Source organism: Pseudomonas sp. NFPP12 (assembly GCF_900103205.1).
Taxonomy (GTDB): Bacteria; Pseudomonadota; Gammaproteobacteria; order Pseudomonadales; family Pseudomonadaceae; genus Aquipseudomonas; species Aquipseudomonas protegens.
This window is the reverse complement of sequence record NZ_FMWW01000003.1, coordinates 56520-114190: the sequence shown is the minus strand read 5'-3', so window position 1 is coordinate 114190 and position 57671 is coordinate 56520. Positions and strand designations below refer to the sequence as shown.

The 57671-nt window shown below is 61.7% G+C and carries 43 protein-coding genes and 3 pseudogenes (2 of these 46 cut by a window edge); 33 read left to right on the top strand and 13 right to left on the bottom strand.

All coding sequences use genetic code 11. The features are described 5' to 3' along the window. The 20 genes and pseudogenes from BLS75_RS13280 to BLS75_RS13180 form a co-directional block, all read left to right on the top strand. A protein-coding gene (locus tag BLS75_RS13280; RefSeq protein WP_072451043.1) for a response regulator transcription factor crosses the window boundary here: on the top strand, positions 1-597 show its 3' portion. It extends 30 nt beyond the left edge of the window; only the last 597 of its 627 coding nucleotides appear in the window; the start codon falls outside the window, past its left edge; it ends in the stop codon at positions 595-597. Positions 598-768: 171 nt separating this feature from the next. Further along, a complete protein-coding gene (locus BLS75_RS13275) occupies positions 769-1332 on the top strand; it encodes a fimbrial protein (RefSeq protein ID WP_072451042.1) in 564 nt (187 codons plus the stop codon). Between the two features lie 561 nt (positions 1333-1893). Next, positions 1894-4455 (top strand): outer membrane usher protein, encoded by a 2562-nt coding sequence (locus BLS75_RS13270; RefSeq protein WP_239690663.1) that lies wholly within the window; start codon positions 1894-1896, stop codon positions 4453-4455. Positions 4456-4562: 107 nt separating this feature from the next. After that, positions 4563-5315 (top strand): fimbria/pilus periplasmic chaperone, encoded by a 753-nt coding sequence (locus BLS75_RS13265; RefSeq protein ID WP_176876745.1) that lies wholly within the window; start codon positions 4563-4565, stop codon positions 5313-5315. A 42-nt stretch (positions 5316-5357) separates the two neighbouring features. Next, positions 5358-5651, top strand: coding sequence for a hypothetical protein (locus tag BLS75_RS13260; protein WP_072451040.1), 294 nt, complete (start codon positions 5358-5360; stop codon positions 5649-5651). Beyond that, positions 5644-6171, top strand: coding sequence for a fimbrial protein (locus BLS75_RS13255; RefSeq protein WP_239690662.1), 528 nt, complete (start codon positions 5644-5646; stop codon positions 6169-6171). The genes BLS75_RS13260 and BLS75_RS13255 overlap by 8 nt, the downstream gene beginning before the upstream one ends. A gap of 14 nt (positions 6172-6185) precedes the next feature. After that, on the top strand, positions 6186-6668 hold the full coding sequence (locus tag BLS75_RS13250) for a fimbrial protein (protein ID WP_083533719.1): 483 nt from the start codon (positions 6186-6188) through the stop codon (positions 6666-6668). 14 nt (positions 6669-6682) lie between these two features. Continuing rightward, positions 6683-7168, top strand: coding sequence for a fimbrial protein (locus BLS75_RS13245; protein WP_072451039.1), 486 nt, complete (start codon positions 6683-6685; stop codon positions 7166-7168). Then, the gene (locus BLS75_RS13240) at positions 7165-7692 is read left to right on the top strand and encodes a fimbrial protein (protein ID WP_072451038.1); all 528 of its coding nucleotides are present in this window, start codon (positions 7165-7167) and stop codon (positions 7690-7692) included. Before BLS75_RS13245 ends, BLS75_RS13240 begins: the two co-directional genes overlap by 4 nt. A gap of 1253 nt (positions 7693-8945) precedes the next feature. After that, positions 8946-10096, top strand: a pseudogene (locus BLS75_RS13230) (IS3 family transposase). A 522-nt stretch (positions 10097-10618) separates the two neighbouring features. Next, positions 10619-11185, top strand: a complete 567-nt coding sequence (locus BLS75_RS13225) for a fimbrial protein (protein ID WP_072451034.1) — start codon at positions 10619-10621, stop codon at positions 11183-11185. Positions 11186-11212: 27 nt separating this feature from the next. Beyond that, positions 11213-11956, top strand: a complete 744-nt coding sequence (locus BLS75_RS13220; RefSeq protein ID WP_072451033.1) for a fimbrial biogenesis chaperone — start codon at positions 11213-11215, stop codon at positions 11954-11956. 175 nt (positions 11957-12131) lie between these two features. Beyond that, the gene (locus BLS75_RS13215) at positions 12132-14708 is read left to right on the top strand and encodes a fimbria/pilus outer membrane usher protein (RefSeq protein ID WP_239690661.1); all 2577 of its coding nucleotides are present in this window, start codon (positions 12132-12134) and stop codon (positions 14706-14708) included. Then, positions 14708-15466 carry a fimbria/pilus periplasmic chaperone gene (locus tag BLS75_RS13210; RefSeq protein ID WP_072451031.1) on the top strand — a complete coding sequence of 253 codons (759 nt, stop codon included), beginning with the start codon at positions 14708-14710 and terminating at the stop codon, positions 15464-15466. The genes BLS75_RS13215 and BLS75_RS13210 overlap by 1 nt, the downstream gene beginning before the upstream one ends. 94 nt (positions 15467-15560) lie before the next feature. Beyond that, complete coding sequence (locus tag BLS75_RS13205; RefSeq protein WP_219737583.1) at positions 15561-17192, top strand: ShlB/FhaC/HecB family hemolysin secretion/activation protein; 1632 nt, start codon at positions 15561-15563, stop codon at positions 17190-17192. A 75-nt stretch (positions 17193-17267) separates the two neighbouring features. Next, the gene (locus BLS75_RS13200) at positions 17268-20327 is read left to right on the top strand and encodes a two-partner secretion domain-containing protein (protein WP_072451029.1); all 3060 of its coding nucleotides are present in this window, start codon (positions 17268-17270) and stop codon (positions 20325-20327) included. Positions 20328-20544: 217 nt separating this feature from the next. After that, positions 20545-21687, top strand: coding sequence for a fimbrial protein (locus BLS75_RS13195; RefSeq protein ID WP_239690660.1), 1143 nt, complete (start codon positions 20545-20547; stop codon positions 21685-21687). A 143-nt stretch (positions 21688-21830) separates the two neighbouring features. Further along, entirely contained in the window at positions 21831-24821 is a 2991-nt protein-coding gene (locus BLS75_RS13190) for a two-partner secretion domain-containing protein (RefSeq protein WP_072451027.1), read from the top strand. 311 nt (positions 24822-25132) lie between these two features. Continuing rightward, positions 25133-27541, top strand: a complete 2409-nt coding sequence (locus BLS75_RS13185; RefSeq protein WP_072451026.1) for a two-partner secretion domain-containing protein — start codon at positions 25133-25135, stop codon at positions 27539-27541. A gap of 306 nt (positions 27542-27847) precedes the next feature. Next, positions 27848-29215, top strand: a pseudogene (locus BLS75_RS13180) (filamentous hemagglutinin N-terminal domain-containing protein); the annotation flags it as partial. 445 nt (positions 29216-29660) lie between these two features. On the opposite strand, the gene BLS75_RS13175 reads toward BLS75_RS13180, so the two are convergent. Together BLS75_RS13175 and BLS75_RS13170 are read right to left on the bottom strand one after the other, a co-directional pair. Further along, complete coding sequence (locus BLS75_RS13175) at positions 29661-30449, bottom strand: IclR family transcriptional regulator (protein ID WP_015634531.1); 789 nt, start codon at positions 30447-30449, stop codon at positions 29661-29663. 158 nt (positions 30450-30607) lie between these two features. Then, complete coding sequence (locus BLS75_RS13170) at positions 30608-31057, bottom strand: PaaI family thioesterase (protein WP_015634532.1); 450 nt, start codon at positions 31055-31057, stop codon at positions 30608-30610. Between the two features lie 321 nt (positions 31058-31378). Here BLS75_RS13170 and BLS75_RS13165 point away from each other — a divergent pair. From BLS75_RS13165 to BLS75_RS13155, 3 genes and pseudogenes are all read left to right on the top strand, one after another. Then, positions 31379-33083: pseudogene (locus BLS75_RS13165) on the top strand (long-chain fatty acid--CoA ligase). Positions 33084-33131: 48 nt separating this feature from the next. Further along, positions 33132-34487, top strand: a complete 1356-nt coding sequence (locus BLS75_RS13160; protein WP_083533702.1) for an MFS transporter — start codon at positions 33132-33134, stop codon at positions 34485-34487. A gap of 31 nt (positions 34488-34518) precedes the next feature. Continuing rightward, positions 34519-35487, top strand: coding sequence for an NAD(P)H-dependent flavin oxidoreductase (locus BLS75_RS13155; protein ID WP_072451025.1), 969 nt, complete (start codon positions 34519-34521; stop codon positions 35485-35487). A gap of 56 nt (positions 35488-35543) precedes the next feature. Here the strand turns inward: BLS75_RS13155 and BLS75_RS13150 are convergent, their stop codons facing one another. The 5 genes from BLS75_RS13150 to BLS75_RS13130 form a co-directional block, all read right to left on the bottom strand. Beyond that, positions 35544-36797 (bottom strand): OprD family outer membrane porin, encoded by a 1254-nt coding sequence (locus BLS75_RS13150; RefSeq protein ID WP_072451347.1) that lies wholly within the window; start codon positions 36795-36797, stop codon positions 35544-35546. A gap of 251 nt (positions 36798-37048) precedes the next feature. Then, positions 37049-38182 carry an acyl-CoA dehydrogenase family protein gene (locus BLS75_RS13145; protein ID WP_047284350.1) on the bottom strand — a complete coding sequence of 378 codons (1134 nt, stop codon included), beginning with the start codon at positions 38180-38182 and terminating at the stop codon, positions 37049-37051. Between the two features lie 10 nt (positions 38183-38192). After that, positions 38193-39380 carry an acyl-CoA dehydrogenase family protein gene (locus tag BLS75_RS13140; RefSeq protein WP_072451024.1) on the bottom strand — a complete coding sequence of 396 codons (1188 nt, stop codon included), beginning with the start codon at positions 39378-39380 and terminating at the stop codon, positions 38193-38195. A gap of 10 nt (positions 39381-39390) precedes the next feature. Next, the gene (locus BLS75_RS13135; protein WP_072451023.1) at positions 39391-40572 is read right to left on the bottom strand and encodes an acetyl-CoA C-acyltransferase; all 1182 of its coding nucleotides are present in this window, start codon (positions 40570-40572) and stop codon (positions 39391-39393) included. A 17-nt stretch (positions 40573-40589) separates the two neighbouring features. Beyond that, the gene (locus tag BLS75_RS13130) at positions 40590-42710 is read right to left on the bottom strand and encodes a 3-hydroxyacyl-CoA dehydrogenase NAD-binding domain-containing protein (RefSeq protein ID WP_072451022.1); all 2121 of its coding nucleotides are present in this window, start codon (positions 42708-42710) and stop codon (positions 40590-40592) included. A 296-nt stretch (positions 42711-43006) separates the two neighbouring features. On the opposite strand from BLS75_RS13130, the gene BLS75_RS13125 reads away from it, so the two are divergent. From BLS75_RS13125 to BLS75_RS13095, 7 genes are all read left to right on the top strand, one after another. Then, positions 43007-43723, top strand: a complete 717-nt coding sequence (locus BLS75_RS13125) for a GntR family transcriptional regulator (protein ID WP_011059818.1) — start codon at positions 43007-43009, stop codon at positions 43721-43723. Continuing rightward, positions 43720-44508 (top strand): SDR family oxidoreductase, encoded by a 789-nt coding sequence (locus BLS75_RS13120; RefSeq protein WP_011059819.1) that lies wholly within the window; start codon positions 43720-43722, stop codon positions 44506-44508. Before BLS75_RS13125 ends, BLS75_RS13120 begins: the two co-directional genes overlap by 4 nt. Positions 44509-44607: 99 nt before the next feature. Further along, the gene (locus BLS75_RS13115) at positions 44608-45540 is read left to right on the top strand and encodes a 3,5-dioxohexanoate:acetyl-CoA acetone transferase (protein WP_011059820.1); all 933 of its coding nucleotides are present in this window, start codon (positions 44608-44610) and stop codon (positions 45538-45540) included. 66 nt (positions 45541-45606) lie between these two features. Next, positions 45607-46941, top strand: coding sequence for an MFS transporter (locus tag BLS75_RS13110; protein WP_041752004.1), 1335 nt, complete (start codon positions 45607-45609; stop codon positions 46939-46941). 99 nt (positions 46942-47040) lie between these two features. Next, positions 47041-47961 (top strand): LysR substrate-binding domain-containing protein, encoded by a 921-nt coding sequence (locus BLS75_RS13105; protein ID WP_011059822.1) that lies wholly within the window; start codon positions 47041-47043, stop codon positions 47959-47961. Positions 47962-48200: 239 nt separating this feature from the next. Further along, positions 48201-49388: a low temperature requirement protein A gene (locus BLS75_RS13100; protein ID WP_072451021.1), complete on the top strand. Its 1188-nt coding sequence runs from the start codon at positions 48201-48203 to the stop codon at positions 49386-49388. 82 nt (positions 49389-49470) lie between these two features. Next, positions 49471-49836 (top strand): 5-carboxymethyl-2-hydroxymuconate Delta-isomerase, encoded by a 366-nt coding sequence (locus BLS75_RS13095; RefSeq protein ID WP_011059824.1) that lies wholly within the window; start codon positions 49471-49473, stop codon positions 49834-49836. A 3-nt stretch (positions 49837-49839) separates the two neighbouring features. Here BLS75_RS13095 and BLS75_RS13090 read toward each other — a convergent pair whose 3' ends face one another. The 5 genes from BLS75_RS13090 to BLS75_RS13070 all read right to left on the bottom strand — a co-directional run bounded on the left by BLS75_RS13090 (position 49840) and on the right by BLS75_RS13070 (position 54443). Further along, positions 49840-50778, bottom strand: coding sequence for a LysR family transcriptional regulator (locus tag BLS75_RS13090; protein WP_072451020.1), 939 nt, complete (start codon positions 50776-50778; stop codon positions 49840-49842). A 180-nt stretch (positions 50779-50958) separates the two neighbouring features. Further along, the gene (locus BLS75_RS13085) at positions 50959-51867 is read right to left on the bottom strand and encodes a DMT family transporter (protein ID WP_072451019.1); all 909 of its coding nucleotides are present in this window, start codon (positions 51865-51867) and stop codon (positions 50959-50961) included. Between the two features lie 16 nt (positions 51868-51883). Next, positions 51884-53068 carry a cyanate transporter gene (locus BLS75_RS13080; protein ID WP_019093310.1) on the bottom strand — a complete coding sequence of 395 codons (1185 nt, stop codon included), beginning with the start codon at positions 53066-53068 and terminating at the stop codon, positions 51884-51886. A gap of 208 nt (positions 53069-53276) precedes the next feature. Then, the gene (cynS, locus tag BLS75_RS13075) at positions 53277-53747 is read right to left on the bottom strand and encodes a cyanase (protein ID WP_011059828.1); all 471 of its coding nucleotides are present in this window, start codon (positions 53745-53747) and stop codon (positions 53277-53279) included. 36 nt (positions 53748-53783) lie between these two features. Then, positions 53784-54443 carry a carbonic anhydrase gene (locus BLS75_RS13070; RefSeq protein ID WP_072451018.1) on the bottom strand — a complete coding sequence of 220 codons (660 nt, stop codon included), beginning with the start codon at positions 54441-54443 and terminating at the stop codon, positions 53784-53786. 108 nt (positions 54444-54551) lie between these two features. Between BLS75_RS13070 and cynR the strand changes: the two genes are divergently transcribed. Next, on the top strand, positions 54552-55442 hold the full coding sequence (gene cynR, locus BLS75_RS13065; RefSeq protein ID WP_072451017.1) for a transcriptional regulator CynR: 891 nt from the start codon (positions 54552-54554) through the stop codon (positions 55440-55442). Here the strand turns inward: cynR and BLS75_RS13060 are convergent. After that, the gene (locus tag BLS75_RS13060) at positions 55421-56203 is read right to left on the bottom strand and encodes a transporter substrate-binding domain-containing protein (RefSeq protein ID WP_072451016.1); all 783 of its coding nucleotides are present in this window, start codon (positions 56201-56203) and stop codon (positions 55421-55423) included. The two genes, cynR and BLS75_RS13060, sit on opposite strands and share 22 nt — an antisense overlap. Positions 56204-56384: 181 nt before the next feature. On the opposite strand from BLS75_RS13060, the gene BLS75_RS13055 reads away from it, so the two are divergent. Together BLS75_RS13055 and rnd are read left to right on the top strand one after the other, a co-directional pair. Next, entirely contained in the window at positions 56385-57047 is a 663-nt protein-coding gene (locus BLS75_RS13055) for a class I SAM-dependent methyltransferase (RefSeq protein WP_072451015.1), read from the top strand. Positions 57048-57169: 122 nt separating this feature from the next. Next, a protein-coding gene (gene rnd / locus BLS75_RS13050; protein WP_072451014.1) for a ribonuclease D crosses the window boundary here: on the top strand, positions 57170-57671 show its start. It continues 632 nt past the right edge of the window; 502 of the gene's 1134 nt are visible here — the first part of the coding sequence; it begins with the start codon at positions 57170-57172; its stop codon lies beyond the right edge, outside the window.

Genomic DNA, 57671 nt, shown 5'->3' with positions numbered 1-57671 from the left:
CCGGTGGTTCGGCTATCGGTCAAGATACTGCTGGAAAAGCACGGTATGCGCGTGGTCGGCGAGGCAGACAATGGACTTGATGCTGTTCAGCTAGTACGTGAGTTAACCCCGCAGGTGGTGATTCTCGACATTGGCATTCCCAAGCTTGATGGCTTCAGCGTCATCACCCGCATCAAGGCCCTGAACGTGCGCAGCGAGATACTTATGCTGACTTCGCAGCCGGCCGACGCCGTCTGCCGACGCTGCATCCAGCTCGGCGCCCGTGGTTTTGTCAACAAGGAAGAGGGGCTCGACAACTTAATCGCTGCCGTCAAGGCTGTGGATGCGGGCTATACCTTCTTCCCTTCGCTGGTCTCTGACAGTGTAATTTCAGCTGATCAGTTGACTGAACTTAAGCAGATCCAATCGCTGACCGACCGAGAGTTGACAGTATTGCAGTATCTTGCCCAGGGTTTTTCGAACAAGAAGATTAGTGAAAAGTTATTCCTTAGCAATAAGACCATCAGCACCTATAAGACCCGTTTATTGCAAAAGATCGGCGTCGCTTCGTTGGTGGACCTAGCTGAATTTGCCAAGCGCAACTCGCTGACTATCTGATCGGCATCTGAAATTATGTAGGATATTTCCTAGCCTGTCTTGGGTAACGTCCTGCGTACTTCTACATTCCTAACGCATATTCTGGCCCAGGCTCGATGGTTTCGCGACATTTGAGCTTCGAGGGCTCAACTGAACTCCCGATAGGACAAAAAATTAATTTAGGAATGTAAAATGAAATTCAACAAACTGGCCATAGTGACAGCGTTGATGTTAGGTGTTGCCTGTGGCGTACAGGCTGCTGACGAAGATCCAGCTCCAGCTCCAGCTCCAGCCAAAGACCAGGGTCACGGTAGAATTACGTTTACCGGCGCTATTATTGACGCTCCTTGTTCTATTGATCCGAACTCTGTCGATCAAACTGTTGAATTGGGTTCGATATCTAACATTACCCTGGCTAACAGCGGTAACTCCGAGCCGAAACCTTTTGAAATTCGCCTTGAAAAGTGCAGCCTTGCGACCGCTAAAAATGTCAAGACAACGTTCGATGGTCCGGCCGGTGCAGGTGGTTTGCTGGGTATCACTGGCGATGCTAGCGGTGCAAGCATTGCAATTACTGATGGTAACGGTACGCAGGTTGTTATGGGTACCGCGACAGCAGGCCAACTAATTAGCGTAGGTGCTACTAACGCCACTCTGGCGTTCAGTGCTTATCTCAAAGGTAACGGTGGTGCTGCGGACACCATTAACCCGGGGGCGTTCAATAGCGTCGCTAACTTTATGCTGTCCTACAACTGATTTGATCTCAATATAAATTTTTATGCATGTGGGAAATATTACCACATGCATTTTTTATCTGCTTAACACCAGTCGTCTGGTCGCTTGCGGTCTTCTAATATTTTACCGATTCTAAAAGATAGTCTTCTATTTGCAGCCTGTTGCCTGATTGGCTGCTCGTCGGTGCTCGAAGGTGTGAAATGAGTTTTTGTATTGTGAATATTGGTCTTGAGTTAACGCCTGCCGCTTAAATATTAAATTTATAGGTGTCATGTTTAATTTGATATTTGATAGTTAGGTGGGGGTAGAGTTTTTCGGGGTTTATGTGCATGCACATATTTATGCTCTGCAGTTGGTACGCACTAGCCCAATCGTTACAGTCTCGAGCAGTTATCCCACGTTATAACCTTAGTCAAGGTGAGTGGTGATTTAACGGTTTTTAGTCTCGTGCTCGCGGACAGTCCGCCGGCGCCCGGGTTTTTTTTTGTTTGTTTTGGGACTGTTGGTTAGCAGTGATATGTGGCCGGGCACAACAATATTTTGAAAGTGATTGGCGTATGTGCGGCGCGAAAAAGAATTTAATTGGATAGATTAAGTATGAGGGGGCCTAGCTGGGCGCTGTTAACTTTCTGCTTGCGCACACTTGGTGTTTTTATAGTCTGCACATTTGGCGGTGTAGGTTATTATGCCAGTGCGGAAGAAATACAATTCAATACTGACGTTCTAGATGTTAAAGATCGCGAGAATATTGATTTGAGCCAGTTTTCCCGTGGTGCTTATATTATGCCGGGCGATTACACGATGCTCGTGCGTATTAACAGGCAGGAGCAGCCTGAGCAGTCTGTGGTTTTTTACCACTCAGAGCAGGATGCAAACGACAGTGTGGCGTGTCTCAGTCCGGCGCTGGTCGAGCAGTTCGGATTGAAGCCAGATATCACCAAAAAACTAACATGGTGGCATCAGGGGGAATGCCTGCTACTTGAAAGTCTTCCGGGCGTCACAGCACGTGCTGAACTAGGAACTTCCAGCCTGATGGTGAGCGTACCGCAGGCCTATCTGGAATATGCCATAGATAGCTGGGATCCTCCGTCGCGTTGGGACGAAGGTATCCCTGGCCTGTTCGTCGACTATTACATGAACGGCCAAAGTCAGCGCGAGGAGCAAGGCGGTGGTACCTCCAACAGCCTGAGCGGCAACGGCACGGTGGGGGCCAACATGGGCGCCTGGCGGTTGCGTGCCGACTGGCAAACGCGGCTGGATCATCGCAGCAATGGCCAGGGCTCGGGCAATAGCTGGGACTGGAGCCGTTACTACGCCTACAAGGCTATCCCAAGCCTCGGGGCGCAGGTTTCGCTGGGTGAGAACTTCCTGTATTCCGATATTTTTGACAGCTTTCGCTTTACCGGCGTCAGCCTGATCACCGATGACAGCATGTTGCCGCCTAATCTGCGTGGTTACGCCCCGGAAGTTGCAGGCGTTGCGCGTACTAACGCCAAAGTGGTGATCAGCCAGCAGGGCCGGGTGTTATATGAAACTCAGGTTGCCTCGGGGCCGTTCCGCATTCAAGACATTAATGATGCCGTTTCTGGGCAATTGGATGTGCGGGTAGAGGAGCAAGATGGCAGCGTACAGTCGTTCACTGTCGAAACCGCCAGCGTTCCTTACCTGACCAGGCCAGGCGCCGTGCGTTACAAGCTAAGCAGCGGCCAACCCTCAGACTTCAGCCATAGCACCGAAGGGCAGATGTTCATCGCCGGAGAAGCTTCGTGGGGGGTGAGTAATGGTTGGTCGCTTTACGGAGGAGGTGTAGACGGCGGTGATTACAAAGCCCTGGCCTTAGGCATGGGACGTGACTTGATGATATATGGGGCATTGTCGTTTGACGTCACCCAGTCGCGGGCCCAACTGCCTCAAACGGAGCAAGACACCCTGAGCGGCGCCTCTTATCGGCTGCGCTATTCGAAAAACTTCGACAAGTACGACAGTCAAGTGACCTTTGCCGGGTATCGTTTTTCGGAAGAAGACTACATGTCCATGAGCGATTATCTGAATGCCCGTAGCTTCGGCACACGTAATGAAAACAGCAAAGAACTATACAACGTCAGTTTCAGGCAGAACTTCCGCGACAGCGGGTTGAGTACCTATCTCAATTACGACCACCAGACCTATTGGAATACCAAGGCCAACGACCGATACACGTTTACCTTGTCTAAGAACTTCAGCGTCGGTCAGTTCAGGGCACTAAACCTGTCGATGACGGCGTACCGTAATAAGTACAACGGTTCCAACGATGATGGCATGTACCTCTCGCTCTCACTACCACTGGGCGGAGGTAACAGTTCTGTCAGCTATAGCGGTAGCTACGATCGTGATGCAAACAGTCATCAGGTGGGCTACTACGACCGTCTCGAAAATGGTGACAGTTACCAGCTCAATGGCGGCAAAAACAGTAGCGGTTCCACCGCCAGTGGCTTCTACAGCCATGACGGTACCCTGGCCCGGGTCAATGCCAATACCAGCTATCAGGAGGGCCGTTATGCGTCGGTCGGTATGTCGCTGCAGGGCGGCGCGACGGCGTCCACAAAGGGGGCAGCGTTGCACCGCTCGAACATTATTGGCGGTACTCGAATCCTGGTCGACACCGATGGCGTCGCGGACATTCCGATCTCGGGGTATGGCGCTTCTGTTCGCACTAACCGATTTGGTAAAGCCGTGGTCACCGACGTCAACAGTTATCACCGTAACCAGGTCAGCATTGACCTTAATAAATTGCCGGAAAATGCCGAAGTGGCACGCTCGGTAACACAAGCCACTCTGACTGAGGGAGCTATTGGCTATCGCCGGTTTGAGGTAGTGGCCGGTGAGAAAGCGATGGTGATCATCCAACTGAGCGATGGTTCAACCGCACCCTTTGGTGCCACGGTGAAAAACCCCAAGGGCCAGAAAGTGGGCCTCGTGAGTGACGATGGCAGCGTCTACCTCAGCGGCATTCAACCCGGTGGGGAAATGAGCGTGTATTGGAATGGTCAAGCGCAGTGTGCGCTGCAGATGCCAGCGCAGATTTCCGAGGGCGACATGGCAGAACTGGTGTTGCCTTGCACACAAATACCTTCCAGCGATTCGCCAAAAAAACCGCTGAGTTGACGCCGTACTGCAAAGACACCTGCTGCACGTTTGGCAGGCTGGCGTGACGTTCCTTTCGGCGGACTTCTTTTTATTTTTTCAGTGACACAAACGGTGAGTAACTAAAGATGAACATACAGAGTAATCCTCTTTCCAGCGTGGTTGGCGGCTTGCTGTTGAGCGTGCTGGGCTTGCAACAGGTGCAAGCCGCCGTGTCGCTGGATCGGACCCGGGCGGTATTTAACGGTGGAGAAAAGTCCATCAGTCTCAGTATCAGCAATGAAAACAAAACGCTTCCTTACCTGGCGCAAGGCTGGGTGGAGGATGAGCAGGGCAATAAGATCACCAGCCCTTTGACCGCACTTCCGCCCCTGCAGCGCCTGGAGCCTGGGGCCAAAAGCCAGATCAAGGTACAGGCCATGCCGGCCGCCAATCTGTTAGTGCAGGACCGCGAGACGCTGTTCTATTTCAACCTGCGTGAAATCCCGCCCAAGAGCGAAAAACCCAACACGTTGCAGTTGGCACTCCAGACGCGCATCAAGCTGTTTTATCGGCCAAAAGCCCTGGGCGCAACCATGGGAATGGTGCCCTGGCAGGAACAACTGACGCTGAAGAAGCAGGGTGACAAATACCAGGTGAATAACCCGACGCCGTATTACGTGACGATAGTCGACGCAGGCAGCAAACCCGACAGCACCGGTGCAGAGGGGTTTGAACCGATTATGGTGGCGCCACAGGGTAAGGAAACGCTGAACCTGAGCGTTTCCGTGCTGGGCCCGACCCCGGTACTGACCTATGTCAATGACTACGGAGGTCGCCCGCAATTGCAGTTCACCTGCATTGGTGAGGACTGCAAGGCCAAGCCCGTCAAGCCAAATTGATGACGGGTGTATGGGGGGCATGACGCAATGAAGGAGCCAAACATGCAACAGCGAAAAAAAGCCAATACAGCTTTGTCTCTCAAGGAGTGGCAATTCCTGTGGGTAAAGCCGGCGGCGGTGCAAGTGGCGCCGCTACAGCCGGTTGACCCGGCTGAAGATAACGCCAATGTGGAAAGTGTTAATGGCGTGTTGCGTGTGCATGGCGCGTTCACGGGAAGTGTCTGCCGGCTGGAAATGCCCTCGACGCAATGGGCTATGGAGCTGGGAGACATTGTTAGCAACGGATTGACGCAGGCGTGTTCAGCCCAACTAAGTTTGCGAACTGACTATGAGTAACGTGAGCAGTGTGGCCACTGAAATGTCACACCGGTATGTGCGCCGTGCCTTGTGCGTTGCTTTGGTTGTGTTGGTAGCTACAGCTCAGTCGGTCATGGCGTCCTCATCCAGCACCATCAATGTGACGGTGATCCTCACGGCGCCGCCGTGCACGGTTAACAACAATAGCATTGTGGTAGTTGACTTCGGCAGCGATGTGCAGACCACCCTGGTAGACGGCAGCTATAAAGTAATGCAAGTGCCTTACACACTGCAGTGCCCGGCAGGAGCCCCCAGAACGATGAATATCCGGATAGAAGGATACGGGGCGGCGTTTGATCGCAATGTGTTGGAGACCAATATCACCAACTTCGGCATTGCAATATTGAATGGTGGGACTCGACTACCTATCAACAGCTCCAAGGAATTCACCTACCCGAACTGGCCGAAACTTTACGCAGTGCCGGTCAAACGTACCGGTTCCACTCTTAGGGGGGGTGTCTTCTCTGCGGTGGCGACCATGAGGGTGGAGTACCAGTGAACAGGTATAACGTGATGAAATTTTATGCGGCCATGCTGCTGTTTCTGGTCAGTGGCATCTTGAGTGCAGCAGATTGGGAGGTAGATAACCTGAGATTCCGCGGCACCCTGATTGAGTCAATGCCGTGCAAGGTGAGTGGCAATAACATTATTGTCGTTGACTTCGGCAGCGACGTGCAGACCACCCTGGTGGACGGCACTTATAAAAAAATGCAAGTTCCGTACTCCGTGCAATGCCCGACGGGAGCCCCCAGTGCAATGAGTATCCGGATAGAGGGCTCGGGCGCGGCGTTTGATCGCAATGTGTTGTTGACCAATATCACCGACTTCGGCATTGCAATACTGAATGATGACACTCGGCTACCTATCAACAGCGCCAAGGAATTCACCTACCCGAACTGGCCGAAACTTTACGCAGTGCCGGTCAAACGTACCGGCGCCACGCTGAGTGGCGGTGTCTTCAATTCGATCGCGACCATGAGGGTGGAGTACCGGTGAGCAGGTTTAACGTCATGAAACTGTATGCAGGCATGTTGCTTTTTCTGGTCAGTGGCATCTTGAGCGCGGCCGACTGGGAGACCGATAACGTGAGGCTGCGCGGCACCTTGATTGAGTCACCGCCGTGCACCATCAACCAAGGCGGCCAGGTGGATGTGGATTTTGGTACTCGGGTAGGCGTGAAAAAAGTGGATGGCGTGAACCACAAGCAAGTGATGAATTACCAAATCACCTGCGACCCGAATTCCAATGCCAGCGACATGACGCTGGAAATCATGGGTACCCCGGCGGATTTCGATGCCGCGGCAGTGACCAGCAACGTGACTGATTTGGCGATCCAGATCCAGCAAAACGGCGTTCCTTTTGAATTGAACAAGGCGATCCCCATCAGTCAGACCAGTCCGCCGAAGCTGTACGCCGTACCAGTCAAACGGGCGGGCGCAGTCTTGATGGAGGGGCCATTTGAGGCCACCGCGACCCTGCGGGCGGTGTACCAATGAGCTGGAGCAAAAGGCACCTCTATGCACTGCCGCTGGTGTTGATGTTTAACCAGACGGTGCAGGCCGAGAATGTTCGGCTACACGGCGCCTTGGTGGCGGAGCCTTGTGTGATTGCGCCTGGGAGTGAGAGCGTGACACTGGACTTTGGCACGGTGACAGACAAGTACCTGTATACCAACCAGCGCACTCACGGCCAGACGTTTGAAATTCGCCTGACGGAATGCGACGCGAGGCTGGGTAAAACCGTGAAGGTGGCCTTCAGCGGTATTGAAAACTCAAATCTGAACGGGTTGCTGGCGGTTGCGGGTGGCAGCCAGGCCAACGGTATTGCCATCGGAATGGAAACCCTCGCCGGCCAGAAACTACCCCTGAATAAGCCTGGCGAAGGCTTTCGATTGGTCAACGGCAGCAACACCCTGACGATGCTGGCCTATGTGCAAGGCGAACCGCAGGCGATAGCCAACAAGAGCATTGAGCGTGGACCTTTCAGTGCTATCGCCACCTTTAGCCTGGAATATGAATAAGGCTGAGAGTGACTGATTGGTGGCCTATGTCTGGTTGGGAAAACGGCGCCTGCATGCGCCGCCAGATGCGGATGTGTGGCACCTGCGTTTGTTGGAATCAATACCGTACTTACGCCCACACCAGTGTCGGGCGTAAGTACTTGTTATTCCTCAATCTCTCGAGATACAGGGCACCCTATAATCACACCGAACTAGGGCGGGCAACACCTGTTCCCTGTCATGGATAAAAGAATCCCAATGATGAACAAATACATACTGACCTTTATCTTCGTCCTCGGCAGCCTGGTGGGTATCCAGACACCCGCTGCTACTCTAGGATTACAAGCGGGCGGAACTACCGCCGACGGCAGAACTAAATACACCGTGACCAGCGTCAACTTCACTAATAACGAAATCGGCGTGAACGGGTTCCTGCAGGGCCAGCACTACTCGATCAGGTTGTATGAGGGGAGCTTGCTGCGGGCTGCGTGCGGCGTGGGCTACGAGGCAGGGTATGATTGCGCGACCCCTTCGTGGGCCTATAGGAACTCTCAATGCGATGACATAAACCAAGCTGCGGCCCTGTTCCGCAGTGCAGTGGGAACCGTGATTTACTTAGGAGGGAGTTCGAACTCTTGGATGATCCAGTGCGGAGGGCAGAAGGGCAATGGATTGGCGGTCAGAGGCAGGCAGAACACGACTCCTACTCCACCCCCTGTATCTTGTAGTGCCAATGACACGCGCCTCACTCTTGCGGGGAAAGTTGGAGAAAGGCTGAAAGGAAACACTACGTGGGACATCAAATGCACCTCGCCTACTGCCCTCCGCATGACTATTTCAAACCGGGGGGAGGTTACAACCACGGGAGGTGGGACGGTCCGGTTAACATTCCACCAGAGTGGAACAAATGTTCTAAATATAGATGACTTCAACCCTATCATTGCAATTATTGGTGAACTGACCAAATCACCAACCACCGCAGGGACCTACACGGGCTCTTCAGTGCTCCTCCTCGAGGTATTGTGAATATACGACCCTTTTTTCATCCGCCTACATGCACTGACAGCGGAGCGCAAAAGCTTATGAAACTTCGCATACGTGAAAGGGGATTAAGCCCCGCCGAGGGTCCGAGCAGCCTAAGCACGGGCGGAAACAAAGTCTTTGAAGCGCGAATTATCTCGTTATTGGGGGGCACCGGGTGTAGCTGGCTAATGAATCGCCCCGGGTTTCGTAGACACCTCTTTGCCTAAAACTGAGGTCAATTAGGAGGTGCCATGAGCAACCCGCGTTACCCCGAAGAATTCAAAATCCAAGTAGTCAATCAAGTCACCGAAAAGAAGCTGCCTGTCGGTGAGGTAGCGGCCCGTCTTGGCGTATCGACGCATAGCCTCTATGTCTGAATAAAGCGCTACAGCAAACCTCAAGAAGAACGGCAGCAGGATGATGATCAGCACGCTGAACTGCGTCGTCTGCGAGCGGAACTCAAGCGCGTCACTGAATAGCGAGACATATTAAAAAAGGCCGCCGCGTACTTTGCCAAGGAGTGCGGCTGAAGTACGCCTTTATCAAGCAGCGCGCGGGCGACTATTCGATTCGACGGCTTTGCCTGACGCTAAAAGCCCATCCCAGCGGTTATTACGCCTGGCTGTCTGAGCCACAATCTTTACGCGCCAAAGACGACCAGCGACTGCTGGGTTTGATCAAGCATTCCTGGCTGGAGAGCGGCGGTGTTTATGGATATCGCAAAATCCATGACGATCTGCGCGAGGTCGGTGAGGATTGTGGTCGGCTTCGTGTGACGAGGCTGATGCGTCTTGAAGGTCTGCACTCTCAGACAGGGTATCGACGCCGCCCTGGAAAGCACGGCGGTAAGCCAGCGGTCGCCTCACTCAATTTGCTGAAGCGCCAGTTCGATGTCGTGGAACCCAACAAGGTTTGGGTCACCGACATCACCTACATTCGTACGTATGAAGGCTGGTTGTATTTGGCGGTGGTGCTGGATCTGTTTTCTCGTCAGGTCGTTGGCTGCTCAATGAAGTCGCAGATGACCAGTGATCTGGCTATTGATGCGTTGTTGATGGCGGTTTGGAGGCCTAAACCGAAGCAAGAGGTGATGGTTCATTCTGACCAAGGCAGCCAGTACAGCAGCTCCGATTGGCGCAGCTTTTTGAAGGTGAACAATCTGGTTGCCAGTATGAGTCGCCGAGGCAACTGCCATGATAACGCCGTGGCCGAGAGCTTTTTCCAACTTCTAAAGCGGGAACGGATCAAGCGGAGAATCTACACCATGCGGGAAGATGCTTGTAGTGATGTGTTCGATTACATCGAGATGTTCTACAACGCAAAACGTCGGCATGGCTTCAACAATCAGCTGTCACCGGTAGAGTTTGAAAAGCGTTACGCAATGAGTTTGCAAGGTGTCTAGAGAATCCGGGGCGATTCACCGGGCCGTGCGCCCCCCTCGTTTTCCAGCAACGCCTTCTGCCGAACTGTTAGCGCCGGCGGAATCAGTGCGTCCTGCGCCCGGTCGATTCGGCGGTGCGTGGCCAAATATCAATAGTCCACAATACTTGATGCTGCTATCGGCTATAGGATTGATATTCCAGGAAGTTGTTATTAGCGAATAACTTTAGTTTGTCTGTTGTTTAAGTTGGCTTTCCCTTCCGAGAAATTTCCTGTTTCTCTGCGGGAGCATTCCCGGAAATCAAGCTGTAGTGATCTTGATCCAAATAAATCGACTCTTCTATATGCTTGGTCGCTGCTGGCAGACCCGGTCCGAACTTTTAGTTCAAACCGGCCGGGGTGCCGGGAACAAGCAGCATTAATTAACTTTTATAAGGTTAGGTAAATCCGTTCTTCCAGGCTGGTGGCAGTATTATTGCCGGTTGCTTTCGGAGGGAAGTGTTTTGCTGTTAATTCCTTATAGTCATTTGGGAAAGGAAATCAGATGAAGCGCAAGACTCTCTTGTCCATGGCCACTACCGGGTTGGTGCTGGCTGCATTTATTCCAGCTTTTGCTCAAGCCACAGATGGTGTGGTGAAGTTCACTGGTAGCATCACTAGCGTAACTTGCGATATCAACGGCAAGGCGCCGGGCGAAGGTAACGAGCTCAATGTTGAACTCGGTACTGTCAACCCAACTGTGTTTAAAAATATCGGTGATACTTCTCCGTTGAAACCGTTTGTACTGCAACTTTCGGGTGCCAGCTGTACTCCCGAAAAGAGCGTTTCCATTGAATTCGACCAACTCGGCAACGTCGATCCTGCCTCCGGCAACCTCAAGTTGATCGGTAGCAAGCCGGCAACGGGCGTGCAGATTCAGGTCTACAACGACCATGGCACTACTCCGGCGAAAATCTTCCTGGGCCAGGCCGAGAGCGCACCACAGGTCGCTACGATCTCCGATGACAATGCTGCAACCTTGAAGTACCAGGCCGCATACGTATCTACGGCAGCTACTGTCGGTGCAGGTTCGGGCGTGTCCTACATCCGCTACACCCTTGCGTACCAATAACAGCAATTAGTTATTAAGGGGCAGGTCATGACGCCGACTGCGCGTTTTGTTAATTCTCTCGTTATCGGTGTCATGTTCCTGGGGATACTGTCGGGGGTCGCGCATGCCGGGATAGTACTGGAAGGTACGCGCCTGGTTTATCCAGCAGATGCTCGTGAAGTTACATTGAAGTTGAGTAATACCGGCTCTGTGGCTTTATTGACGCAAAGTTGGATCGACGAAGGCGATGCGAGTAAATCTCCTGAGGAAATCAAGGTTCCTTTTCTTCTGGCACCAGCAGTCAGCCGGGTGGAGGCGGGAGGCTCGGCAATATTGCGTGTGTCTTATTCAAAAGAACCCTTGGCAAAAGATCGCGAGTCATTGTTCTGGCTGAATGTACTGGAAACGCCACCACGGCGAAAACAGGACGAGAACGTATTGCAGTTTGCATTCAGGACTCGGATCAAGATTTTCTTCCGTCCTGAAAACTTGATTGGCAATGCGGGCATGGCTGGCGAAAAGCTCAAGTGGGAGTTAGGTCGAAAAGGCGCTTCGCAAGTTTCGGTTATCAAAGTGTTCAACCCAACGCCTTATTACGTGTCCTTCGGGCGTATGGAAGTTGCTGTGTCAGACCGTCGATTCGATTTGAAGCCAGGCATGGTCGCGCCGTTCGGGTATGAATCTTTTCCCTGGCCAGCGAGCGCTCCGTCACAGCCGGCCAAGGCATCAATTGAATATGAGGTGATCGATGATTTCGGCGGCCGAGGCCAGCTGAAAAAGTCGCTTCTTTGACGGGGTCACTCATCACTTTTGCGAGCTTTTCAGTGGCTTGGTTTTCTTGAGGGGCAGGGGCCTCGTTATGTCGCGTATTCCGTGCCATCGGCATTTGCGTGCGGACTGTTCTGGGCTTTCATCCGGCCGCAGACGGGTTCCGGCGACGCAGTCACTGTGTCTGGCGGCGGTGCTGATGAGCAATTCCATGGTGCTGGTGGCTGACCAGGGCGGCATTGGGCCGGAGACGGCAGCGGATACAGGCTCCAGCCAGGATGTGTTGTTCGACAGCCAGATGCTATTTCAAGGTAAGGGCACTCCCATCGATACCTCGCGCTTTCAACAATTGGGTTATGTCGCGCCCGGCAAGTACTTGCTTGATGTGCTGGTGAGCAGCCAGTGGCGGGCGTTGCAGGAAATCCAGTTCCGCGCCAGCGATGACCCCCAGGGCAGCCAGCCGTGCTACGACCGTTCGTTGTTGCAGCAGTTGGGAATCGACTTGAAAAAGATCGATGAGAGCCTGGGCACCGGTTCCTTTCACCCTCTCATGGGTGATGGGCTGTTTTGCGGCGACCTGGGCAGCTACATCCCAGGCGCGACCACCCGCGTCAAAATTGCGGAACAGAAGATCGAGTTGTCGGTGCCGCAGCTTTTCCTGCAGCAGAACCTGTCGAAAACCTATGTCGATCCGGCGAGCTGGGATTACGGCGTGTCCGCAGCCACGCTCAACTACAACACCAGCCTGTTCAGTTCCCAGAGCAATGGGCGAAGCCAGACCGATGGCTATGCCGGGCTCAACCTGGGGTTCAACCTGGGTGACTGGCGTCTGCGTCACAGCGGCACCGCCACCTGGTCACCGGACCTGGGCGGCCATTATCAGCGCGGTTACATCTATGCCCAGACCGACCTGCCAGCCTGGCACTCGCAGTTGCTGGTGGGAGAGAGCGCGACCGAAGCCGATCTGTTCGACTCGGTATCGTTTCGCGGTGTCCGGCTGGCCAGCGATCCGCGCATGCTGCCCGAGAGCCAGCGCTACTACGCACCGCAGATCCGCGGCACGGCCAGCACCAATGCCAAGGTCTCGGTCTATCAGCGCGGCTACATGATCTATGAAACCTCCGTTGCACCGGGGCCATTCGAGATTTCCGATCTGCAAGCGGCAAGCTTTGGTGGCGATCTGGACGTGACGGTCACCGAGGCCAACGGCCAGACCAGCCGCTTTACCGTACCTTTTGCCACCACCGTGCAAACCCTGCGCCCCGGCACCTCACGCTACAGCCTTACGGCGGGCAAGGTGGCGAACCCCGGGCTCGGTGGAAGCGAGCAATATGTGGCCCAGGGCACGCTGCACTACGGTCTGGATAACCAATTGACCGGTTATGCCGGCACCGCACTCACCGGTAGCTACATGTCGGCGCTGATCGGCAGCGCACTGAATACCTCCCTCGGGGCTTTCGGGCTGGACCTGACCCAGGCCAGAACCGAGCTGCCCCGGGGCGGCAGCATGCAGGGCCAAAGCGTGCGCCTGTCCTACAGCAAGAACCTGCCCAACAGCGGGACCAACTTCTCATTGCTGGCCTACCGCTATTCCACCAGCGGTTACCTGGGCCTGCATGACGCCATCACCCTGCAGGACCACTTCAACCAGGGTGAGAGCGTCGACTCGCTCGCCCGGGTCCGTGATCGCCTGGATATCAACATCAACCAGCAACTGGGCGACGGCGCAGGGCAGCTCTATGCCACGGGCTCCAGCCTCCAGTACTGGAATCGCCAGGGCCAGACCCTGAACTTCGCCATGGGCTACAGCAACCAGTGGCGCGGTAACAGCTACTCCTTCATGGCTCAGCGCATGCGTGCTTCCAGCAGTGGTTCACGGGCAGGCGCGGGGGCGGACAACACGTTTTTCAGCTTCAGCCTGTCGATTCCCCTGGGGCGGGAAGGGCGCCGGGGTACCACGATCAACAGCTACGCCAGCCATGACAAGCGTTCTGGCGCGCACTACACCAGCGGTATTTCCGGCGTACTGGACAAGGATGGTGACGCCACCTATTCGTTGTCCGCCGCCCATGACCAGCGCCAGGGCGAAACCTCGACCAACGCCAGCCTCAACTATTTCCTGCCGGAGGTTTCCCTGAGTTCGAGCTTTTCCCAGGGCCGCGATTATCGCCAGCAGTCTCTGGGGGCTTCCGGGGGCATGGTGCTGCATTCGGGTGGCTTGACCTTCGCCCAGACCCTGGGTGAAACCACGGGCCTGGTGCATGCTCCCGATGCCAAGGGTGCCCGGGTCGGCTATGCCGACACGCGGGTGGATGGAAGCGGCTATGCCGTGGTCTCCAGCCTGAGCCCCTATCAATTGAACACTGTGGACATCGACCCCACTGGCGTTGCCGACGATGTAGAGCTGCTGCTCAGCTCACGCCATGTGGCGCCGGTGGCGGGGGCGGTGGTGATGCTTTCGTACCCGACCCGCAGGGCTCGTGCGGTGCTGATCGACAGCCAGCAGCCCGACGGCCAGCAGTTGCCGTTTGCTGCCGTGGCCGTCGATGCCCAGGACGGTACCGAGTTGGGGGCGGTGGGCCAGGGCAGCCGCCTGGTGCTGCGCACCGAGCGGGACCAGGGCACGATTCGCGTGGAATGGGGCCAGGAGCCGGATCAGCAGTGCCTGATCGACTACCAGTTGCCGCCACGCGATCCGGCCTCCGCCACGGGCTATGTGGTGCTTCAGCGCCCCTGCCGGGCGGTGCCGGCAGGTTCCGTAGAGGAGCGGCCTTGATGGGCTATCAAGGCGGATATGGCTGTCTTTGCTCCCAGCGTGGTTGCCGGTGGCTGCTGGGGCTGCTGGCCTTGTCCAGCGGCTGGGCCCAGGCCGACCTGTCGATTGTCGGCACACGCTTCATTTATCCCGCCGGCAAGCCGGCTATCAGCATCCGGGTCGGCAATAGCGGCCGTGCGCCGATCCTGTTGCAGGCCTGGCTGGACAAGGGCGACGCCGAGGCCGATCCCAGCGCCCTGGTGGTGCCGTTCGTGCTGTCGCCACCCATCTCCCGGCTCGAGCCAAGGCAGAACACAGCTCTGGTCCTGCGCTACAGCGGCGAGCCATTGCCCGGCGATCGGGAGTCGGTGTTCTGGATCAACTTTCTTGAAGTACCGCCCCGGGCGGCAGTGAGGGACAACCTGCTGCGGCTGGCATCGCGCATGCGCATGAAGCTGCTGTACCGCCCCCAGGGCTTGTCCGGCAAGGCTGACGAAGCGGTCCGCCAGTTGCGCTGGAGCCTTGTGGCGGCGGGGCAGGGCGGCGCGGCGCTGCGGGCCGGCAACCCGACCCCGTACTACGTGTCCTTCGCCGGGCTGGAACTGGGCGGCGGCGCCCGTTCGATCACCTTGCAGGGGATCACCGTGGAGCCCTTTGGCTCGGCGCGGATCGCTCTGCCCGACATGCAGGGAATTACCCCGGATCAGGCGGTGGTTCATTACCAAGTGGCAACTGACAGCGGGGAGACGCTGAGTGGAAGTGCGCGGATACAAGATTGAAGTTGCCTTGGGCAAGCCATCGAACAGCTCGCTTGCGGGGCGCCTTGAACGGCGCTGGCAGCGATTGTGCGGGGGCTGCCTGGGCTTGCTGCTGATGCTGCCCACTGTGGCAACTGCCGCGGTATATGTGCCCAACGCCGGACAGGCGATGCGCGACATCGAGGCCACGCAACCGGCCTTGCCGGAGCAGCCGGCACCGGAGCTGGACCTGCCGGCGAAGCCGCCGAGTGCCCCTGCCCAGGCTACGGACACCTCTGGCATCCGCTTGCAGGTCAACGACTTCGTGATCGTCGGCAACCAGGTGTTCAGCAACGAGACGCTGCAAGCTCTGCTGGCGGACCTCAAGGGCCAGGAGCTGGACCTGAACCAGCTGCGCGCGGCCGCCGAGCGCCTGACGACCTATTACCAGGGCCAGGGCTACATGCTGGCCCGGGCCTTCCTGCCGGCCCAGGACATCGAGGACGGCGTGGTGCGTATCGAGGTCATGGAAGGTCGTTACGGTCGTATTCAAGTGAACAACCAGTCCCGGGCCCTGAACTCGGTGATCACAGCCCCACTGTCGTCACTGCACAGCGATACCGCGGTCCGCAGTGAAGATCTTGAACGCAGCCTGCTGCTGTTGAGCGACCTTCCCGGGGTCCGGGTCAAGGGTACCCTCAGTGCCGGCGAGCAGCGCGGCACCACCGACCTGCTGGTCAATGCGCAGCCCGGGCCCTGGGCCAGCGGCACCCTGGAAGCCGACAACTTCGGCGGCTACTACACCGGCGAATACCGCCTGGGGGGCAGCCTCAACATCAACAACCCCTTGCGCCTGGGCGATCAGTTCAACCTGCGCCTGCTCGGCAGCGACGAGGACCAGCGCTACTACCGCGCCGCCTACAAGCTTCCCCTGGGCCCCTGGTCCACCAGTGTGGGCGTGGCCTATTCGCGGATGAACTATGAGCTGAGCCGGGACTTCGAGGTCCTGGAGGCCCACGGCCAGGCGAGCATCGGCAGTGTCTTCATCACTCAGCCGCTGATTCGCAGCCGCACCTTCGACCTCAGCGCCCAGTTGCAGTATGAGGACAAGCGCCTGCGGGACGACATCGACTTGTTCGAAGTCAGCAGCCAGAAGCATGTGGAACTGTGGAGCCTGAGCCTCAACGGCAACTCCCAGGACAGCCTTCTCGGCGGCGGGCAGAACTTCTTCTACCTCACCTACGGCAGTGGCCGGTTGAGCATCGACGACCCGATGGACCAGTGGCGCGACCATTTCACGGCCGGCACCAACGGTGGCTTTCAGAAGCTCAACCTCAATGCCGCGCGCCTGCAGTACCTGAGCCCGCGCTTTCAGCTCTATGGCCAGTTCAACGGCCAATGGTCCTCGACCAACCTGGACAGCTCGGAAAAATTCGGCATCGGCGGTCCCTTCGATGTGCGCGCCTATCCCCAGGGGACCAGCAGTGGCGACCAGGGCTGGCAGGCCAGCCTGGAACTGCGCTTTCTCCTGGCCCCGCGCTGGCAGCTCAAGGCGTTTGTCGACCACGGCGCGGTGCAGGTCAACAAGAGCCCCTGGATCCACGACGAGAACCGCCGCCAGTTGTCGGGCGCCGGTGTGGGTGCCAGTTGGAGCGGTCCATCGCAACAAATCAGCGTGACCAGTGCCTGGGCCCTGGACAACAACCAGGAAGGCAGCGGGCCCGAGCGCACGCCGCGGATCTGGGCCAGCGCGACACAGTATTTCTGAAGGCCTGCGTGTGCTTCGGAGTGGGTGCCGTCCTGCTTAGGTTGCAGGGCGTTAATAAGTAGATAAGGAGTCAACGTGAATAAGGTTTATGCATTGGTGTGGAATCAGGCCCAGGGCTGCTGGAGTGTGACCGACGAGGGTGCACGCCGTCGTCGCCGCTCCGGAACACGCAAGGGCCTGGTGGTGATGGTGGCCGGGCTACTGGGCATTGGTGTTCTGCCTGTGGCCTTCGCGTTGCCGACGGGAGGCACGGTGGTCTCCGGCACGGCGGACATCCTGACGTTCGACAATGGCAAGCAGATGTCGATCAACCAGCACTCCGACAAGCTGATCACCAACTGGAACGACTTCAGCGTGAACCGTGGCCAGACGGTGACCTTCAGCCAGCCGACCAAGACCTCGGTGGCCCTGAACCGGGTAATTGGCGTCAATGGCAGTAACATCCAGGGGCAGATCAATGCCAACGGCCTGGTGTTCCTGATCAACCCCAACGGGGTGGTATTCGGCAACAACGCCCAGGTCAACGTCGGCGGCCTGGTGGCTTCGACCCAGAACATCACGGATGCCAACTTCACCGCCGGCAACTACAGGTTTGCCGGGACCTCGCAGGCTGAAATCGTCAACAACGGCATGATTACCGCCACCGATGGCGGCAGCGTGGCGCTGATCGGCAAGACCGTGCGCAACGAAGGCGACATCAAGGCACAAAAGGGCCGCGTGGCCCTGGGTGGCGGCAACGAGTTCACCGTCAGCTTCGACAGCAACAACCTGCTGGACCTGAAAGTCGATGCCGCGGCGATCGATGCGCTGGTGAGCAACGGCGGGCTGCTCAAGGCCGACGGCGGGCAGGTATTGATGACCGCCAAGAGCGCAGGCTCGATGCTGCAGACCGTGGTCAACAACCAGGGCGCCATCGAAGCCAATACCCTGTCGCGCAAGGCCGGCAAGATTACCCTGGACGGTGGTGATGTAGGCGTGGTCAACGTCGGTGGTTCGATGAGCGCCAGCGCTCTAGCTTCGATCGGTGATGGGGGCGTAGTGGAAACCAAGGGCGCCAACACCAAGGTGCAACTGGCCGCCCGGGTCAACACCCTGGCCACCAACGGCAGGGCCGGTACCTGGAAGATCAGTTCCACTGATGTCAATGTCAGCCCAACCTCCACCCCCGGCAGCAACAATGTCTATGCCGATACCCTGTCGCATAACCTGTCGACCACCAACGTCGAGTTGAGCAGCAAGTCCGGCAACGTTTCGATCGACGGTGACATCAACTGGACCAGCGGCAATCAATTGAGCGTCGCGTCGGCCCAGGACATCAATCTCAACAAAAAACTGACGGCTACTGGTGCAGGCGCCCGTATCGAGCTCCAGGCCGATCGGGACATCAAGCTCGACGGCGCGATAGCACTGACCGGTACCAACAGCAGCCTCGGCCTGGACTACGGCAACAGCTATGCCCTGGGCAAGAACGGCCAGGTCACCCTGTCCGGCAGCGGCGCCTCGTTCGATGTCAATAGTGACTTGTACACAGTGATCCAGAACGATACGCAGTTGCAGGCGATCGGCACCAACCTCGGTGGCCTGTATGTACTAGGCAATGACATCAAGGGCACCGGCATCATCAAGACCATTGGTGGCAACAAACAGTTCAGCGGAATCTTCGAGGGCCTGGGCAACACCATCAGTGGTTTCACCGTCAATACCGATGGGCCTTACGGTGGTCTGTTCGGCCGATCATCCGGCAGTATCAGCAACCTCAAGCTGGCGTCGATGAAAATCAACGGCACCACCTCCAGCTCCGGCTTCGGAAAAATTGGTGGCTTGGTGGGCGAGAACACTGGCCTCATCGAAAACGTCAGTGGCATCAACCTGGCCGTGAACGCCAACAGCAATCAGACCAACACCGTCGGTGGCCTGGTCGGCGTCAACGCCGGCGGCTCCATCAACCGTGGATCGGTGACCGGTACGGTGACAGGTAACGGTAACACCTTGGCCATGGGCGGCCTGGTAGGCGAAAACAATGTCGGTCGCGCTGGTGTGGGGACCATTACCAATAGCTCCACCGACGTGCAGGTGTTGGGCACCGTACAGCTCAGTGAAGTGGGTGGCATGGGCGGCCTGGTGGGGGTCAACAAGGGCGGGGAAATCAAGGGTTCTTCGAGTGCCGGTACGATCGGAACTGGTTTCCGCCCACCCGTTAACCCACCCGTTCGCCCACCTTACATAGACCCGAACCTGGGTGGGCTGGTGGGCTACAACCAAGGCGGCCGGATTGAGAACACCAGTTCCTCGGTCAATGTCTGGGGTTATGCCGCCAGCCGCATCGGTGGCCTGGTGGGGACCAACAGAAATGGCACCATCATCGACTCCAGCGCCAGTGGTGCGGTTACGGGGGCAACGTCCCTGGCCGCAGGTGGCTTGGTGGGCTGGAACCAGAACAGCACGCTGACGAACGTCAAGGCCACTGGCACGGTCACTGACTCCACCGGCACCAACATTGGCGGGCTGGTGGGCAAGAACGAGGATAGCCGGATCGACACGGCGGAAACGAGCGGCAATGTGATCGGTGGTGCCAACAGCAATGTCGGCGGCCTCATCGGACACAACTTTGGCGGCAGCACTGAATATGTCGTGGCTCGTGGCGATGTCAGCGGCGGCAATATCAGTAATGTCGGCGGGTTGGTGGGTTACAACGACGGCGACCTGAGTTCGGCCGAGGCCAGCGGTAACGTCAGCGGCGGCGTCAACAGCAACGTCGGCGGTCTGGTGGGTACCAATGGCGATCTTGTCGATCACCGCATTAACAGCACCTCGGCCAAAGGCGACGTGGTGGGCGGTAATCAGAGTTCGGTTGGCGGCCTGGTCGGTCAGAACAATTCGTACATCACCAACTCCCTGGCCGATGGTCAGGTGAGCGGCGGCGTCTCTGCCCGCCTGGGCGGATTGGTCGGCTTGAACATGGGCGATCTGCGTAGCTCCGTGGCCACCGGCAAGATCAACTTCGTTCCGCGCAACAACCAGACCTACGGTGGCCTGGTCGGGGTCAACTACGGAGACATGCGTTACAACGAGGCGCTGGAGCTGGCGAGCCAGGTACCAGCGGTTGGCCTGAATGAGGGCGATATCCGCAACTGATGACCTGTACCTGCTGATCTGAGGAATGGCAGTTCCTCCGGTGTGCCTGGCGCACCGGAGTCTGGCTGCTGACGGGCACCTGCTTGTCTCGTTCCTTGATGATCTTTTAAGGGTGGCCGGAAGCAGCCGGCCACTGTTGGGCAATCCATCTCGTTTGTGCACAACGCTGCCCTTGTCAGGGGCGGCATCACCAAGGTGCAAGCAGGGAGAAAGACAGATGATTCGCCAATGGCTGAGGCTTGTAGCCGATTGCAGACCGCTGCCCCTGTGGGTTCATGGCGTCATGCTCGCAGGGGTGCTTTGCGGCTGGGGCGGCGCAGAGGCGCAAGCGGCCTGGTTGAACGGTTATGCCAGGGACTGCAACCTCAGCAGTAAGGCCGGTTCCCCCTGGAGGCTGGTCAACCCCTTGAACACCAATACCCCGGTGGGAACCGTGTTGTGGGAGCGTACGGTGACCTTGCATACCAGTTTCAACCTGGCGATCTCCGGGAAACCGCGGGAGCTGGTGACCGCCGGACATTGGAGCCCCGGTACGCCGCAGACCGATGACGCCGCGCCTACCGATGTCGCCGGCATTGGCCTGCGACTGGACGCAGCTCCGCAAGGACGGGAGAGAATACGGGTGACCCAGGTCACTTCTCCCATTGCCCTGGAAAAAAATGATGACCTGATCTACGAGAACGGTTTACCCGCTCAGACCATGGTCACCCAGATTGTTCAATCGCTGATCCTGACCGTACCGCCGGATCAGTTGCCCACGGGCACCCTCAAAGTGACCCAGGTAACAGGCTCGTCCTACCTGCAGCTGTATGCGTACGACCTGGAAAAAAACGAATCAACCCTGGGATCCCAATTGGGCAAGCTCAGCCCGCCGCTGACCTACAGCTGCCGCAAGAGCCTGGTCATGGGCGGCCTGGACTTCAACATGGACATCGAGCTGCCCAAGACCTGTGTGGTGGAAGCCTACAAGGAGATCGGCGTGCGCCTGGGGCGCTATTCCCTGGCGGACTTTCCCCAGGTCAATGCCACCTCGCCTGAGGTTCCCTTCAGCATCGGGTTGAGCCGCTGTTCGATGCAGGCCCGGCCTCGCATCAGCTTTATCGACAAGTCAGGGGGCTCTTCGGTCAAGGGCGTGCTGGGTCTGATCGACTCCACCACCCGCGGGTTCGGCATTGTCATGACCAATGGACTGACCTCGGAGCGCATCGAGTACGGCGGCCAGAGCTACGAGATGCAGCGCATCGGCGATGGCGCAAGCATTCCCCTGCGAGCCAGCTACATCCGCATCGGTAATGACCAGGAGGTTCACGCCGGAGGGGCTGCCAACGGGGCTGCAGAGTTCACTTTTACCTTCCCATGATCGCGACCTTTGATTGAGAGGGGCCGTCCGTGGGCGAGTTCTACCCAACACCGTCGTCCAGTTTGAAGGCCTAGCGAGCGCTTCAGCGGCAGTGCCGTGCTGCAAAGGTTTGTAGTACGTAGATAAATCGATATGGAGTTTTCATGAACAAGATCTATGCATTGGTATGGAACCAGGCCCAGGGTTGCTGGAACGTCACTCACGAAGGCGCTCGGCGTCGGCGTGCCGGTTCCGGCAAGGGCCTGGTGGTGGCAGTTGCCAGTCTGTTGGCATTGACTGGGTTGCCTTCGGCGTTTGCCTTGCCCACGGGAGGGGAGGTGGTGTCCGGCAGTGCCGATTTCCATACCCAGGGCCAGCACATGTCCATCAATCAGCAGACGGACAAGCTGGTCACTCAGTGGCAGGATTTCAACGTCCAGAACGGTCAGTCGGTGACCTTCAACCAGCCCTCCAGCACTTCGATCGCCCTGAACCGGGTCGTGGGTGTCAATGGCAGCCAGATTCACGGACAGATCAACGCCAATGGCCGGGTGTTCCTGATCAACCCCAACGGCGTGGTGTTCGGCCAGGGCGCTCAGGTGAATGTCGGTGGCCTGGTGGCTTCGACCCGGGATATCAGCGATGCCGATTTCAAGGCCGGCAACTACAAGTTCGCCGGCAGCTCGGCAGCGGAGGTGGTCAACCAGGGCTCCATCACTGCCGCTGACGGCGGTGGTGTGGCGCTGCTCGGGGCCAAGGTGACCAACCAGGGCACCATCAAGGCGCAGAACGGGCGTGTGGCGCTGGCCGCAGGCGATGGCTTCACTGTCAGCTTCGATGACAACCAACTGCTGGACCTGCATGTCGACAGCGCAGCGCTCGACGCGCTGGTGCACAACACCGGCACCGGCCTGCTCAAGGCCGATGGCGGGCAGGTGCTGATGACCGCCAAGAGCGCAGGTTCCATGCTGCAGACAGTGGTCAACAACCAGGGCACCATCGAAGCCAACACCCTGTCGCAGAAAGCCGGGCGCATTACCCTGGATGGCGGCGATGTGGGCGTGGTCAGCGTCGATGGCTCGCTGCAAGCCAGCGCACTGGACGGCAAGGGTGATGGTGGGGTGATCGAGACCCGGGGCGCCAATACTCGGGTACAACTGACGACCAAGGTCGACACCCAGGCCAGAGATGGCCAGACGGGCACCTGGAAGATCACCAGCAACGAAGTCAAGGTGGGCTCCTTCTTCTCCGCCAACAGCAACACCGTCCATGCCGACACCGTGTCGCACAATCTGGCCACGACCAATATTGAACTGGCCAGTGGCAAGGGCGATATAGCAGTGGAGAACGGGCTGCGCTGGTCCAGCGGTAACCAGTTGACCCTCTCCTCGGCACAAGACATCCGCCTGGATGACCGCCTGTTTGCCAGTGGCGCCAATGCCCGGGTCGAACTCAACGCCCAGGGGGACATCAAGCTCAATCGTCAGCTGACGCTGAGCGGCAGCAACAGCAGTCTCGGGCTGAACCATGGCGGCAACTTTGCGCTGGGCCAGAATGGCGGCGTCACTCTGTCCGGCAACGGCGCCGGCTTCGATGCCAACGGCGAAGCCTACAGCGTCATTCAAAACGCCACGCAGTTGCAGGCGATCGACCAGGACCTGGCAGGCCGCTACGTGCTGGGCAACGCCATCAACAGCAGCGCCCGCCTGACCTCCATCGGTGGGCTGCAGGCCTTCAGTGGCATCTTCGATGGCCTGGGCAACACTCTCAGCGGTCTGACGGTCAACAGCAACGGTACCGACGGCGGGCTGTTCGCCAGTTCGTCCGGCAGTATCGGCAATCTCAAGCTGGCCTCGATGACCATTAACGGCGCCACGTCTGCCACCGGTAGCAGTGCCGTCGGTGGCCTGGTGGGGCGCAACAGCGGGAAAATTGCCAACGTCAGTGCCAGCAACCTGCAGGTGAATGCCAAGGGCCGGCAGGACAACCTGGTCGGCGGCCTGGTGGGCAGCAACGCCGGCGGCTCCATCGACGCGTCGTCGGTGGGCGGTGTCGTGTTGGGCAATAGCTTTACCTCGGCGGCTGGTGGCCTGGTGGGCGAGAACCGCCAGGTGGAGGGCAGTGGTGGCACCGTGACCAACAGCAGCGCCGATGTCCGGCTCACCGCCAGCATCGCCGCCAATGCCGAGGGTGGTGTGGGCGGGTTGGTGGGTGTCAACCATCAAGGGCTGATTGCCGGTTCCTCCAGTTCGGGAACGGTTTCCAGTGGTGACAGCTACAGCTACAAGGGCACCAACCTGGGTGGCCTGGTGGGTTACAACCAGAGCGGTCGAATCGAGGGTTCCCAGTCTTCGACGGCGGTCTCGGGCAATGGTGCGAGCCATGCCGGTGGCCTGGTGGGTCGCAACGAGTCGGGCCACATCAGTGACTCTGTCGCCAGCGGCGGGCTGCAGGGCAAGAACTTTGCCACGGCCGGTGGCCTGGTGGGCCTGAACCAGGACAGCACGTTGCACAACGTCACGGCCAATGGTTCGGTCAATGGCGGCAGCAGCTTGCACATCGGTGGTCTGGTGGGGAAGAACATTGACGGCCGCATCAGCCTTGCCGAGGCCTTCGGCCTGGTTCAGGGCGCGAGCAACAGCAACGTGGGCGGTCTGGTCGGCTACAACGCGGGCGGGCTGGTTGCCAATTCAACGGCCTGGGGCAACGTCGTGGGCAAGGACCAAAGCCATGTCGGCGGGCTCGTCGGCTACAACGCCGGGGACCTGAAGTCAGTCGAGGCCCGTGGTGATGTCAGTGGCGGTGCCAAGAGCGCGGTCGGCGGTCTGGTGGGTACGCATGGCGTTCTCAAGGGTGACAGCCTTATCGACACCGCTTCGGCCAAGGGCAATGTCTCCGGGGGCAGTTACAGCAAGGCCGGCGGCCTGGTGGGGCAGAACAACGCGCGAATCGTCAACACGCTCGCCAGTGGTGAGGTTTCGGGCAGCCGGGATGCACGGCTTGGCGGCTTGGCGGGGGTGGACTTGGGTGACATTCGTCAATCCGCAGCCTTCGGCAATATCCAGGTGATTGCGCCCAACTACGCAAGCATTGCCAACGACCGCGGATCGAATCAAGCGGCCCGCGTCAACCAGGACGAGCCTCGCAACTGGTGACCTGCACCGCTTGATCCAAAGGGGGGCTACCCCCTCGGTATTCCGTGCGCAAGCACGGCATACCGAGACCTGCCTGATCCAGGGCCGCTATTGGCTCTTTTCTCTCTTTTCTCTTCTTTCTGACGGCTGGCGGAAGTCAGCCGTTGCTGCATGGCACTTTTTTCTGAGTGACCCGTTGTGACGGACGCAATACAAGGCCCGAGGTTGCGTAGGTGCTTAGCCGTATTTCTGCGGGAGCCGCTGTGCTCCCGCAGATGTTGTGTCGCCTTGCGAAGGTTTGCAGGGTTTTGATAAATCGATAAGGAATCTTCATGAACAAAATTTACGCGTTGGTATGGAACCAGGCCCAAGGGTGCTGGAATGTGGCTCACGAAGGCGCTCGCCGCCGTCGTCGTTCGGGCTCCGGAAAGGGCTTGATTGTGGCGGCAGCCAGTGTCCTTGCCTTGGCGTGCATGCCATCGGCGTTCGCCTTGCCGACAGGGGGCGTGGTGGTGTCCGGGAGCGCGGATATTTCGACTCAGGGCAATCACATGTCCGTTAACCAGAACACCGATAAGCTGATCACCAACTGGAAGGATTTCAATGTCCAGACCGGTCAATCGGTGACCTTCAATCAGCCTACCAATACTTCGATTGCCCTGAACCGGGTGATCGGCGTCAATGGCAGCATGATCATGGGGACGATCAACGCCAACGGCCAGGTGTTCCTGGTCAACCCCAACGGGGTGGTGTTCGGCAATAACGCTCAAGTGAATGTTGGCGGCCTGGTGGTCTCGACACAGGGCATCGGCAACGAGCAGTTCAATGCCGGCAACTATCAGTTCTCCGGCACCTCCAAGGCAAGAGTCGTCAACCTCGGCAAGATCACCGCCGCTGATGGTGGCAGTGTTGCACTCTTGGCGGCAGATGTTCTCAACAACGGCACCATCACGGCGCAAAACGGCCGTGTGGCATTGGGTGCGGGTGAGGCGTTCACCGTCAGCTTTGACGGCAACAACCTGCTGGATCTGCAAATTGATTCCGCTGCGCTCAATGCTCTGGTAGCCAACGGAGGTCTGCTCAAGGCCGATGGCGGTCAAGTTCTGATGACCGCCAAGAGTGCCGGCGCGATGACGCAGACGGTGGTCAACAACACCGGCACCATCGAAGCCAATACCTTGTCGCAAAAAGCCGGTCGCATCACCTTGGACGGCGGTGATGTGGGCATGGTCAACGTCGACGGTGCATTGCTGGCCAATGCCCCGGACGAGGGTAACGGTGGTGTGATCGAAACCCGCGGCGGGATGACTTGGGTGCAAAAAAACGCTCGTGTCTCCACCCAGGCCAACAATGGTCAGACGGGAACCTGGAAGATCGAATCTGAGAACGTTGCGATTGGCGGCCCCATGGCCGACTACTTCGGGATCAATCATGGCGATACCCTGTCGCGGAGTCTGGCGACGACCAATATCGAGTTGGCCAGCAGTAAGGGTGATGTCGTGGTGGACGGAGCGATCAACTGGAGCAGCGGCAATCAGTTGACTCTCTCGGCGGCCAAGGACATTCAGCTCAATGGCAACCTGACAGCCAATGGGGCCAAGGCTCGGGCCGAACTCAATGCCAATGGGCGCATTGAGCTCAAGGGTAAAGTGCAACTCACCGGGAGCGACAGCAGCCTGGGCCTGAACCACGGTGCTGGCTTCACCTTGGGTCAAAACAGCCAGGTGACCCTGTCCGGCAACGGGGCCAGGTTCGACGCCAATGGGGCCAAGTACGAGGTCATTCAGAACGCTGCGCAGTTGCAGGCAATCGATAAGCGCCTGGATGGCCACTATGTCCTGGGCACTGGCCTCAAAGGCTCCGGTAGCCTCACCTCGATTGGTGGTGCCGACACGTTCACCGGTGTATTCAACGGCCTGGGCAACAGTATCAGCGGTTTCACCGTCAACAGTAATGGCGGTAATGGCGGTCTGTTCGCCAGTTCGTCCGGCAGCATCAGCAACCTCAAGCTCGCCTCGCTCACCGTCAAGGGGGCAGCCAATGCCCAGGGTGCTAGTGCAGTCGGTGGTCTGGTTGGCAGCAACAGCGGGAGTATTAGCAACGTCCAGGCCAGCAATCTCCAGGTACTGGCCCTCGATAATCAGGAGAACCTGATCGGTGGGCTGGTGGGGGGCAACCATGGCGGTTCCGTCGATGGTTCATCGGTTAGCGGTTCGGTGGTTGGCAATACCTTCAGTTCGGCATCCGGTGGCCTGGTGGGCCTGAACACGGGCTCGGTGACTGAGAGCCATGCCAATGTCCGAGTCGGGGGCACCATGGGCGGCAGTGCAGTGGTTGGTATGGGCGGCTTGGTGGGTGTCAACCGGGGCGGCTCGATCAGCGACTCTTCAAGCTCGGGAGTGGTGGCGATGGATCAGAATAGTTACCACGCCCTTCGGAACCTGGGTGGCCTGGTGGGCTACAACCAGGATGGCAGCATCCTGCGCTCCAACTCTTCAAGCCACGTAGTTGGGTATTTCGGAAACCACGTAGGGGGGTTGGTGGGTTTCAACAACTCCAGCCAGATCACTGACTCGTCAGCCAGTGGAATGGTAAGTGGTTTAGGGATGAACACCGCCGGTGGTCTGGTGGGGCTCAACCAGAACAGTGTTCTGAGGAACGTCAAGGCCACGGGTCGGCTAAACACGCAATTCGTCTCGAACGTCGGCAGCCTGGTCGGTAAGAACGTGCTGGATAAGTGATGAGGAGCACCCGCTGATACCGGGGATGTAAATATTCCAGGAACGTCAGTCCAACACCCTGGCGTTCCTGGGACCCGCCACTTCAAGGCGGCTATCAGTCAACAGGCCCCACGCAGCGGGCAAGACCAAGCCGTCTCGATCAATCTCCTGACCCAACTACCCATCGAGTCAATCGGCGAAAGCTGAGAGATGAAGCGCGTTGGTGCAAGTGCTCAAGTGTATTTCTGTTGGGGTGTTGTACCCAGCAGACGCTGTGCCGCCTTACAAGTGTCTGTAGGGCGTTGTTCAAAATTACAGGAGTTTCAGATGAACAAGATTTATGCATTGGTATGGAACCAGGCCCAGGGCCGCTGGAATGTGGCTCACGAAGGCGCTCGCCGCCATCGTCGTTCGGGGGCTGGCAAAGGCTTGATTGTGGCCACAGCCAGTGTTCTTGCCCTGGCGTGCCTGCCATCGGCATTTGCCTTGCCGACAGGGGGCGCGGTGGTGTCCGGGAGCGCGGATATTTCGACCCAGGGCGATCACATGTTGATTAATCAGAACACCAACAAGCTGATTACCAACTGGAACGACTTCAGTGTTCAAACCGGTCAATCGGTGACCTTCAATCAGCCCACCAGTACTTCGATCGCCTTGAACCGGGTGATGGGTGCCAATGGCACTGATATCCAGGGGACGATCAAAGCCAATGGTCAAGTGTTCCTGATCAACCCCAACGGTGTGGTCTTCGGCCAGGGAGCGCAAGTGAATGTCGGCGGTCTGGTGGCCTCCACTCAAGGTATCAGCAATAAGCAGTTCAACGCCGGCAACTATCAGTTCTCCGGTACCTCCAACGCAGCAATCGTCAATCGCGGCCAGATCATCGCCGCTGACGGCGGCAACGTTGCGCTCTTGGCCGCGAACGTTGTCAACGACGGCACCATCCAGGCGCAGAACGGCCGTGTGGTATTGGGCGCGGGTAACGCGTTCAAAGTCAGCCTTGACCACGACAACCTACTGAGTCTGCAAGTGGATGGCGCCGCGATCGATGCGCTGGTAGACAATAACGGCCTGATCATGGCCGATGGTGGGCAGGTGCTGATGACTGCCAAGAGTTCTGGCTCGATGTTCGGGCTGGTGGTCAACAACAGCGGCACCATCGAAGCCAATACCCTGTCGCAAAAGACCGGTCGCATTACCCTGGACGGTGGTGCTGTGGGTGTGGTCAACGTCGGCGGCTTATTGAAGGCCGGGGCTCCAGGAGAGGGTAACGGTGGAGTGATCGAAACCCGTGGCGCGATGACCGTGTTGACAAGCTCCGCTTTGGTCGACACCCAGGCTAAAAACGGCCAGACGGGAACCTGGAAGATCGGAGCGGAGCGCTTGGAGATTGGCGGGCCCTTAGCTGAGTACGTTGGGGCGAATCATGGCGATATCCTGTCGAGAAACCTGGGTACGACCAATATCGAGTTGGCCACCAGCAAGGGGGATGTGGTGTTGAATTCACCAATCAGTTGGAACAGCGGTAATCGATTGACCCTCTCGTCGGCCAAGGACATTCAGCTCAATGCCAAGCTGGCAGCCAAGGGGGACATGGCTCGAATCGAACTCAATGCCAAGGACCGCATTGTTTTCAACAGTCACTCGGAAATTTCCGGCGTCTATAGCAGCCTTGATCTGAAGCACGGGAAGGGTATCGTCTTGAGTCCGAATGGCTCGTTCGATTGGTCCGGCTATGGTTTCTGGAAAAGCGTCAATGGTTTCTATGTTCCCAATTGATGGGCAACTGATGAAGAGTCTCCGCTAGTACCGAGGAGGTGCAGGTTTCAGGAGCGTCAGGCCAAATCCTGATTTCCCTGAGACCTGTAGCTTCAAGCCGGCTATCAGTCAACAGGCCCGCCCCTGTGCCCAAGGTCAAGCCGTCAAGTAAAAACGCCGTTTTTTCTGCACAAGAAAGCAACTTTTTTTATCGATAGTTCATCCGATCATGCATGGAATTGGCCGCCAGCCACTGTCTGCTATATGAGCCAGCTGTGAGCCGTTGTCGCTGATCGACAGCTGCTCGAAAGCTACGATCATCAGCCAGATGGGGCGCTGTCGATGGCCAGGGACTCACGCCCGGCCATCCGCGATGATGGGCTCAGACGCCCAGGCTTTCCAGGTCCCGCGCCAGCATCACCAGTTGGTGGGCCAGGGAGCTTTCGAGTTTTTCGCTGGAAAGCTGGAAGCTCGGGGCGCCGCAGGTCAGGGCCATGATGCTGCCGTCGGCCAGGCGCAGTGGCACGCCGGCACCGTTGACGTTGCGGTCCCACTCGCCCAGTGACAGGCAGAAGCCGAACTCTTCGTATTCACGGAAGGAGTCTTCCAGGGATTTTTCCAGGGCAGGCCATTCATCACCGAGCTTTTTCGCCACTTCCCCCAACAGGTGGTCACGCTCGATTTTCGGCGTGGCGGCCAGGTAGGCGCGCCCGGCGGCGCTGGTGGCCAGGGGCAGGCGCAGGCCCGGCTCCATGCGCAGGCTGGCGACTTCCGGCGGGCGGCTGCTGTCGACGTGGATCATCGACAGGCGATCGCGGCAAGTCAGGCTGACGGTGGTGTTGGTGCGGCGCGAGAACTCGTCCATGAACGGCTTGCCCAGCTGGCGCACCCGCAGGCTGGCGGAGTAGGCGTAGCCCAGGGCCAGTACCGCTGAATCCAGCTGGTACTTCTCCAGGTCCTGGTTGTACTTGAGGTAGCCCAGCTGCGTCAGGGTGTAGGTCAGGCGCGACACCGTGGGCTTGGGCAGGCCCGTGATGCGCGCGATGTCCTGGTTGCCGCGTACCGCGTGACCGTGGGTAAAGGCCCGCAGGACTTCCAGGCCTCGGGCCAGGGCTTCGACGAACTTACGGTCTTTGGGCGCTTGTTCCGGGGAGTCGTTCGGGTCTTGCATGGGGTCTTCCGGTAGGGGCTGGTGCCGGGCGCAATGCCAGTTGACCACGCAGCGGATTCGTGGAAACAAAGGAAAAATGTTATCCCGGAACCGCCGCAATTGAAATCTGCGATTCCCTGACGAAACCCGATTCCGTTCCTGACGCCATCACCGGCCAATCAAGGGCACGCCACAACCTCAGTGGCTGCCGCGCGCAGGCGGCCGCGCTTGAACACCCCTTCGGCGCTGGCCAGCAGGCGGTCCTGGGCATCCAGCAGGTCGCAGCTGGCCATGAATATCTTGGCCCCGCCGCCACGCAGGCGGGCCACGGCCCGGACCTCGGTGGCCGGTGGGATCGCCGCCATGTAGTTGATGTTCAGGGACAGGGTCAGGGCCAGCCGCCACTGGGCGGGGTCGGCATGCCAGGTGCCGCTCATGCCCATGGCGGTGTCGGCCAGGGAGGCGATGACACCACCGTGCAGATTGCCGGCCTGGTTGAGGTGATGAGGCTGGACGGTGACCGCGATGACGGTTTGCGCCTGCTGATATTCCCGCAGGTTCAACCCGAGATGGGCCGCGAATCCGCTGAACAGGCCTTGCAGCATCGAAACTTCGGGTACGGCACTCATGGGCGATGGCTCTTGGGTCAGTCCCGGTCGGGTTTCCTGGAGGGCAGGTGTTCCCCGTGGCCAGGTAGCAGTGATTGTTCTGATTGTGTTTCGCAGGGCAAATGGCTCGTTGAAATGCAGGATGTCAGCGAATATTCTACCGGTCAATATGGAATGTTATTTCGCACAGCGGAATAAAGTGGTTGAAAATCACGCCCTGCATGGGGCAGGATCGACCCGGGGCGGTGGCCAATCAACGTGCGGCCTGGCTGGCCAGCCGGCACCGGATGACGCTGTCCATGGCTGTTCCCTCGATCATTCCCGGGCTTGAAGGAGTCTTCCATGTCCACCGCTCGTACCCTGCGCCCCCATCACCGTGTCTGGCCCAAGCGCCTGCCCCTGGCCTTGTCGGTGCCGGCCACCTCGCTCTGGTTCAACCTGGAGGTGGCGGCCCGGCGTTACCCGGACAAGGTCGCCTACCGGTTTTTCGGCCACACGCTGAGCTTTGCCCAGTTGCAGGCCGAGGCCCTGGCGCTGGCCGGCTGGTTGCAGGGCGAAGGGGTCGAGCCCGGTGACCGGGTGGCGCTGTACCTGCAGAACTGCCCGCAATTCATCGTAGCCTGCTACGCCATCCTGCGGGCCAATGCGGTGCTGGTGCCGATCAACCCGATGAACAAGGTGCAAGAGCTGAGCTACCAGCTCGGCGATGCCCAGGCGCGGGTACTGATCTGCGCCGCGGACCTGGCGCCCATCGCCCAGGCGGCGAATGCCAGCCTCGAACCCGAGCAGCGACTGCACCGGGTCCTGGTGACCCGCTACAGCGATGCCATGCCGGCATCGGCGGACATGCACCCGGCGGAGGTCGCCAGCGCCGAGATCGATGCCTGGCTGCGCAGCGAGCCACCGCTGCCCGAGGGCTACCAGCGCTGGAACCAGGCCCTGGCCCAGGCACGTTGCCCCGGCCCGCACACTGCCCAGGCCGATGACCTGGCGCTGCTGCAATACACCTCGGGCACCACTGGCCATCCCAAGGGCTGCATGCACCCCCATCGCAGCCTGATGAGCAACGCGGTCAGCGGCAGCTGGACCCAATCCACCGTGGAGTCGGTGGGCCTTGGGGTCGTGCCGTTCTTCCACATCACCGGCCTGGTGTGCTTTGTCTTGCGGGCGGTGTTCGATGCCACCAGTACGGTGATCATGCCGCGCTGGGATCGGGAGCTGGCCGGGCGGCTGATCTCGCGGTACCGGGTGACCCACTGGACCTGCATCCCGACCATGGTCATCGACTTGTTCGCCAGCCCCCATTACCAGGACTTCGAACTGTCGAGCCTGGTGCATATCAACGGTGGCGGGGCGGCGATGCCCGAGGCGGTGGCGCAGCGCCTGCGCCAGGAGTTCGGCCTGACTTTTCTCGAAGGCTACGGCCTCACCGAAACCGCCGCCGCCAGCCATGGCAACCCCCCCTGAGCGGGCCAAGCTGCAATGCCTGGGCATGCCGTTCTTTGGCGTCGATTCACGGGTGGTGGACCCGCGCACCCTGGAGGAACTTGCACCCGGCGAGGTGGGGGAAATCATCACCTTTGGCCCGATGCTGTTCAAAGGCTACTGGCGCAACCCTGAAGCCACCGAGGCGGCGTTCGTCGAGTTCGAGGGCAAGCGTTTCCTGCGCACCGGCGATCTGGGGCACATGGATGAGGAGGGCTATTTCTTTCTCACCGACCGCCTCAAGCGAATGATCAACAGCAGCGGCTTCAAGGTCTGGCCGGCGGAAGTGGAGGCGCTGCTGTTCAAGCACCCGGCGGTGCACGAAGCCTGTGTCATCGCCACCCGGGACGCCTACCGCGGGGAAAGCGTCAAGGCCCTGGTGGTGCTGCGCAGCGAGGCCCGGGGCCGCACCACCAGCGAAGAGATCATCGCCTGGGCGCGCGAGCACATGGCCGCCTACAAGGTGCCGCGGGTGCTGGAGTTCGTCGACAGCCTGCCCAAGTCCGGCTCCGGCAAGGTGATGTGGCGCGTGCTCCAGGATCGCGAGGCGACCCATAGCTGAAGAGTGATTTCCCAGGCGGGCCAACCCGCGACTGCGTCGGAGACGACAATGACTACAACAACAATAACGGTCCAGGATTCCCACGCCTCACCCGAGCATGCCCGGCAGCTCGACACGCTGTACGCCAGGATCCGCTGGCGCCTGCTGCCGCTGTTGATGCTGTGCTACATGGTGGCCTTTCTGGACCGGGTGAACATCGGCTACGCCCAGTTGCAGATGAAGCAGACCCTGCCGTTCGGCGATGCGGTGTATGGCCTGGGGGCGGGGATCTTCTTCATCGGCTACTTCATCTTCGAAGTGCCCAGCAACCTGATGCTCAAGCGCAGCGGCGTGCGCAAGACCCTGTTACGGATCATGTTCTGCTGGGGCCTGGTGGCCGCGGCGATGATGTTCGTCAGCACCCCGATGCAGTTCTACGTTCTGCGTTTTCTTTTGGGGGCCTTCGAGGCCGGGTTCTTCCCCGGGGTGATCCTGTATTTCACCTACTGGTTCCCGGCGCCGCGCCGGGGGCAGGTGATCGCCATCTTCATGACTGCCGCCGCAGTCGCCGGGCTGATCGCCGGGCCGGTCTCGGGCAGCATCCTCAAGTACCTGGATGGCACGGTCGGCCTGCACGGCTGGCAGTGGATGTTCATGATCCAGGGGCTGCCGGCCAGTGTCCTGGGGGTGGTGGCCTTTCTCTATCTGCAGGACAGCCCGGCCCAGGCCCGCTGGCTCAGCCCCGGGGAAAAACGCCTGCTGGACGCCGACATGGCCCAGGATCTGGCGAACGCCCGGGACAAATCCCAAGACAGCCTGGCGCAGATGTTTCGCGACCCCAGGATCTACCTGCTGTCCACGGCCTATTTCATGTTCCTGGGCGCCACCTACATGCTGGTGTTCTGGATGCCCAGCCTGATCCAGGGCTGGGGCAGCAAGGACCTGTTGCAGGTCGGGCTGATCACCGCGATCCCCAATATCGTCGGGATCGTCGGCATGGTGCTGATCGGGCAGCACTCCGACAAGCACCGGGAGCGGCGCTGGCACTTCGTCGGCTGCATGGCCATCGCGGTGTTCGGCCTGGCGGTCACCACCTTGCTCAACGGCCACCTGCTGCTGTCGGTTACGGCCCTGGGTTTTGCCTACGTGGGGATCAAGGCCGGCACGCCGATCTTCTTCGCCCTGGTCAGCGAGTACCTGTCGGTGGCGGCCACCGCCGGGGGCATTGCCTTCATCAGCAGCCTGGGCAACCTCGGCCCGGCGGTCACACCCTGGCTCAACGGGGTGATCAACAGCCATACCGGCGGCCACGTGTCGAGCATGTACCTGGGGATTGTCATGTACCTGCTGGCGGGCGGGCTGGTACTGGTGACCGCGCGCATCGCCCGGGCGCCCAAGGTCGCTGCGGTCGTCGCCGAATCATGAACTACCCATTGGATTGCCCAGGAGCCCGAACATGAGCCTGCCGAAGATTCTCACCCAGCATTTGCGCCTGCCAGTGGTGGCCGCGCCGCTGTTCATCATTTCCACTCCCGAGCTGGTGATCGCCCAGTGCAAGGCCGGGATCGTCGGTTCCTTTCCGGCGTTGAACGCACGGCCGGCCGAGCGCCTGGGGGAGTGGATCGAGCAGATCACCCAGGCCCTGGCCGAGCACGACCGGCTGCACCCGCAGCGGCCCGCCGCGCCGTTTGCGGTGAACCAGATCGTCCACCGCTCCAATGACCGGCTGGAGCAGGACATGGCGGTCTGCGTGCAGCACAAGGTGCCGATCATCATCACCTCCCTGGGCGCGCGCCCCGAGATCAACCAGGCGGTGCACAGCTACGGCGGCATCGTGCTGCACGACGTGATCAACAACCGTTTTGCGCGCAAGGCCATCGACAAGGGCGCCGATGGCCTGATTGCCGTGGCGGCCGGCGCCGGAGGGCATGCGGGCACCCAGTCGCCGTTTGCCCTGGTGCAGGAAATCCGCCAATGGTTCGATGGCCCGCTGCTGCTTTCCGGGGCCATTGCCTCGGGGCGTTCGATCCTCGCGGCCCAGGCCCTGGGGGCGGACCTGGCCTACATCGGCTCGGCCTTTATCGCCACCCAGGAGGCCAACGCGGTGGCGGGCTACAAGCAGATGATCAGCCAGTCGACGGCCGAGGATATCGTCTACACCAACCTGATCACCGGGGTGCACGGCAATTACCTGAAGGCCTCGCTGGTGGCCGCAGGGCTGGACCCCGATGACCTGCCCAGCAGCGATCCCTCGCAGATGAACTTCGGCGCAGACAGGCACAAGCCCAAGGCCTGGAAGGAGATCTGGGGCTGCGGCCAGGGGATTGGCGTGGTTGACGGCGTACCGAGCGCCGGAGACTTGGTGGCGCGCCTGGGCAGGGAGTATCAGCAGTCCTGCCAGGGGCTGAGCACCCGGTTGCTGTAACGCACAAATGGGAAGGGGAGGCTGCCGGCAATGGCCGGCAGCGTCGTTTTCGCGATCTACCAGAATCTGTGGCTGTATTCGAGGATCAGGCGGTTTTCATCCACGTTGGCCGCATAGTTGGCCCGGTACACCACATTGCGCCAGCGCAGCCCCAGGTCCTTGAACGGGCCGCTCTGGATCACATAGGCCAGGTCGGTGTCCAGTTCCCGTTCCCGGGCAGCCTGCTGGCCGATGCGGAACTCATTGCTGCGCACATAACGGCTCATCAGGCTCAAGCCGGGCAGGCCCAGGCTCGTGAAGTCATAGCGGTAGCGCAACTGCCAGGCGTTCTCCCCGGCGTTGATGAAGGACTTGTAGGTCGAGGTATTGAAACCGTAGGGGTCGGTGCCGCTGATGTGGGGCAGGCCGCTGCGCCCGCGCTGGTCCTGGTAGATGAGGCTCAGGGCGTGGCCGCGGTAGGCCAGGGTTTCCATGACCCCCAGGTAGCGGTTGTCGACCTCGGCCTGGCCCAGGCCGGTGCTGTGGAAGTAGCGCAGCTCGGACTTCAGCGACAGGCCCCGGCCGAGCGCCGCGCTATGGGCCAGGTTAGCGTAGTGCTGGCGATAGTTGTCCCGCAGTTGGGCGTAGAAGTAGCTGGCCTTGAGGTCCGGCCGCAGGGCGTAGCTGGCCCCGCTGTAACTGAAACTGTCACTGGCGACCCGGCCGTTCACCTGCTTGCCGTTCCGGGCCAGAGCGGACATCTGCAGATCCTCGTAGTCGGTGGAGTTGCGCTGGCGCACATCCTGGAAACGCCCCAGGGTCACGTCCAGGTCGCGGATATCCCTGGACTCCAGTCGTGCACCGTTGAAGGTCTGCGGCAGCAGCCGGGTGTCGTTGCGAAAGGCCACCGGCAACAAGGGCTCGTGGGTGCCGATGCTCAACACACTGCGGGCAACCCGAGCCTTGGCGGTGAGGCCCAGGGAGCCGTACTGGCCGGCCACATCGCCATTGCGGTCGGCCAGCAGCGCGCCGGTATGGGCGGTGCCACCGCCGGAGTCGAGCTTGAGGCCCAGCAAGCCGAGCCCGTCGACCCCCAGGCCGACACTGCCTTCGGTGAAGCCCGACTGGTAACGCAGGACAAATCCCTGGGCCCATTCCTCGGCCTTGCTCTGGGGCGGCCGGTCGCCGTGGATGTCGCGATTCATGTAGAAGTTGCGGGCCCCCAGGGCCAGCTGGCTGTCGTCGATGAACTGCGCCTGGCACATCAGCGGCAGCATGCAGCCACCCATCAGGGTGGACAGGGGCAGGCAAGGGTGGGAGGTCGAGTGCATGGTATTCACCGGTGTTGTTGTTTTTATAGTGAGTGGAGCCTTGGCCAGGCCGCTGTCGCCGTGGCCCGGGAAAAGCGCCGGCCACGCCCTTGTCGGGCGCCGCGCTGATGCGGCGCCAGGCTTGGCTTGGGTTCAGCAGGGGGATTGAGCGCAGCGTCGGGCAGCGCGCTGCGCACCGGGCAAGGAAGGCGGCGACACCTGCTGCCCTTGCGACAGGCCCAGGTGGCCGCCCGGGCCGCGATTCATGGGGCCTATTGCTTGCCGAGGGCGATGTAGCGTTGCAGGTGGTGATCCTCGTCCCCCAGCTGATGGTCGATCATCACCAGCCGCTTGGCGTAATGGGCCAGGGGCAGCTCCCAGGTCATGCCGATGCCGCCGTGCAACTGGATGCATTCTTGCGCCACCAGGGTGCCGATGCGGCCGATGCTGACCTTGGCCGCTGACAGCGCGCGCTCACGGTCCAGGCGATCGGCCTCCAGGGCCGAGGCGGCATTGATCACCGCCGAGCGCGCTTGTTCGATCTCCAGCAGCAGCACCGCCATGCGATGTTGCAGTGCCTGGAAACTGCCGATCGGGCGGCCGAACTGCTGGCGGGTGCGCAGGTAATCCAGGGTGGCCACTTTGGCCACTTCCATGGCGCCCAGGGCTTCGGCGCACAACGCCAGCACGCCGCGGCCAATGGCCCGCTCCAGGGTGGCATGGCCCTGGTGCAGGGTGCCCAGCAGGGCGGAGCCCGGCACAAGCAGCTGGTTCAGGCGCACCTGCGCCACGGGGCCGCCATCGAGGGTGGCGCTGCCGCGGATCTCCAGGCCCGGGGTGTCCCTGGGCACCAGGAACAGCGAAATGCCCTGGCTGTCGTCAATGGCTCCGGCGGTGCGGGCCGACACCACCAGCAACCCGGCCTGCTCGCCGTGCAGCACCAGGCTCTTGGTGCCATCCAGGCGCCAGCCGTCGGCCTGGGGTTCGGCGCGGCAGGCGACCCGGTTGAGTTCGTAGTGGCTGTCGGGTTCGTCATGGGCCAGGGCGGCGATCAGGCTGCCGTCGATGATCTGCGCCAGCTCGATCTTCTGCGTTTCGCTACCGGCGCTGGCGATGGCGTCCCCGGCCAGCACCGCGCTGCCCAGCAGCGGTTCCACCAGCAGCCCGCGGCCCACGGCCTCGAAGACCAGGGCCAGGTCGAAGCCACCGCCGCCGTAGCCACCGTCGGCTTCGCTGAACAGGGCGCCGATCACCCCCATCTCTGCCAACTGCTGCCAGATCCCGGAGTTGAAACCCTGGCCTGACTGCAGGCTCTGCTGGCGTTTTTCCAGGTTGTAGTGCTGGGCGATAAAGCGGTTCAAGCTGTCGCCGAGCATGCGCCGTTCTGCGCTGTGTTCGAAATTCATGTGCGCCCCCTCAGAGCCCGAGAATCATTTTCGAAATGATGTTTTTCTGGATTTCATTGGAGCCGCCGAAGATCGACAGCTTGCGATTGTTGAAGTACTGCGCCGCCGCGCTACTGGCGAAGGCCGGGCCCAGGTCCATCGCCCCAGTGTCGCCTTCGTCCTGCATGACCCGGGCGGCGGGGCCCATGGCCCGGCGCAGCAGAGCGGTGAGCTCCTGGCGGATTTCCGTGCCGCAGATCTTCAGCATCGAGCTTTCCGCGCCGGGCGCGCCGCCACCGGCCACCGCTGCAATCACCCGCAGGTTGGTGGTCTTCATGTTCTCAAGGTCGATCTCGACCCGGGCCAGGCGTGAGGCGAACTGCGGGTCTTCCAGCAGCGGCCGGCCATTGCGGGTGCGCTGTGCTGCCACGCGCTTGAGGCGTTGCAGCGCGGCCATGGACAAGCCGACCCCGGCAATGTTGGTGCGCTCGTAGGTCAACAGGTACTTGGCACAGGTCCAGCCCTTGTTTTCCTCGCCCACCAGGTTGGCCACCGGCACCCGCACGTCGGTGAAAAACACCTCGTTGATCTCGTGGTCGCCTTCCAGGGTGATGATCGGACGCACCTCGACCCCGAGGCTGGCCATGTCGATCAGCAGGAAGCTGATGCCTTCCTGGGGCTTGGCCTCGCGGTCGGTGCGCACCAGGCAGAAAATCATGTTGGCGTGCTGGCCCAGGGTGGTCCAGGTCTTCTGGCCGTTGACCACATAGTGATCGCCGTCGCGCACGGCCGTGGTCTTGACCGCCGCCAGGTCCGAGCCGGCACCGGGTTCCGAATAGCCCTGGCACCACCAGTGGCGGCCGTCGAGGATGCGCGGTAGCCAGTAGTCCTGCTGCTGTGGGGTGCCGTACTTGATCAGCACCGGGCCCAGCATGTTGACCCCGAACGGCACGATGCGCGGCGCGTTGGCCAGGCCGCATTCGAGTTCGAAGATGAATTTCTCCACGGCGCTCCAGCCCGGCCCGCCAAAGGCCTCGGGCCAGTGGTTGGCCAGCCAGCCGCGGGTGTTGAGGGTCGAATGCCAGTGCTCCATGTCGGCCTTGGACAGGCGTTCGCCATTGGCCACCTTGTCACTCAGTTCGCTGGGCAAGTGTTCGGCGAGGAAGGCCTGCACCTGATTGCGGAAGGCTTCTTCTTGGGGGGTGAAACTCAGGTCCATGTCGGCGTCCTCAATAGATTTCGAACAGCGCGGCGGCGCCCATGCCGCCGGCAATGCACATGCTGACCACGGCGTACTTGACCCCGCGGCGCCGACCTTCGAGCAGCACATGGCCGGCCAGGCGCGCACCGGTCATGCCGAACGGGTGGCCGAGGGCGATGGCCCCGCCGTTGACGTTCAGGCATTCCTCGGCGATGCCCAGCCGCTGCTGGCAATAGAGCGCCTGGGAGGCGAAGGCTTCGTTGAGTTCCCAGAGGCCGATGTCGTCCACCTTGAGGCCGTGCCGGGCCAGCAGCCGGGGTACGGCGAACACCGGGCCGATGCCCATTTCGTCGGGTTCGCAACCGGCCACCGCCATGCCACGGAACACGCCCAGCGGTTGCAGGTTGGCGCGGGCCGCTTCACGGGCCTCCATCAGTACGCAGGCCGAGGCGCCGTCGGACAGTTGCGAGGCGTTGCCGGCGCTGATGAAGCGCTGCGGGCCCAGCACCGGTTCCAGTTTGGCCAGGGCCTCGTAAGTGCTCCCCAGGCGGTTGCAGGTGTCGGCGTCCACCGTGACCTGGTGCTGGCTGACCTCGCCGCTCTGCTTGTCGGTCACGGCCATGGTGGTGGTGCAGGGAATGATTTCCTCGCGGTAGTGCCCAGCCCGTTGCGCCGCTTCGGTCTTGTGCTGGCTGCGCAGCGAGAAACGGTCCTGGGCCTCGCGGCTGATGCCGTAGCGCGCGGCGACGATGTCCGCGGTCTCGATCATCGGCAGGAACAGCTCCGGCTTGTGCTGCACAAGCCAGGGGTCGAGGTCCGGGTCGTCGCTGCCGCGGCCGCGGATCTGCGAAATGCTTTCCACGCCACCGGCAATGATGGCGGGGGCGCCATCGACCACGATACGCCCGGCGGCCATGGCGATGGCCTGCAAGCCGGAGGCGCAGAAGCGGTTCACCGTGGTGCCGGCGATGCCGATGGGCAGGCCGGCGCGGACCACCGCCAGGCGCGCGACGTTGCGCCCGGTGGTGCCTTCGCCGTAGCCACAACCGAGGATGGCGTCCTCGATCAGCCCCGGGTCGATGCCGGCCCGTTCCACGGCGGCGCGTACCGCGAAAGCGGCGAGGGTCGGGCCGGGAGTGATGTTGAATTCGCCGCGGTGGGCCTTGGTCAGGGGCGTGCGTGCGGTGGATACGATGACGGCTTCGCGCATGGCGCGTGCTCCTTGAGTCAATGGCTGTGGTTGAGGCTGTCGAAGTTCTCGCCGCGCTCCACCAACTGCTCCAGCAGCGGCGAGGCTTTCCAGAACAGCGGGTCTTGTTCGGCGAATTCGCGGATGTCCGCCAGCACCTGGGGCAGGCCGTACTGGTCGGCGTACTTGAGCGGGCCACCGCGATAGCGCGGGAAGCCGTAGCCATGGATAAAGGTGATGTCCACATCCAGGGGGCGCAGGGCGATGCCTTCGTGCACCACGTTGGCGCCTTCGTTGATCATCGCCGCCATGTAGCGCCGCAGGATCTCCGGGTTGCCGAAGGGGCGGGGCGTGATGCCGGCCCGGGCCCGCTCGGCGTCGATGATGGCCAGGACTTCCGGGTCCTGGGTGGCGCTGCGCGGGCCCTGGGCATAGAGGTAGTAGCCACGGCCGGTCTTTTGTCCGAACCAGCCGCGCTCGCACAGGCGGTCGGCAATCTGCACGTAGCGCGCGTCGGGATTGCGGGTGGCGGCCTTGCGTTTGCGCGTCGCCCAGCCGATATCGCCGCCGGCCAGGTCGGCCACCTGGAAGGGTCCCATGGGGAAGCCGAAGTCGCGCAGGGCCTGGTCGATCTGATAGGGCGAAGCGCCGTCCTCCATCATGTAGTCCGCCGCCTGACGGTAGACCGCGAGGATCCGGTTGCCGATGAAACCATCGCAGACCCCGGCACGCACCGGCACCTTGCGCAGTTTCTTCGCCAGTTCGAAGGCCGTGGCCACCACGTCCGGTGCGACCTTGGCCGGGACCACGATCTCCAGCAGCTTCATGATGTTGGCGGGGGAGAAGAAGTGCAGCCCGATGACATCGGCAGGCCGCGAGACGCTGTCGGCGATGGCGTTGAGGTCCAGGTAGGAGGTGTTGCTGGCCAGTACCGCGCCAGGTTTGCACACCCGGTCCAGTTCCTTGAACACCGCCTGCTTGGCGGCCATGTCCTCGAACACCGCTTCGATCACCAGGTCGGCCCGGGCCAGGTCCTGGTAGTCCAGGCTGACACGGAAGCGGGCCAGGGTCGCGGCCTTGCCGGCGGTATCCAGGCGGCCTTTTTCGATCAGCCCGTCATAGACCTTCTCGACGTTGCCCCGGCCGCGGTCCAGGGCCTGCTGGTCGCGCTCGATCATGGTGACCTGCAGGCCGGCGTCGAGGGCCGAGACAGCGATGCCGGCGCCCATGGTGCCGCCGCCGACCACGGCCACCTGTTCGATGGGGCGAGGCTGGGCGATGCGGGTTTCCGGGGCCTTGAGCACCTCGCGCTCGGCGAAAAAGGCATGTACCAGCCCGGCACGCTGCGGGCTGTCGAGGCATTCCTGGAACAGCCGGCGTTCTTCCTCCAGGCCTTGATCGAAGGGCCGGTCAAGGGCCGCCTCGACCGCACGAATGATGTTCTGCGGCGACAGCAGGCCCTTGGCCTTGTGCGTGAGCTGTTCGCGGGCGGCGTTGATCTGTTCGCGTTGCAGATGCTGATCGCCCAGGGCCCGGGCGTCCCGGGTGCGCCGCACGCCGGCATGGCTGTCCACCAGCTCGCGGGCATAGGCCAGGCCGGCCGCCAGGGCATCCTCACCCTCCGCCAGGCGGTCCACCACCCCCAGGTCGAGGGCCTTCCGGGCATTCAGGTGACGGCCGCTGAGCATCAGTTCCAGGGCCGCCCGGGCACCGATCAGGCGTGGCAGGCGCTGAGTGCCACCGGCCCCGGGCAGCAGGCCGAGCAGCACTTCCGGCAGGCCGAGGCGGGCGCTGCCCAGGGCCAGGCGGTAGTGGGCCGCCAGGGCCACTTCCAGGCCGCCTCCCAGTGCCACGCCCTGGATGGCCGCCACCACCGGTTTGGCGCTGTCCTCGATGCGCTTGACCACCGCTGGCAATGCCGGGGCCTGGGGCGCCTGGCCGAATTCGCGAATATCGGCGCCGCCACAGAAGTGGCGCCCGGTGCCGACCAGCAGGATGGCGGCCACCGTCGGATCGTCGGCGGCGCTGTCCATGGCGGCCAGCAGCCCGCGCCTGACCTCCACGCCAAGGGCGTTCACCGGCGGGTTGTCGAGGGTCAGGACCAGGATGTTGTCGTGCAGGGCGGATGCCACAGAGGGCTGGGCGGTGTCGCGACTCATTGCAGCAGTCTCCCGAGGAAAGGGCAGCGTGAGGCCGATGGTTGCCCAGGGGCTCCGGGCGCTGAACGGAAATCAGGATTGGATTCCGCTGTTTGAATCGGCTGGTGAAAATAATCCTGTCATCAATAAATTAGTGGGTCAATACGGAATAGTGTTTCGCAGCGCGGAATAAAAAGATTCTTTTTACTTGATTTAAGCCCTTGATTGCTTCAGAGACTTGAGGATGAATATTTGACATATTTGATTTGTGATCACATATTGCTGCCCACAAGAATCACAACACAGGTGTCACCCCCATGTCCGAAGGTCCTATCCCCCTGCCTACCTTGCGTCAGGTTTCTCGCGATACCTTGCAGGAACAGGTGTATCGACAGATTCGCGAAGCCTTGATGAGTGGCCGATTCCAGCCCGGCCAGAAACTGACCATTCGTGGCCTGGCCGAAGCCCTGGGTTCCAGCCCGATGCCGGTGCGCGAAGCCCTGCAGCGCTTGAGTGCGGAAAATGCCTTCGAGGTCACGGAAACCTCCCGCCTGCGGGTACGCATGATGACGGTGGAGCGCCTGCGGGAAATCCGTGATGCACGGGTGGCCCTGGAGGGGCTGCTGGCGGAAAAGGCCGTGCAGCATCTGCACAAGGCCGATATGCAGGAGATCGCCGATCTCTGCCGGCAGATGCAGAAGGCCGCCGACGAGGTGGATGTCTCCCGCTACCTGTGGACCAACTTCGCTTTCCACCGGCGCATCTATGCGGTGGCCCGGGCCGAACTGACCATGGCCGCCGTGGAGAACTTCTGGCTGCACATGGGCCCCTGCTTCGCCCTGGTGGCGCCGGACAAGGCCCACCTGCAACGTTCCATGGAAGCCCACAACCGAATCGTCGAGGCCCTGGTCGCCGGCGATGGCCCGGCGGCGCGAGCGGCGGTCACCGACGACATCATGCAGGCGGCGGATTCCCTGGGCCGCCTGCTGGCCAAGAGCGACGGCGCAGCACAGCGCAAAGGAGGTCGGGCATGAGCATCCTTCAGCGTTTGCAGCCTTATCCGGGCTTGCGGGTGATGATTTCCGGTGGCGCGGCGGGCATCGGTGAAGTGCTGGCCGCTGCCTACCTTGAAGCCGGCGCCCAGGTGCATGTGTGCGATGTCAGTGAAGCGGCCCTGGCGGCCTTTCGCGATCGCTACCCCGAGGCCCTGGCAACCCGTACCGATGTCGCCGACCCGGCGCAGATCGAAGCCTTGTTCAAGCTTCAGGTGCAGCACTTCGGTGGCCTCGATGTGCTGGTCAACAACGCCGGCATTGCCGGGCCGACCGCGGGCATCGATGCCGTCAGCGATGCCGACTGGCAGCGCACCATCGATATCAACCTGACCGCGCAATACCGCTTCGCCCACCACGCGGTGCCCCTGCTCAAGGCCTCGGACAAGGCCCACCTGCTGCACATCGCCTCCGTGGCCGGGCGCCTGGGCTACGCCTGGCGCACGCCCTATGCCGCTACCAAATGGGCGATTGTCGGGTTGATGAAGTCTTTGGCGGCGGAGCTGGGTGCCAGCGATATCCGGGTCAACGCGCTGTTGCCGGGGATAGTCGAGGGGCCGCGGATGGAGGCGGTGATCCAGGCCCGGGCCGAACAGACCGGGGTACCGGTGGCGCAGATGCGCGAGCAGTACCTGGAGAAGATCTCCCTCAAGCGCATGGTCAGTGCCGAAGACGTGGCGGCCATGGCGCTGTTCCTCTGTTCGCCGGCGGCATGCAACGTCACCGGCCAGGCGATCAGCGTCGACGGCAACGTCGAATACCTCTAGCTCCCGCCGGCCGGCCGCGCCGGCGAGGACCGCCGGCGCTGAAACCTGTAGCGACACCCTGGGATTTTTTTCATCAAGAATAAAAGTCGGAGTACCGTCATGCCTGGAAAAACACCCGTCATCATCACTTGCGCCGTTACCGGTGCCATTCATACCCCGTCCATGTCGCCCCACCTGCCGGTCACGGCCGGGGAGATCGCCGCCGAAGCCATCGCCGCCGCGGAGGCCGGGGCGGCCATCGTCCATCTGCACGCCCGGGACCCGGAGGACGGCCGGCCGAGCCAGGACCCCGAGCTGTTCCGGCGCTTCCTGCCGCAGATCAAGGCCGCCTGCGACGTGGTGATCAACCTCACCACCGGCGGCGCGCCGACCATGGGTGTCGAGGAGCGCCTGCAACCGGTGCTGGAGTTCAAGCCGGAACTGGCCTCGCTGAACATGGGCTCGATGAACTTCGGCCTGTACGAAATGCTCAACCGCTTCACCGAGTTCAAGCACGACTGGGAGCGGCCGTACCTGGAGGAAAGCGACGACCGGATTTTCCGCAATACCTTCCGCGATATCGCCCATATCCTCAGTGCCTGTGCCGAGAACCGCACGCGCTTCGAGATCGAGTGCTACGACATCGGCCACCTCTACACCGCTGCGCATTTCCTGGAGCGCGGCCTGCTCAAGGCGCCGCTGTTCATCCAGTCGGTGTTCGGCCTGCGGGGCGGCATCGGCGGCCACCCCGAGGACCTGGCACACATGCGCCGCACCGCTGACCGGCTGTTCGGCGATGCCTATCACTGGTCGATCCTCGGCGCCGGGCGCAACCAGATTCCCCTGGCGACCATGGGCCTGGCCATGGGCAGCCATGCCCGGGTCGGCCTGGAGGACTCGCTGTGGGACGGCCCCGGCAAGCTGGCGGCGAGCAACGCCGACCAGGTCCGACGCATCCGCAGCGTCATCGAGGCCCTGGGCGGCCGGGTGGCGACGGCGGACGAAGCCCGCACCCTGCTCGGGCTCAAGGGACGCGACCAGGTCGCGTTCTAAGCCCCGCAGGCCCGCTGCCGGCGCCTTCCGGGCGCTGGCGATCCCGCATAACAATTACAAAGGGATATGCCCATGAACACTGCAACCGCCGCGCCGCCCCGGGACCCGCAACAACTGACCCGGCTGATGTTCCTCAAGCTGATGCCGCTGCTGATCGCGGCCTATGTCCTGAGTTTTCTCGACCGCACCAATATCGCCCTGGCCAAGCATCAGCTGGATGTGGACCTGGGGATTTCCGCCGCGGCCTACGGGCTGGGGGCTGGACTGTTCTTCCTCACCTATGCGCTGTCCGAAGTGCCGAGCAACCTGATCATGCACAAGGTCGGCGCGCGCTTCTGGATCGCCCGGATCATGGTGACCTGGGGGCTGATCTCCGCCGCCATGGCTTTCGTCCAGGGCGAGACCTCCTTCTATGTGCTGCGCCTGCTGCTGGGGATCGCCGAGGCCGGGCTGTTTCCCGGGGTCATGCTGTACCTGACCTACTGGTTCGACCGCCAGCAGCGGGCCCGGGCCACCGGCTATTTCCTGCTGGGGGTGTGCCTGGCCAATATCATTGGCGGCCCGCTGGGCGCGGCGCTGATGAAGATGGACGGCCTTTTGGGCTGGCACGGCTGGCAGTGGATGTTCCTGCTCGAAGGCCTGCCGGCGGTGTTCTTCGCCTGGGTGGTATGGCGGCGCCTGCCGGACCGCCCGAGCCGTGCTCCCTGGCTGAGCGCCGAGGAAGCGGCGGCCATCGAACAGCGCCTGGCCCGGGAAGCCGACGAGGGCGCGGGGCAGGGCGGGCACTCGTTCCGGCAATGCTTCACGCCACAGATCCTGCTGGCGATCTTTGTCTACTTCTGCCATCAGATCACCATCTACACCGTGATCTTTTTCCTCCCCAGCATCATCGGCAAGTACGGCAACCTGAGCATCATGAGCGTTGGCCTTTTGACCTCGCTGCCCTGGATCGCCGCAGCCGTTGGGGCTATCGCCTTGCCCCGGCTGGCCAACAGCCCGCAACGCTCGCGGCGCCTGCTGGTCTGTGGCTTGCTGGTGATGGCGGCGGGGCTGTCGATCGCGGCGTTTTCCGGGCCGGTGTTCAGCCTGCTGGGGTTCTGCGTGGCGGCGCTGATGTTCTTTGTGGTGCAGTCGATCATCTTCCTGTACCCGGCTTCACGGCTCAAAGGCGCGGCGTTGGCGGGTGGCCTGGGCTTCGTCAATTCCTGCGGGCTGCTGGGCGGTTTTGTCGGCCCTTCGGTGATGGGCGCGATCGAGATGAGCACCGGCAATGCCATGAATGGCCTCAAGGTGATTGCCCTGGTGCTGCTGGTGGCGGCATTGGCGGCCCTGCGTTTGCGCCAGGGCCAGGAGGACCGCTGTGAGCAAAGGGCGAGTGGGCTGGCGAGAAACTCCGCCTGAGGTCTGCCCGGGGTTGGCGTCGCTTGGCAGATCTTGCCTGGACGCCAGCCCTCCGGCCTTTCTACACTGCTTCCCGTCTGGGGACCGGGGGCAACATCAATGAATCGCAATGAACTGCGCAAGGCCGATATCAACCTGATGGTGGTGTTCGAGGCGCTGATGCTCGAGCGCAATGTCACCCGGGTGGCGGAGAAGCTGTTCCTCGGCCAGCCCACCATCAGTTCCGCGCTCAACCGCCTGCGGGCGATGTTCAACGACCCGCTGTTCATTCGCGTCGGCCATCGCATGGAGCCCACGGCTCGTGCCGAGCAGATCATCCAGCACCTGTCGCCGGCCCTGGACGCACTGTCCTCGGCCCTGAGCCTGACCCACGATTTCGATCCCGCCAGCAGCACCATGACCTTTCGCATCGGCCTGTCCGACGACGTCGAGTTCGGCCTGCTGCCCCCCCTGCTGCGGGCCCTGCGCCAGGAAGCGCCGCAAGTGGTGGTCGTGGTGCAGCACGTAGACTACTGGCGGATTCCCGACCTGCTGGCGTCCGGCGATATCACCGTGGGCATCAGCCAGACCCGCGGCCTGCCGGCCAACGCCAAGCGCAAGCTGCTGCGGCATATCCAGCCCAGCGTGCTGCGGGCCGATGCCAGCGACACACCGCTGACCCTCGATGAGTACTGCGCGCGGCCCCATGTGCTGGTGTCCCACACCGCCAATGTCGCCGGCTTCGCCGATGAGTGGCTGGCGGAGATCGGCCGCACCCGCCAGGTCGTGTTGTCGGTGCCCCAGTACAGCTCGCTGCCGGCCCTGCTCGCCGGCACCAAGCTGATCGCCAGCCTGCCCGACTATGCCGCCGCCGCCATGGCCGCCTCGGGGCAGCTGTACTGCGAGCCGTTTCCGTTCAAGACCCCGACCCTGGACCTGTCCATGGTCTGGCTCAGCCATGTGGACACCGACCCCGCCGAACGCTGGCTGCGCTCGCGGCTGGAAGCCTTCATGAGCGAGCGGGCGCCCCTCGCGAGCTAATCGCGCCTGGTAGCCGCTGCCGCAGGCGGCGATGGACCGCGCAGCGGGGCCCCAAAGCTGCCCATGCGGTCTGCCTGGCGGATCGCATGGGCGGCCTTGCCAGTCCTGCGGACCGGGTCGCAGCCTGCGGCAGCGGCGACAGCGGTGCAGTGAACGGAGGCCGCCAGCTTGGCATAGGCACAGGCGGCTGCTTTGCTGTGTGGATCGTCTGTTGAAACATTGATCGGTGGAGTGTGCCCATGAGTCGTTCCCGTTCCCTGTTGCGTGGGCGTGGCAGCCACGACAGCGGCAAGGTTGGCATGGTCGAGTTGTTCTTCGACCTGGTGTTCGTGTTTGCCGTGACCCAACTGTCCCACTCCCTGCTGGCTCATCTGTCCCTGGGCGGAGCGCTGCAGGTGGCGTTGCTGATGGTGGCGGTGTGGTGGGTGTGGATCTTCACCTCGTGGATCACCAACTGGCTGGACCCGGAAGCCCTGCCGATCCGCCTCGGCCTGTTCGTGCTGATGGTGGCCGGGTTGCTGCTGTCGTCGTCGATTCCCCAGGCCTTCGGCGAGCGTGGGCTGCTGTTCGCCGGCGCCTATGTGTTCATGCAGGTGGGGCGCACCGCCTATTCACTGTGGGCAGTGCGCGGCGAGCCGCTGAACATGACCCGCAACTTCCAGCGGATCCTCTTGTGGCTGATGTTCTCGGGCGTTTTCTGGATCACCGGTGGCCTGCTCGAAGGCCCGCAGCGCCTGGCGTGCTGGGGGCTGGCCCTGGCCATCGAGGTGCTGTCGCCGTCGCTGTATTTCTGGGTACCGGGGCTCGGCCGCTCGACCCTGGAAGACTGGAATGTCGAAGGCAACCACATGGCCGAGCGCTGCGCTCTGTTCGTGATCATCGCCCTGGGTGAATCCCTGCTGGTCACCGGCGCCACCTTCGCCGAGCTGGCCACCAGTGCCGAAGGGGTACTGGCTTTCGTGGTGGCGGTGCTGGGCAGCATTGCCATGTGGTGGGTGTATTTCGACAGCGGCGCCGAGCGTGCCCACCACCGCATCGCCCACTCCAGCGACCCGGGGCGCCAGGCGCGTATTGCCTACACCTACCTGCATGTGCTGATCGTCGCCGGGATCATCGTCAGTGCGGTGGCCGACGAACTGGTGCTGGTGCACCCGCAGCATGCCAGCCAGGCCGCGGAGCTGGTGATCGTCGGCGGGCCCTGGCTGTTCCTGCTGGGTTGCGCGCTGTTCAAGTGGGTGATGAACGAGCGGCCGTTGCCGCCGCTGTCGCACCTGGCCGGGCTCGCGGCCTTGCTGCTGTTATTGCCCGCGGCCTGGAACCAGTGGTTTTCCGCCCTGGCGCTGGGCAGCCTGACCACCCTGGTGATGCTGCTGGTGGCGGCCTGGGAAACCCTGGCCCTGCGGGAAAGGGCGGCGTCCAGGCAATGAGGCTAACGGCTACTGCGGCGGCGTGGGGCGGGTTGTGTAGTATGGAGCGCCTTTTTACCCCTGACTGACCGGGAGCTTTGCCATGCCGCACCTGCATATGGAATACACCGCCAACCTGCCGCAACTGGACGTCGACAAGGCGCTGCTGCGACTCAATCATGGGCTGGTGGCGTCCGGGCAGTTCTCCGACGAGTTCGACATCAAGAGCCGCGCAGTCAAGGTCGAAGCGTTCCGGGTCGGCACCGGGATTGGCGAGCGCGGCTTTGTCCACGTCAAGCTGGCCTTGCTCAGCGGCCGTTCGCCAGAGGTCAAGAAGCAGTTGTCCGAGAGCCTGCTGGCGGTGTTGCAGGATCTGGCGCCGTGGCCGGCGGATGTCCAGGTGCAACTGTGCGTGGAGATCGTCGATATCGACCGCGCGTCCTACAGCAAGGCCGCCGTCGGCCGCTGAGGATCAGGCCAGGCCCTGCTCGGCGCAGACCTTGACTATCTGTTCACGGAACCAGGTCTGCGCGCTGTCCTGATCGGTGTGCTGGCTCCATTGCATGTCCAGGCTGAATCCCGGCAGGCCGCTGGGGGCCTCGCAATGGTTGAACACTGCCTCGTTGGCCAGCAGTGCCTGGATGCGCCGGGGCAGGGTGAGGAGGAAGTCGGTGCCGGTGATCATCTTCAGCGCTGCGCTGTAGCTGTTGGAGCGGGCGACGATCTGCCGCTTGTGGGCCTGGCGCGCCAGCCAGCCGTCCACCATGTTGCTGTCCGACGTCCAGGGCGTGGGAAACACGTGCCGCCGCTCGACGAACGACTGCAGGCTGAAGCGCGGTTCCCTGGGCGGGGTCGCACGCTTGTCGAAGACACACACCAGGTCGTCCTCCAGCAGCATCTGCGACTTGAAGTCGGCGTGGCCGCGATGGAAGTCGGGCCCGAAACAGATCACCAGGTCGACGCTGCCATCGCGCAGGTCCTCGGCGGGAATATCACTTTCCAGCTTCTGCACGTTGACTGTCACCGGCAGGTCGGCGTAGTCGAAGCCCTTGAGCAGGCGCGGCAGGATCAGCAGCTCGAAGTATTCCGGGGCACAGAGGTTGAAGGTCACGGCCTGGCGGGTCGGGTCGAAGGCCGGCACACCGCTGTGGCACAGGTTGATGCTCTCCAGGATCCTCAGCACGTGGTTGTACATGCTGGTGGCCTTGTAGGTCGGGCGCATGCCGGTGCGGGTGTTGATGAACAGTTCATCCTCGAAGCCGTTGCGCAGTTTCTTCAGGCAGTAGCTGACGGTCGACTGGCTGACGCAGAGGGTTTCCGAAACCCCGGTGACACTGCTTTGCTCGTACACCGCGATAAAGACCATGAGGTCCTGCATGTCGAGTTTTCTGAGCACATTGCTGATGAGCATCCGTTCCATCCCGCTGAGCACCTGGCGCCGGTGGCGCGCAAACCGGATCGATGCTAGCGGAACGATCGTCCTAATTAAATGCCCGGGGCGGGGATTCGCGGACAGCATCGGGACATAAATGTCCGATAACACGACCTGCGCAGTTTCGCGCACTGCAATGGTGCTTGTCCCGGGTAGATTTCAGGCCGCCGCGGCTGTCGGGCGGCTGCCGCGCACCAGGCCGAGCATGCCCAGGGCCACCAGCAGGGCGCCGAGCATTTCTGTCAACTGTGGCCCCTGGGCCAGCCACAACCAGTGGAACAGCGTGAGGAACAGGGTGCTCAGGTAGATGTAGGAAATCACCGTGGACGGGGCGATGACGCCGATGGCCCGATGCAGCAGCCAGAAGGTTGCCAGGGTGGCGAACAGCGCCAGGTACAGCAGCCACAGCAGGTCGTTGCCGCGCAGTAGCGCGGCACTGCGCCAGCCGCCACTGGCCAGGCTGGCGACAAACAGGAACAGCGATCCGAACAGCATGTTCCAGAAGGTCATGGCCGCCGGGCTGCGCCCTTGCAGGCTGCCGGCCGTGAAGCGCTGGCTCAGCGGCGAGTAGGCGGCCATGGCCAGGCAGCCCAGGGCGTAGATACCCATGGCGTACAGCGACGGCAATTGCCCTGGCGCGCCGCCCTTGAGGATCAGCAGCAGCGCCCCGGCCCCCGCCACCAGCATCGGCAGCAGGCGGCGCCGCAGGCCGCTGCCAGGCAGCAGCCAGGCTTCGAACACCAGGGTCAGGAGCGGCACCAGGGTGAACAGGGTCCCGGTGTTGACCGCCGAGGTATGGCGCAGGGCTTCGAACAGCGAACCAAAATACAGCGCCAGCAGCAGGCCCAGCAGCCCATGGGCGCGCAAGCCGGCCAGGGTCATGGGCGCCGAACCCTTGAGCCACAACAGAGGCACGAACATCAGCGCCGAGAACAACAGGCGCAGGGCGGTTAGCAGCACCGGGTCGATGGCCTGGCTGACCTCGGCGGCGGCAAAGAACGAAGCGGCAATCAGCACCGCCCACAGCAGCATGCCGAGGTTGGCCTGGGTGAAGTTCACCGGGTTCATGATGGCCTCTCCCGGCTCAGCGGATGTGCTGGCGGTAATGCTTCGGATCGAAGCGCAGCGCCATGAGGATCATTACCAGCATCACCGCGGCCAGTGACCACCAGGCCCATTCGAAGCTGCCCAGCTGGTCGCGGATCATGCCCGCCAGCAACGGCGACAGCCCGGCAATCAGGTAGCCGATGCCCTGCACGAAAGCGGTCAGGCCACCGGCGCGGCGCGGGTCGCTGAGGTGGTCCAGGGAGACGATCAGGCTCATGGGAAACAGCCCGCCGATTCCCAGGCCCAGCAGGCACGGCCACAGCAGGCTGAGGTGTTTGGGGCTGAGGATCAGGCCGCAGAAGCCGGCGATGATCAGTACCAGCAGGGCCACCAGCACCAGGCGCCGGTCCTGGCTGCGGTTGGCGATGGCCGGGGTGACCAGCCCGGAAATCACTTCCATGGCGGTGAGAAAGCCCAGCAACAGGCCCGCGTTCTGCTCGCTCCAGCCGTTCTCCACGTAGTAGGGCGCCAGCCATGCCAGCACGCAGGTGTAGGAAGCGGTGCCGAGACCGAAGAACACCGCCAGCAGCCAGGCCCGGCGATTACCGGCAAAGGACTCCCGTGCTCCACCTTTGCCCGGCAGCCTGGGCAGGGCCGCGCGCTGGGCGTACCAGAACACCAGGGCCAGCAGCGCCAGGGCGGCCCAGATCGCCAGGGCCAGGCGCCAACTGCCACTGTGGTTCATCACCAGGGGCGAGAACGACGCGGCCAGCGCTGCACCGCCCATGATCGAGGTGACGTACAGGCCCATGAACAACGAGACATTGTCGGCAAAGCGCGACTTGATCAGCGCCGGCAGCAGTGCCTGGATCAGGGCGATGCCGATGCCGGCCAGCACCGCGCTGAGAATCAGCTCGGCCGCCGAGTCCATGAACAGCCGCGAGACCGTGGCCAGGCCGATGACCAGCAGCGACAGGACCACGGTGCGGTGCTCGCCCAGGCGCTGGCTGATGCCCATGCCGAAGAACATCGCCAGGCCCATGGCCATGACCGGCAGCATGGTCAGCAGGGAAGCCAGGCTGAAGCTCAAGGGGATATCGCCGCGAATGCCCGACAGCAGCGGGCCGACGGCGGCCATCGACGGACGCAGATTGAGCGCCACCAGAATCACACTGACCATCAGCCAGAGTGCGGGGCGGGAAGTTGCACGAACGTTTTCCATGGTCGGACCTTCAACAAACAAGGACCCGATTAGGCGGCTCGGTCTGGAGTGGGGGCAAATCAGAAAGTCCGCGGTGTTATTTAAAAACTAAATAACACCGCGGACCTGTAGCCGCTGCCGCAGGCCGCGATCCGGGCCGCAGGGCCGCAAACCGGACGATACGCACGCCCGGCAGGCACCTACCGCTGGAGCAACCTGCAACCCGGGATCAGAACGGCTTGGTCGGCAGGTACTTGCCGTCCAGGGTGATCACTGCGCGGGAACCGCCTTCCGGATCTTCGACCTTCTTGATGTCCAGCTTGAAGTTGATGGCGCTGATGATGCCGTCGCCGAACTGCTCGTGGACCAGGGCCTTGAGGGTCGAACCGTAGACCTGGAGCATTTCATAGAAGCGATACACGGTCGGGTCGGTGGGGATGCCGCCGGCGATGCTGCCGCGCAGGGGAATGCTCTGCAGCAGGCGGCTGGCGTCCTGGTCCAGGCCCAGCTTGTCGCACACCAGGTCGGCGGCGGTGGCCGGCAGGGCGTGCTGGCCCAGCAGAGCGGCGGTGACGAAAGCCAGGCTCAGCCCGGTGCCGTCGGTGAGGTCCTGCCACGACAGGTTCTTGCGCGCCTTGGCGTCGATGATGGTGTCGGCCAGGGCCAGGCGTGGAGCTTGGGCGAATTGGGATTGCAGCATGGGGTGACTCCTCTTGAGTGACGAAACGGGGGCTGCTCAGGCAGCGCTGGAAGCTTGGCTGGCCAGGGCACAGGTGTGCGGGTACTCGGCCAGGGAGACGAAACGCTGGGTGTTGCCGTCGAGGGCGACGATGGCGCCGCTCTCGATGTCATAGACCCAGCCATGCAGGTTGAGCCGGCCCTGCTCCAGGGCCAGGGCCACCGAAGGATGGGTCTTGAGGTTGGCCAGTTGGGCGATCACGTTGTCGCGCACCAGGGCGTCCAGGTGCTCGGCGGGCGAGGCGTGCTGGCGGGCGGCATTGATCACCTTGGCCGACTCGGCATGGCGCAGCCAGTTGGCCACGGCGGGCAGGTGATCGAGGCACTTGCAGGTGGAAATGGCGGTCATCGCGCCGCAGTCGGAGTGGCCGCAGATGACGATGTCGCTCACCCCCAGCACTGCCACCGCGTATTCCACGGTGGCCGATACGCCACCCGGCTCGGGGCCGTAGCTGGGCACGATGTTGCCGGCGTTGCGGATCACGAACAGGTCGCCGGGCTCTTGCTGGGTCAGCAGTTCGGGCACCACCCGGCTGTCGGAGCAGGTGACGAACAGGGTGCCGGGGCTCTGGGTACTGGCCAGCTGCTTGAACAGCTCGCTGCGTTGTGGAAAGGCTTCGCGCTGGAACTTGAGGAAACCGTCGATGATGTTCTGCATGGGATTGTCCTTGCGTCGCTGATGGGGCAAGGATGGAGGTTTTCAGCTATAGCGTCCAAGACCGGCTTATTATGCTTTCCATAAGTCCTGCCTATAGTTGGAGCCGTCATGCTCTTGCGTCATATCCGTTACCTGCTGGCTGTGGCCGAGCACTGCAATTTCACCCGTGCCGCCGAGGCACTGCATGTCTCCCAGCCGACCTTGTCGCAACAGATCAAACAGTTGGAGGAGTCCCTGGGCACGCCGTTGTTCGACCGCTCCGGGCGCAGCGTGCGACTCACCGATGCCGGCCAGGCCTATGTCGTCTATGCGCGCCGCGCCCTGCAGGACCTGCAGGCGGCCAAGCGGGCGATCCATGATGTGCAGGACCTGAGCCGCGGTTCATTGCGGCTGGCGCTGACCCCGACCTTCACTGCCTACCTCACCGGCCCCTTGCTCAGCCGCTTCAACCAGCAGTACCCGGGGATCGACCTGAGCCTTGAGGAAATGACCCAGGATCGCCTGGAAGCGGCCTTGGCCGAGGACCGCCTGGACCTGGGGATCGCCTTTGCCGGCGAGCACCTGGGGGAAATCCAGAGCCAGCCGCTGTTCACCGAAACCCTGAGCCTGATGGTCGGCCTGCACTATCCGCAGCAGGGCCAGCAACCCCTGAGTGCAGCGGCCCTGGGCCAACAGTCCCTGGTGCTGCTCAGCGCAGACTTTGCCACCCGCCGGCATATCGACCTGTATTGCCGGCAACAGGGCATTGCGCCGCGTATCGCCATCGAGGCCAATTCGGTGAGTGGGATTGTCGAGATCGTGCGCCGCGGGCAGTTGGCGACCCTGTTGCCGAGTGCCATCGCCCGCGAGCAGCCGGGCTTGCGGGCATTGGCCCTGCAATCACCCCCGGCGCCCCGCAGCGTGGTGCTGCTGGAGCGCAAGGGCGCCTATCGCAGCGCCGCCTGCCAGGCCTTTCGGCAGATGCTGCTGGACCAGGACTACGGCGCCGCCAGCCACTGATTCACCACCTGGTCATAGGCACCGGTGGCCTTGCTCAGGTGCAGCCACTGGTCGACGTAGCTTTTCCAGGCCATGTCATCCCGGGGCAGGAGGAAGGCCTTCTCGCTGTATTGCAGGTAGCGCTCGGGGTTGACCGCGCACAGCCCCGGCTTGTGCTTCTGCTGGAAGCGCGCTTCCGAGGCGTCGGTGATCATCACGTCGGCCTGCTTGGCCAGCAACTGATCGAAGATCTTCACGTTGTCGGCGAACAGGATCAGCTCGGCCTTGGGCACATGGGCCCGGGCGAAGACTTCGTTGGTGCCGCCCGGTGGTTCGATCAGGCGCACCGAGGGCTGGTTGATCTGCTCCAGGGTTTCATAGCGCTTGAGGTCCTGGCAGCGCACCAGGGGAATCTTGCCGTCAATCCCCAGGGGCTGGCTGAAGAAGGCTTTTTTCTGCCGTTCCAGAGAGACGGAAATTCCCCCTACGGCGATATCGCATTGCTGGCTCTGGAAGTCCGCCATCAGGGTCTTCCAGGTGGTATTGATCCACTTCACCCGGACCCCGAGGCTTTGCGCCAGGGACTCGGCCATGGTGATGTCGATACCTTCGTAGTGGCCATCGTCGCGCAGGTAGCTGTAGGGCTTGTAGTCGCCGGTGGTGCAGACCGTGAGGTGGCCACGTTCGAGCACCCGGTCCAGATGGGAGGTCGGGTCCTGGGCGAAGCTGAGGGCGGGGGCACTGAGGCCGAGCAGAGTGCAAAGCAAGAGGCGGGGCAGCATGGGTCGTTCCTTGAAGTGAAGGGCGGGACGCGGTGCCGAAGCATTATTGGCATCGGCCCTTGGTCGGGCAAGGGTGACCGGGTGCCCCGCCTGGACAAAACCGCTCGAGGGCTTTCGACCTTTTTTTCACGAACGACTGGTTAACCTGTGGCTTCTGGATACCTACAAGAGTTCGCCAGTCATGTCGTCCCACCCCCCACCGTCCATCGAGCTGGAGTTCGCCCGGCGCTATGATCAGGAGCACGCCCGGGTCTGCGGCGAGCCCCGGCCCGCCGGGCTTGCCGCGCGCCTGGCGCTGTGGCGCACGGTGCGCCTGGTACGCCATGCCCTGAAAGTGGCCGGGGAGCCGGGACTGATCCTGGATGTGGCCTGTGGTGCCGGGCGCTACTGGCCGGTGCTGGCCGAGCATGGCAACCGGGTGATCCTGGCGGCTGACCCTTCCCAGGACATGCTCAATCATGCCCAGACCCATCACCCGGCCAGCCTGCTGCAACGGGTCAAGACCTTTCACAGCTCGGCTTTCGACATCGGTCTGTCGGCCAATGCGGTGGACAGCATCATCTGCATGCAACTGTTTGCCCATGTGACCCGCAGCGAGGATCGCCTGGCGCTGCTGCGGGAGTTTCATCGGGTCAGCCGTGATTCGGTGATCGTCGCGGCCCGGGTCGAGCCGTTGTTCAATATCCTTGCGGCCACGCCGGGTGAGTCCGCGGCGTCACTGGCGATCGGCAGGGTGCAGTTGGAAGGCGAGTTCAAGCAGGCCGGTTTCGAGGTCGTGAGCCAGCAGGATTTCCTGCCCGGCTGTGGGGCGGCGCGGGTCTATGTCCTTAGAAAACCCAGCTGATTCCGACTCTCGAACTATTCTTGCCGTCCGGCAGAAGGTTTCGCACCTGCTCTTGTCGGGTGAATGCTCAGAAATCGCCGGAGGCGATATATACTGCGCGCCATTCTTCAAGGGAGAGCCGTGTGGCCATCGATATACATTGGATTCGCGACAACGATAGCCTCGGTCAGCTTTGCGCCGAGTGGCAGCAGCTGCCATTCGTCGCCCTCGACACCGAATTCATGCGGGTCGACACTTTCTATCCCATCGCCGCCCTGTTGCAGATCGGCGATGGGCAGCGCGCTTACCTGATTGATCCTTTGACCATCGACAACTGGAAGCCCCTGGCGGCCCTGCTGGAGAACCCGGCGGTGGTCAAGGTGGTGCATGCCTGCAGCGAGGACCTCGAAGTCCTGCTGCGCCTGACCGGCAGCCTGCCGGCGCCGCTGTTCGACACGCAACTGGCGGCCGCCTACCTGAACCTGGGTTTTTCCATGGGCTATTCGCGCCTGGTGCAGGAAGTCCTGGGCATCGAATTGCCCAAGGGCGAGACCCGCTCCGACTGGCTGCAGCGCCCGCTCTCGGAAACCCAGGTCAGCTACGCCGCCGAAGACGCCGTACACCTGGCCCAGGTCTTTACCGAAC

Bases quoted from the DNA above. Each gene is read 5' to 3' on its own strand.
- BLS75_RS13175 (WP_015634531.1), bottom strand. From the start codon at position 30,449: ATGCAAGACCCGAACGACTCCCCGGAACAAGCGCCCAAAGACCGTAAG.
- BLS75_RS13090 (WP_072451020.1), bottom strand. From the start codon at position 50,778: ATGCTCATCAGCAATGTGCTCAGAAAACTCGACATGCAGGACCTCATG.
- BLS75_RS13125 (WP_011059818.1), top strand. From the start codon at position 43,007: ATGTCCGAAGGTCCTATCCCCCTGCCTACCTTGCGTCAGGTTTCTCGC.
- BLS75_RS13155 (WP_072451025.1), top strand. From the start codon at position 34,519: ATGAGCCTGCCGAAGATTCTCACCCAGCATTTGCGCCTGCCAGTGGTG.
- BLS75_RS13150 (WP_072451347.1), bottom strand. From the start codon at position 36,797: ATGCACTCGACCTCCCACCCTTGCCTGCCCCTGTCCACCCTGATGGGT.
- BLS75_RS13100 (WP_072451021.1), top strand. From the start codon at position 48,201: ATGAGTCGTTCCCGTTCCCTGTTGCGTGGGCGTGGCAGCCACGACAGC.
- BLS75_RS13135 (WP_072451023.1), bottom strand. From the start codon at position 40,572: ATGCGCGAAGCCGTCATCGTATCCACCGCACGCACGCCCCTGACCAAG.
- cynS (WP_011059828.1), bottom strand. From the start codon at position 53,747: ATGCTGCAATCCCAATTCGCCCAAGCTCCACGCCTGGCCCTGGCCGAC.
- BLS75_RS13265 (WP_176876745.1), top strand. From the start codon at position 4,563: ATGAACATACAGAGTAATCCTCTTTCCAGCGTGGTTGGCGGCTTGCTG.
- BLS75_RS13255 (WP_239690662.1), top strand. From the start codon at position 5,644: ATGAGTAACGTGAGCAGTGTGGCCACTGAAATGTCACACCGGTATGTG.
- BLS75_RS13160 (WP_083533702.1), top strand. From the start codon at position 33,132: ATGACTACAACAACAATAACGGTCCAGGATTCCCACGCCTCACCCGAG.
- BLS75_RS13260 (WP_072451040.1), top strand. From the start codon at position 5,358: ATGCAACAGCGAAAAAAAGCCAATACAGCTTTGTCTCTCAAGGAGTGG.
- BLS75_RS13170 (WP_015634532.1), bottom strand. From the start codon at position 31,057: ATGAGTGCCGTACCCGAAGTTTCGATGCTGCAAGGCCTGTTCAGCGGA.
- BLS75_RS13110 (WP_041752004.1), top strand. From the start codon at position 45,607: ATGCCCATGAACACTGCAACCGCCGCGCCGCCCCGGGACCCGCAACAA.
- BLS75_RS13275 (WP_072451042.1), top strand. From the start codon at position 769: ATGAAATTCAACAAACTGGCCATAGTGACAGCGTTGATGTTAGGTGTT.
- BLS75_RS13080 (WP_019093310.1), bottom strand. From the start codon at position 53,068: ATGGAAAACGTTCGTGCAACTTCCCGCCCCGCACTCTGGCTGATGGTC.
- cynR (WP_072451017.1), top strand. From the start codon at position 54,552: ATGCTCTTGCGTCATATCCGTTACCTGCTGGCTGTGGCCGAGCACTGC.
- BLS75_RS13205 (WP_219737583.1), top strand. From the start codon at position 15,561: ATGCTGCCCACTGTGGCAACTGCCGCGGTATATGTGCCCAACGCCGGA.
- BLS75_RS13215 (WP_239690661.1), top strand. From the start codon at position 12,132: ATGAGCAATTCCATGGTGCTGGTGGCTGACCAGGGCGGCATTGGGCCG.
- BLS75_RS13070 (WP_072451018.1), bottom strand. From the start codon at position 54,443: ATGCAGAACATCATCGACGGTTTCCTCAAGTTCCAGCGCGAAGCCTTT.
- BLS75_RS13185 (WP_072451026.1), top strand. From the start codon at position 25,133: ATGAACAAAATTTACGCGTTGGTATGGAACCAGGCCCAAGGGTGCTGG.
- BLS75_RS13130 (WP_072451022.1), bottom strand. From the start codon at position 42,710: ATGAGTCGCGACACCGCCCAGCCCTCTGTGGCATCCGCCCTGCACGAC.
- BLS75_RS13085 (WP_072451019.1), bottom strand. From the start codon at position 51,867: ATGAACCCGGTGAACTTCACCCAGGCCAACCTCGGCATGCTGCTGTGG.
- BLS75_RS13240 (WP_072451038.1), top strand. From the start codon at position 7,165: ATGAGCTGGAGCAAAAGGCACCTCTATGCACTGCCGCTGGTGTTGATG.
- BLS75_RS13220 (WP_072451033.1), top strand. From the start codon at position 11,213: ATGACGCCGACTGCGCGTTTTGTTAATTCTCTCGTTATCGGTGTCATG.
- BLS75_RS13145 (WP_047284350.1), bottom strand. From the start codon at position 38,182: ATGAATTTCGAACACAGCGCAGAACGGCGCATGCTCGGCGACAGCTTG.
- BLS75_RS13250 (WP_083533719.1), top strand. From the start codon at position 6,186: ATGAAATTTTATGCGGCCATGCTGCTGTTTCTGGTCAGTGGCATCTTG.
- BLS75_RS13095 (WP_011059824.1), top strand. From the start codon at position 49,471: ATGCCGCACCTGCATATGGAATACACCGCCAACCTGCCGCAACTGGAC.
- BLS75_RS13195 (WP_239690660.1), top strand. From the start codon at position 20,545: ATGATTCGCCAATGGCTGAGGCTTGTAGCCGATTGCAGACCGCTGCCC.
- BLS75_RS13225 (WP_072451034.1), top strand. From the start codon at position 10,619: ATGAAGCGCAAGACTCTCTTGTCCATGGCCACTACCGGGTTGGTGCTG.
- BLS75_RS13115 (WP_011059820.1), top strand. From the start codon at position 44,608: ATGCCTGGAAAAACACCCGTCATCATCACTTGCGCCGTTACCGGTGCC.
- BLS75_RS13120 (WP_011059819.1), top strand. From the start codon at position 43,720: ATGAGCATCCTTCAGCGTTTGCAGCCTTATCCGGGCTTGCGGGTGATG.
- BLS75_RS13055 (WP_072451015.1), top strand. From the start codon at position 56,385: ATGTCGTCCCACCCCCCACCGTCCATCGAGCTGGAGTTCGCCCGGCGC.
- BLS75_RS13140 (WP_072451024.1), bottom strand. From the start codon at position 39,380: ATGGACCTGAGTTTCACCCCCCAAGAAGAAGCCTTCCGCAATCAGGTG.
- BLS75_RS13245 (WP_072451039.1), top strand. From the start codon at position 6,683: ATGAAACTGTATGCAGGCATGTTGCTTTTTCTGGTCAGTGGCATCTTG.
- BLS75_RS13060 (WP_072451016.1), bottom strand. From the start codon at position 56,203: ATGCTGCCCCGCCTCTTGCTTTGCACTCTGCTCGGCCTCAGTGCCCCC.
- BLS75_RS13190 (WP_072451027.1), top strand. From the start codon at position 21,831: ATGAACAAGATCTATGCATTGGTATGGAACCAGGCCCAGGGTTGCTGG.
- BLS75_RS13105 (WP_011059822.1), top strand. From the start codon at position 47,041: ATGAATCGCAATGAACTGCGCAAGGCCGATATCAACCTGATGGTGGTG.
- BLS75_RS13210 (WP_072451031.1), top strand. From the start codon at position 14,708: ATGGGCTATCAAGGCGGATATGGCTGTCTTTGCTCCCAGCGTGGTTGC.